Origin of the sequence: Nocardioides sp. 503 (assembly GCF_004522095.1) — a bacterium.
Classification (GTDB): Bacteria; Actinomycetota; Actinomycetes; order Propionibacteriales; family Nocardioidaceae; genus Nocardioides.
The window spans coordinates 1-54,418 of sequence record NZ_SPUI01000001.1 but is presented as its reverse complement, the minus strand read 5'-3'; the positions used below and the strand labels follow the sequence as shown (position 1 = coordinate 54,418).

At 72.1% G+C, this 54,418-nt stretch carries 60 protein-coding genes and 1 tRNA gene (1 of these 61 cut by a window edge); 20 read left to right on the top strand and 41 right to left on the bottom strand.

The features are described 5' to 3' along the window. Positions 1–1,642: the 5' portion of a DUF2207 domain-containing protein gene (locus E4622_RS00305; RefSeq protein ID WP_134738103.1), read on the bottom strand. Its footprint begins 122 nt before the window's first position; 1,642 of the gene's 1,764 nt are visible here — the first part of the coding sequence; its start codon is at positions 1,640–1,642; the stop codon falls past the left edge of the window. Positions 1,643–1,718: 76 nt separating this feature from the next. Between E4622_RS00305 and E4622_RS00300 the strand changes: the two genes are divergently transcribed. Further along, entirely contained in the window at positions 1,719–2,129 is a 411-nt protein-coding gene (locus E4622_RS00300; protein WP_134738102.1) for a hypothetical protein, read from the top strand. Between the two features lie 24 nt (positions 2,130–2,153). On the opposite strand, the gene E4622_RS00295 is transcribed toward E4622_RS00300, so the two are convergent. Continuing rightward, entirely contained in the window at positions 2,154–3,380 is a 1,227-nt protein-coding gene (locus tag E4622_RS00295; protein WP_134738101.1) for an HNH endonuclease signature motif containing protein, read from the bottom strand. A gap of 432 nt (positions 3,381–3,812) precedes the next feature. Between E4622_RS00295 and E4622_RS00290 the strand changes: the two genes are divergently transcribed. After that, a complete protein-coding gene (locus tag E4622_RS00290) occupies positions 3,813–4,439 on the top strand; it encodes a TetR/AcrR family transcriptional regulator (protein WP_134738100.1) in 627 nt (208 codons plus the stop codon). 19 nt (positions 4,440–4,458) lie between these two features. Here E4622_RS00290 and E4622_RS00285 read toward each other — a convergent pair whose 3' ends face one another. The 6 genes from E4622_RS00285 to E4622_RS00260 are packed head-to-tail and all read right to left on the bottom strand — an operon-like array spanning position 4,459 to position 9,742. Continuing rightward, positions 4,459–4,863, bottom strand: coding sequence for an SRPBCC family protein (locus E4622_RS00285; RefSeq protein WP_134738099.1), 405 nt, complete (start codon positions 4,861–4,863; stop codon positions 4,459–4,461). Beyond that, positions 4,860–5,579: a gamma-glutamyl-gamma-aminobutyrate hydrolase family protein gene (locus tag E4622_RS00280; RefSeq protein ID WP_134738098.1), complete on the bottom strand. Its 720-nt coding sequence runs from the start codon at positions 5,577–5,579 to the stop codon at positions 4,860–4,862. The genes E4622_RS00285 and E4622_RS00280 overlap by 4 nt, the downstream gene beginning before the upstream one ends. Next, on the bottom strand, positions 5,576–6,895 hold the full coding sequence (locus E4622_RS00275) for an AMP-binding protein (protein ID WP_245155819.1): 1,320 nt from the start codon (positions 6,893–6,895) through the stop codon (positions 5,576–5,578). Before E4622_RS00275 ends, E4622_RS00280 begins: the two co-directional genes overlap by 4 nt. After that, on the bottom strand, positions 6,892–7,983 hold the full coding sequence (locus E4622_RS00270) for an ABC transporter substrate-binding protein (protein ID WP_134738097.1): 1,092 nt from the start codon (positions 7,981–7,983) through the stop codon (positions 6,892–6,894). Before E4622_RS00270 ends, E4622_RS00275 begins: the two co-directional genes overlap by 4 nt. Next, on the bottom strand, positions 7,980–8,903 hold the full coding sequence (locus E4622_RS00265; RefSeq protein ID WP_167735931.1) for an ABC transporter permease: 924 nt from the start codon (positions 8,901–8,903) through the stop codon (positions 7,980–7,982). The genes E4622_RS00270 and E4622_RS00265 overlap by 4 nt, the downstream gene beginning before the upstream one ends. A 14-nt stretch (positions 8,904–8,917) precedes the next feature. Further along, the gene (locus E4622_RS00260) at positions 8,918–9,742 is read right to left on the bottom strand and encodes an ABC transporter ATP-binding protein (protein WP_134738095.1); all 825 of its coding nucleotides are present in this window, start codon (positions 9,740–9,742) and stop codon (positions 8,918–8,920) included. 191 nt (positions 9,743–9,933) lie between these two features. On the opposite strand from E4622_RS00260, the gene E4622_RS00255 reads away from it, so the two are divergent. Beyond that, on the top strand, positions 9,934–10,731 hold the full coding sequence (locus E4622_RS00255) for an enoyl-CoA hydratase-related protein (protein ID WP_167735930.1): 798 nt from the start codon (positions 9,934–9,936) through the stop codon (positions 10,729–10,731). Positions 10,732–10,770: 39 nt separating this feature from the next. On the opposite strand, the gene E4622_RS00250 is transcribed toward E4622_RS00255, so the two are convergent. The 6 genes from E4622_RS00250 to E4622_RS00225 form a co-directional block, all read right to left on the bottom strand. Continuing rightward, positions 10,771–11,217, bottom strand: a complete 447-nt coding sequence (locus E4622_RS00250; RefSeq protein WP_209021733.1) for a DUF6069 family protein — start codon at positions 11,215–11,217, stop codon at positions 10,771–10,773. Then, complete coding sequence (locus tag E4622_RS00245) at positions 11,214–12,236, bottom strand: RNA polymerase subunit sigma-70 (protein WP_134738093.1); 1,023 nt, start codon at positions 12,234–12,236, stop codon at positions 11,214–11,216. Before E4622_RS00245 ends, E4622_RS00250 begins: the two co-directional genes overlap by 4 nt. 86 nt (positions 12,237–12,322) lie before the next feature. Further along, the gene (locus E4622_RS00240; RefSeq protein ID WP_134738092.1) at positions 12,323–13,690 is read right to left on the bottom strand and encodes an amidase family protein; all 1,368 of its coding nucleotides are present in this window, start codon (positions 13,688–13,690) and stop codon (positions 12,323–12,325) included. Further along, positions 13,687–14,325 (bottom strand): NAD(P)-binding domain-containing protein, encoded by a 639-nt coding sequence (locus tag E4622_RS00235; RefSeq protein WP_134738091.1) that lies wholly within the window; start codon positions 14,323–14,325, stop codon positions 13,687–13,689. The genes E4622_RS00240 and E4622_RS00235 overlap by 4 nt, the downstream gene beginning before the upstream one ends. Beyond that, positions 14,322–15,233: an inositol monophosphatase family protein gene (locus tag E4622_RS00230; protein ID WP_209021732.1), complete on the bottom strand. Its 912-nt coding sequence runs from the start codon at positions 15,231–15,233 to the stop codon at positions 14,322–14,324. Before E4622_RS00230 ends, E4622_RS00235 begins: the two co-directional genes overlap by 4 nt. A gap of 1 nt (position 15,234) precedes the next feature. Then, the gene (locus tag E4622_RS00225) at positions 15,235–16,674 is read right to left on the bottom strand and encodes an amidase (protein ID WP_134738090.1); all 1,440 of its coding nucleotides are present in this window, start codon (positions 16,672–16,674) and stop codon (positions 15,235–15,237) included. Positions 16,675–16,766: 92 nt separating this feature from the next. Between E4622_RS00225 and E4622_RS00220 the strand changes: the two genes are divergently transcribed. After that, on the top strand, positions 16,767–17,672 hold the full coding sequence (locus E4622_RS00220) for a LysR family transcriptional regulator (RefSeq protein ID WP_134738089.1): 906 nt from the start codon (positions 16,767–16,769) through the stop codon (positions 17,670–17,672). Between the two features lie 19 nt (positions 17,673–17,691). On the opposite strand, the gene E4622_RS00215 is transcribed toward E4622_RS00220, so the two are convergent. The 9 genes from E4622_RS00215 to paaA form a co-directional block, all read right to left on the bottom strand. After that, the gene (locus tag E4622_RS00215; RefSeq protein WP_134738088.1) at positions 17,692–18,660 is read right to left on the bottom strand and encodes an aldo/keto reductase; all 969 of its coding nucleotides are present in this window, start codon (positions 18,658–18,660) and stop codon (positions 17,692–17,694) included. Positions 18,661–18,777: 117 nt separating this feature from the next. Then, positions 18,778–19,209 carry a hydroxyphenylacetyl-CoA thioesterase PaaI gene (paaI, locus tag E4622_RS00210; protein WP_245155818.1) on the bottom strand — a complete coding sequence of 144 codons (432 nt, stop codon included), beginning with the start codon at positions 19,207–19,209 and terminating at the stop codon, positions 18,778–18,780. Then, a complete protein-coding gene (locus tag E4622_RS00205) occupies positions 19,203–20,045 on the bottom strand; it encodes a 3-hydroxyacyl-CoA dehydrogenase family protein (protein ID WP_134738087.1) in 843 nt (280 codons plus the stop codon). Before E4622_RS00205 ends, paaI begins: the two co-directional genes overlap by 7 nt. After that, positions 20,042–20,782 carry an enoyl-CoA hydratase/isomerase family protein gene (locus E4622_RS00200; RefSeq protein WP_134738086.1) on the bottom strand — a complete coding sequence of 247 codons (741 nt, stop codon included), beginning with the start codon at positions 20,780–20,782 and terminating at the stop codon, positions 20,042–20,044. The genes E4622_RS00205 and E4622_RS00200 overlap by 4 nt, the downstream gene beginning before the upstream one ends. Next, positions 20,779–21,876, bottom strand: a complete 1,098-nt coding sequence (gene paaE, locus E4622_RS00195; protein WP_134738085.1) for a 1,2-phenylacetyl-CoA epoxidase subunit PaaE — start codon at positions 21,874–21,876, stop codon at positions 20,779–20,781. Before paaE ends, E4622_RS00200 begins: the two co-directional genes overlap by 4 nt. Then, positions 21,876–22,373 (bottom strand): 1,2-phenylacetyl-CoA epoxidase subunit PaaD, encoded by a 498-nt coding sequence (gene paaD, locus E4622_RS00190; RefSeq protein WP_134738231.1) that lies wholly within the window; start codon positions 22,371–22,373, stop codon positions 21,876–21,878. Before paaD ends, paaE begins: the two co-directional genes overlap by 1 nt. A 19-nt stretch (positions 22,374–22,392) precedes the next feature. Then, entirely contained in the window at positions 22,393–23,331 is a 939-nt protein-coding gene (paaC, locus tag E4622_RS00185) for a 1,2-phenylacetyl-CoA epoxidase subunit PaaC (protein ID WP_134738084.1), read from the bottom strand. A gap of 12 nt (positions 23,332–23,343) precedes the next feature. Then, entirely contained in the window at positions 23,344–23,640 is a 297-nt protein-coding gene (paaB, locus tag E4622_RS00180) for a 1,2-phenylacetyl-CoA epoxidase subunit PaaB (RefSeq protein ID WP_134738083.1), read from the bottom strand. Continuing rightward, positions 23,637–24,572 carry a 1,2-phenylacetyl-CoA epoxidase subunit PaaA gene (paaA, locus tag E4622_RS00175; protein ID WP_134738082.1) on the bottom strand — a complete coding sequence of 312 codons (936 nt, stop codon included), beginning with the start codon at positions 24,570–24,572 and terminating at the stop codon, positions 23,637–23,639. Before paaA ends, paaB begins: the two co-directional genes overlap by 4 nt. 86 nt (positions 24,573–24,658) lie before the next feature. Between paaA and paaZ the strand changes: the two genes are divergently transcribed. Both paaZ and E4622_RS00165 read left to right on the top strand, forming a co-directional pair. Beyond that, a complete protein-coding gene (gene paaZ, locus E4622_RS00170) occupies positions 24,659–26,695 on the top strand; it encodes a phenylacetic acid degradation bifunctional protein PaaZ (protein ID WP_134738081.1) in 2,037 nt (678 codons plus the stop codon). Continuing rightward, on the top strand, positions 26,695–27,003 hold the full coding sequence (locus E4622_RS00165; protein WP_134738080.1) for an EthD family reductase: 309 nt from the start codon (positions 26,695–26,697) through the stop codon (positions 27,001–27,003). Before paaZ ends, E4622_RS00165 begins: the two co-directional genes overlap by 1 nt. A gap of 39 nt (positions 27,004–27,042) precedes the next feature. On the opposite strand, the gene paaK is transcribed toward E4622_RS00165, so the two are convergent. The 4 genes from paaK to E4622_RS00145 form a co-directional block, all read right to left on the bottom strand. After that, complete coding sequence (paaK, locus tag E4622_RS00160; RefSeq protein ID WP_134738079.1) at positions 27,043–28,338, bottom strand: phenylacetate--CoA ligase PaaK; 1,296 nt, start codon at positions 28,336–28,338, stop codon at positions 27,043–27,045. Between the two features lie 133 nt (positions 28,339–28,471). Continuing rightward, entirely contained in the window at positions 28,472–29,773 is a 1,302-nt protein-coding gene (locus E4622_RS00155) for a dihydrolipoamide acetyltransferase family protein (protein WP_134738078.1), read from the bottom strand. Beyond that, positions 29,770–30,756, bottom strand: coding sequence for an alpha-ketoacid dehydrogenase subunit beta (locus E4622_RS00150; RefSeq protein ID WP_134738077.1), 987 nt, complete (start codon positions 30,754–30,756; stop codon positions 29,770–29,772). The genes E4622_RS00155 and E4622_RS00150 overlap by 4 nt, the downstream gene beginning before the upstream one ends. Next, positions 30,753–31,838 (bottom strand): thiamine pyrophosphate-dependent enzyme, encoded by a 1,086-nt coding sequence (locus E4622_RS00145; protein ID WP_134738076.1) that lies wholly within the window; start codon positions 31,836–31,838, stop codon positions 30,753–30,755. The genes E4622_RS00150 and E4622_RS00145 overlap by 4 nt, the downstream gene beginning before the upstream one ends. Positions 31,839–31,969: 131 nt before the next feature. On the opposite strand from E4622_RS00145, the gene E4622_RS00140 reads away from it, so the two are divergent. Further along, entirely contained in the window at positions 31,970–32,419 is a 450-nt protein-coding gene (locus E4622_RS00140) for an Lrp/AsnC family transcriptional regulator (protein WP_245155817.1), read from the top strand. A 50-nt stretch (positions 32,420–32,469) separates the two neighbouring features. Further along, on the top strand, positions 32,470–33,426 hold the full coding sequence (locus E4622_RS00135) for an alpha/beta fold hydrolase (RefSeq protein WP_134738074.1): 957 nt from the start codon (positions 32,470–32,472) through the stop codon (positions 33,424–33,426). A 90-nt stretch (positions 33,427–33,516) separates the two neighbouring features. Here E4622_RS00135 and E4622_RS00130 read toward each other — a convergent pair whose 3' ends face one another. Next, a complete protein-coding gene (locus tag E4622_RS00130; protein WP_134738073.1) occupies positions 33,517–35,721 on the bottom strand; it encodes a hypothetical protein in 2,205 nt (734 codons plus the stop codon). A 1,125-nt stretch (positions 35,722–36,846) separates the two neighbouring features. Here E4622_RS00130 and E4622_RS00125 point away from each other — a divergent pair. The 3 genes from E4622_RS00125 to E4622_RS00115 are packed head-to-tail and all read left to right on the top strand — an operon-like array spanning position 36,847 to position 38,000. Beyond that, the gene (locus tag E4622_RS00125; protein WP_134738072.1) at positions 36,847–37,278 is read left to right on the top strand and encodes a MarR family transcriptional regulator; all 432 of its coding nucleotides are present in this window, start codon (positions 36,847–36,849) and stop codon (positions 37,276–37,278) included. A gap of 9 nt (positions 37,279–37,287) precedes the next feature. Then, positions 37,288–37,740: a hypothetical protein gene (locus E4622_RS00120; protein WP_134738071.1), complete on the top strand. Its 453-nt coding sequence runs from the start codon at positions 37,288–37,290 to the stop codon at positions 37,738–37,740. Continuing rightward, entirely contained in the window at positions 37,737–38,000 is a 264-nt protein-coding gene (locus E4622_RS00115) for a hypothetical protein (RefSeq protein WP_134738070.1), read from the top strand. Before E4622_RS00120 ends, E4622_RS00115 begins: the two co-directional genes overlap by 4 nt. A 78-nt stretch (positions 38,001–38,078) precedes the next feature. Here E4622_RS00115 and arr read toward each other — a convergent pair whose 3' ends face one another. Genes arr through E4622_RS22575 form a run of 3 tightly spaced genes read right to left on the bottom strand, consistent with a single transcriptional unit; the run spans position 38,079 to position 40,042 of the window. Continuing rightward, complete coding sequence (arr, locus tag E4622_RS00105) at positions 38,079–38,540, bottom strand: NAD(+)--rifampin ADP-ribosyltransferase (protein WP_134738069.1); 462 nt, start codon at positions 38,538–38,540, stop codon at positions 38,079–38,081. Between the two features lie 26 nt (positions 38,541–38,566). After that, complete coding sequence (locus E4622_RS00100) at positions 38,567–39,037, bottom strand: hypothetical protein (protein WP_134738068.1); 471 nt, start codon at positions 39,035–39,037, stop codon at positions 38,567–38,569. Positions 39,038–39,058: 21 nt separating this feature from the next. Next, entirely contained in the window at positions 39,059–40,042 is a 984-nt protein-coding gene (locus tag E4622_RS22575) for a hypothetical protein (protein WP_167735928.1), read from the bottom strand. A gap of 173 nt (positions 40,043–40,215) precedes the next feature. On the opposite strand from E4622_RS22575, the gene E4622_RS00090 reads away from it, so the two are divergent. The 8 genes from E4622_RS00090 to E4622_RS00055 all read left to right on the top strand — a co-directional run bounded on the left by E4622_RS00090 (position 40,216) and on the right by E4622_RS00055 (position 46,347). Further along, the gene (locus E4622_RS00090; RefSeq protein ID WP_134738067.1) at positions 40,216–40,902 is read left to right on the top strand and encodes a hypothetical protein; all 687 of its coding nucleotides are present in this window, start codon (positions 40,216–40,218) and stop codon (positions 40,900–40,902) included. 126 nt (positions 40,903–41,028) lie between these two features. Beyond that, positions 41,029–41,481, top strand: coding sequence for a MerR family transcriptional regulator (locus tag E4622_RS00085; protein WP_134738066.1), 453 nt, complete (start codon positions 41,029–41,031; stop codon positions 41,479–41,481). A 24-nt stretch (positions 41,482–41,505) separates the two neighbouring features. After that, entirely contained in the window at positions 41,506–41,901 is a 396-nt protein-coding gene (locus tag E4622_RS00080; protein WP_134738065.1) for a cupin domain-containing protein, read from the top strand. Between the two features lie 67 nt (positions 41,902–41,968). Continuing rightward, the gene (locus E4622_RS00075) at positions 41,969–43,009 is read left to right on the top strand and encodes an NAD(P)-dependent alcohol dehydrogenase (protein WP_134738064.1); all 1,041 of its coding nucleotides are present in this window, start codon (positions 41,969–41,971) and stop codon (positions 43,007–43,009) included. A 78-nt stretch (positions 43,010–43,087) separates the two neighbouring features. Further along, on the top strand, positions 43,088–43,597 hold the full coding sequence (locus E4622_RS00070; protein ID WP_134738063.1) for a SigE family RNA polymerase sigma factor: 510 nt from the start codon (positions 43,088–43,090) through the stop codon (positions 43,595–43,597). After that, the gene (locus E4622_RS00065) at positions 43,594–44,298 is read left to right on the top strand and encodes a hypothetical protein (protein WP_134738062.1); all 705 of its coding nucleotides are present in this window, start codon (positions 43,594–43,596) and stop codon (positions 44,296–44,298) included. The genes E4622_RS00070 and E4622_RS00065 overlap by 4 nt, the downstream gene beginning before the upstream one ends. A gap of 113 nt (positions 44,299–44,411) precedes the next feature. Beyond that, positions 44,412–45,614, top strand: coding sequence for an amidase domain-containing protein (locus E4622_RS00060; protein WP_134738061.1), 1,203 nt, complete (start codon positions 44,412–44,414; stop codon positions 45,612–45,614). A gap of 88 nt (positions 45,615–45,702) precedes the next feature. Continuing rightward, the gene (locus E4622_RS00055) at positions 45,703–46,347 is read left to right on the top strand and encodes a dihydrofolate reductase family protein (protein ID WP_134738060.1); all 645 of its coding nucleotides are present in this window, start codon (positions 45,703–45,705) and stop codon (positions 46,345–46,347) included. Positions 46,348–46,356: 9 nt separating this feature from the next. Here E4622_RS00055 and E4622_RS00050 read toward each other — a convergent pair whose 3' ends face one another. From E4622_RS00050 to E4622_RS00025, 6 genes are all read right to left on the bottom strand, one after another. Continuing rightward, positions 46,357–47,796, bottom strand: a complete 1,440-nt coding sequence (locus E4622_RS00050) for an NAD(P)/FAD-dependent oxidoreductase (protein ID WP_134738059.1) — start codon at positions 47,794–47,796, stop codon at positions 46,357–46,359. A 59-nt stretch (positions 47,797–47,855) separates the two neighbouring features. After that, positions 47,856–49,223 (bottom strand): SLC13 family permease, encoded by a 1,368-nt coding sequence (locus E4622_RS00045; RefSeq protein WP_134738058.1) that lies wholly within the window; start codon positions 49,221–49,223, stop codon positions 47,856–47,858. Positions 49,224–49,339: 116 nt separating this feature from the next. Beyond that, positions 49,340–49,537, bottom strand: a complete 198-nt coding sequence (locus E4622_RS00040) for a DUF3140 domain-containing protein (RefSeq protein WP_245155816.1) — start codon at positions 49,535–49,537, stop codon at positions 49,340–49,342. Then, the gene (locus E4622_RS00035) at positions 49,534–49,749 is read right to left on the bottom strand and encodes a DUF2945 domain-containing protein (protein WP_134738057.1); all 216 of its coding nucleotides are present in this window, start codon (positions 49,747–49,749) and stop codon (positions 49,534–49,536) included. Before E4622_RS00035 ends, E4622_RS00040 begins: the two co-directional genes overlap by 4 nt. Positions 49,750–49,794: 45 nt before the next feature. Then, positions 49,795–50,376 carry a hypothetical protein gene (locus E4622_RS00030; RefSeq protein ID WP_134738056.1) on the bottom strand — a complete coding sequence of 194 codons (582 nt, stop codon included), beginning with the start codon at positions 50,374–50,376 and terminating at the stop codon, positions 49,795–49,797. 9 nt (positions 50,377–50,385) lie between these two features. Next, positions 50,386–51,534 carry a zinc-dependent alcohol dehydrogenase gene (locus E4622_RS00025; RefSeq protein ID WP_134738055.1) on the bottom strand — a complete coding sequence of 383 codons (1,149 nt, stop codon included), beginning with the start codon at positions 51,532–51,534 and terminating at the stop codon, positions 50,386–50,388. A 212-nt stretch (positions 51,535–51,746) separates the two neighbouring features. On the opposite strand from E4622_RS00025, the gene E4622_RS00020 reads away from it, so the two are divergent. Further along, positions 51,747–52,631 (top strand): hypothetical protein, encoded by an 885-nt coding sequence (locus tag E4622_RS00020; RefSeq protein WP_134738054.1) that lies wholly within the window; start codon positions 51,747–51,749, stop codon positions 52,629–52,631. A gap of 46 nt (positions 52,632–52,677) precedes the next feature. Here the strand turns inward: E4622_RS00020 and E4622_RS00015 are convergent. The 4 genes from E4622_RS00015 to E4622_RS22570 all read right to left on the bottom strand — a co-directional run. After that, positions 52,678–52,754 (bottom strand) — tRNA-Leu (locus tag E4622_RS00015). A 14-nt stretch (positions 52,755–52,768) separates the two neighbouring features. After that, on the bottom strand, positions 52,769–53,323 hold the full coding sequence (locus E4622_RS00010; RefSeq protein WP_134738053.1) for a peptide deformylase: 555 nt from the start codon (positions 53,321–53,323) through the stop codon (positions 52,769–52,771). After that, positions 53,320–53,838, bottom strand: a complete 519-nt coding sequence (locus tag E4622_RS00005; protein ID WP_134738052.1) for an ACT domain-containing protein — start codon at positions 53,836–53,838, stop codon at positions 53,320–53,322. The genes E4622_RS00010 and E4622_RS00005 overlap by 4 nt, the downstream gene beginning before the upstream one ends. A gap of 69 nt (positions 53,839–53,907) precedes the next feature. Next, the coding region (locus E4622_RS22570) for an HNH endonuclease signature motif containing protein (RefSeq protein WP_167735927.1) at positions 53,908–54,418 on the bottom strand (511 nt) is incomplete at its 5' end.

Genomic DNA, 54,418 nt, shown 5'->3' with positions numbered 1-54,418 from the left:
AGTCGAAGTCGTCGACCATGGAGCTGACGGTCGAGCCGGCGTACGCCCCGGCGTAGCTCGCGCCGAAGTAGCTGGGCGCGGGCGGCTCGACGCCCATCTCGGTGCGGTACTTCGCCGCCCACTGGTCCGCGACGCCGAGCGCCACGGCCCAGGGGATGTAGGCGGTGTAGAGCTCCTGGCGGCCAGAGAAGTCGAACCGGTCGACGCTGGAGTCGGTCGAGAGCACCCGGTGGAACCCACCCACCCGCGACCACAGGTCGCGCCCCGAGGCGGTGCGCTTGGTGCTCGACCCGGGTCGCAGCAGCGGGCTGGCGAAGATGGCGAAGGCGCCGGGCACGAGCGAGAGCGCGGTCATCGAGAACGGGTTGAAGATGACGTTCGCGATCGCCAGCAGGAAGGCCCCAAGCACCAGCAGCCCGCCGACGCCCCCGAACCCGGTCGACACGAGGTGCCCCTCGTCCGAGGCCCAGCGCTCGGTGGCCTTCTCGAACGACTCGATCTCGGTCTGCAGCCGCTTGCCGGCCTCGACGTCGTCGGGGCTGGCCGTGAACGACGACCCCGGCCCCCCGAGCAGGTGCGCCACCTTCGTCGTGACCGGGTCGAGCTCGGCCCACGCGGCCGCCCCGCCCTTGTCGGTGATGGTCCAGGCGTCGTCGGTCTTGTCCAGGTCGACGGCGCCCTTCTCCGCGGCGTACATGAGCGTGGCGACGTAGGCCTCGCGGTCGATGGTCTCGTGAAGGATGTAGGTCGCCTGCGCAGGGCCGATGCCCTCGGGCGGCGCGTACATCAGGGGGAACTGCGGCACGGCCTCGTAGGAGCGCCGGGCGGCCAGACCGCCGAGCAGCGCCGCGCCGACCGCCAGGAGCGCCACGACTCCGAGCGCCGTCGGGCTCCGGCCGAGGACGCGGTCCCAGCGTGAGGTCCACGGAAGGGTCAGCCCCGCCTCGGGCGGGTCCATGTCGAGCCCCGCGCGCAGCGTGACGGGCGTGTTGCTGGCCAGGTCGCTCGCCGTGATCGTGAGGGTGTCCGTCCCCGCTCCCTCCACGCTGTCGCAGTCCTGAGGCGCGTCGCCGAGGCCGACACCGCACTGGACCTCCCCAGCGGGAGCCGGAAGGTTGACGGTCAGGCGCGCCCGGTCGATGGTCTGCCGCCACCCCGACGGCACCAGGTCCCAGTAGAAGTCGGTCCTGCCCAGGTCGCCGTCCACGAGCACGCCGTCGACGTGGTAGCTGATCTCGTAGACGTGCTGCCCCGTGGCGACCGTGCTGTCCGGGTCCCCGATCTTGGCGACCAGGATCTGTCCGCCCTGCTCCGTGGACTCGTCGACGGGGACGTCGCCGCCGTCCATCGTGACCGAGATGTTCTCGACGTCCAGACGGGTGTGCGGATCGTTGGTGTCGGTCAGGTCCCAGAAGCGGAAGATCCCGTGCCGGTCCCCCACCGGGAAGTCCACCGTGATGGTCTCCACCGCGTTGAGGTCGCCGTCGTCGGCGACGTCGAATGTCGCGTCGTACTGCGTGATGCTGGTGGGCTCGCTCTCGGTCTCCTCGTCGCCGTCCGGCCCGCCGTTGAAGAGCGCCGGTAGGCACGCGATCCCTACAAGCACGAGCACGCTGATGAGGATGGTGACCAAGCGCCGCATGCTGCGGAGCCTAGGGCCCCGGCGCCGGGCGCGAGGTCACTGCTCTCAAACCCGCCGCTGGGTCATGCTGATGACCATGGAACAGGTTCGTTCGTGGCACGACCTCGTCACAGCCCTCGATGACTGGACGGCGGCCACCGCGGTCGCCGACGGCACGATCGAGGTGGCGCTGCCCGGCGACGGCGGCCCCGGCCGTCGGGTGCTGGTGATGCTGACCCCCGACGAGTGGGACGACATGACCGGCGTGATGTGGGGCAGCTTCGAGGATGCCGTGGACGACGTGAGGCAGACCTTGGGGCAGATGGGCCCTAGCGATGGCTACGCCGTCTACGGCACGTACCGGCTCGTGCCCTCCGCCTCACCGAGGCTGGGTGGCGATGGGGGGCGGGCGCGGCCGTCCGGCCCCGGTGAGTGGGTCGGCCGTGACTCCGAGGGACGAGTGACGAGCAGGTTCGCGGACTGGCCGGACGAGCCGGTCGGGAGCTGACGAGGAGTGTCGAGCACGCGCTCCTCACTCTCGCTTGTGGAAGGAGACCTTGCCGCCGGGGTGGTGGGTCATGACGTAGCCGGGGTGGTGGGCCAGGGGGTGGTGGCCGGTGCAGAGCAGCCCGCCGCGCTCGACGGAGGTGTCGCCGCCCTGGGCCCAGGGGTCGAGGTGGTGAGCGTGGCACCACGCCGAGGGCCGGTCGCAGCCCAGAGCGATGCAGCCGCCGTCCCTGACGGCCATCGCGATCCTCTGGGCCTTGGTGTGGAACCGCATCTTGCGGCCGACGTCGAGGACCTGGGACTTCCCACCCAGGACGACGGGGATGACCCCGGCCTCGCAGGCCATCCGCCTCGCGAGGCCGGGGCTGATCGGGGTGCCGGTGTCGAGGTGCGCCGCCTTGAGGCCGCCCATGAGGGTCTCCAGGGTCATGGTGACCACGACGGTGGCGTCCATGCCGCCGGCCTGGGGGAGCTTCTTGGTGGGGAAGCGGTTGAGGTACTCGATGAACGCCAACCCCATCCCGTGCGGGGTGGATCCTTCGCCGCCGGCTTTGGGTGCGGCCAGGGCGTTGAGTGGTTTGCGGAGCTTGTCTGCCTGATGGGTCGGGATCGAGAACCGGCCGTGGGTGGTGCCGTGGCCGTCGTCGTGCATCGTGAACCGCGTCTTCGCCTCGGCCTTGCGCTCCTGCGCCTCGAGCTGACGGGCTGTCTCTGCTTCGCCGACCTCGGGGGCCACGACCTCCAGGACGTGCACGCCCAGCACCCGTAGCCGCTTGGCGTCGAAGTGCGCCGCCTCGGCGAGGAGGTGGTCCCGGGCCTGGTCTTTCACCGTCGTGCCGACGTCGTCGTGCAGTGCGTCCGCTGCTTCCACGATCACCTTCGCCTGGTCGGCCAGGATGTCGCCGCGACCCAGCGCTTCCTCGACCGGCGCGTGGGCTTCGAGGGCCTTGCCGAGCTTGGTGAGCGCGGCGGCGTCGCGCTGCGTCATGTGCGTCTCGTGGGCCAACCAGGCCGCCGAGGACGTCGCGCCTTGGGCGGATCCGACCTCGGTCCGGTCGGCGTGGGCGGCGGTCTTGAGGGTGAGGGCTGCCAGGCGGGCGTTGAGGCGGGTCTCCTCGACCAGCGCGAGGGCTGCTTCCTGCGGGGTCATCGACCACATGGGCTGGTCGGCGACCGCGTCGAGCTCGGCCTGCGCGCGCAGCACGGCGGCGAGCACGGGGTGGCTCGGCGGGTGGGTGGCGGGGCTGCTCATGGGTCTACTCAAGCAGCGACCACCGACAGTGGTAGGCCGGAAAGGCCGGTTATCCACAGGGTGTGGAGGGTTAGTGGCTTCTTTCTCCGATTTTACTTTCGGCCCTGGGGTGGCGTCGGCGTCGTGGGTTGAGGAGGTTGCGCAGCAACCGTCTCGAAACCGCAGCGACCCGAGCGCCTGCCTCGACTCACCGAGTCTCGACGGACGCTCGTCGCTGGCGCTCCTCGCTGCTCGACCACCGACACGTGGTTTCGAGGCTCGCTGCGCTCGCACCTCAACCACCGGGGTCGGCCTCGTGGGTTGAGGAGGTTGCGCAGCAACCGTCTCGAAACCCCCGCACCCGAACGCCTGCCTCGACTCACCGGGTCTCGACGGACGCTCGTCGCTGGCGCTCCTCGCTGCTCGACCACGGACACGTGAGAAAGTGGCGGCATGTCCGAGCCTGCCGTCGAGCCACCAGCAGAGCCGGCGCGGCGCGGACGGCCGGGCTACGACCAGGAGACGGTGCTGCGGCGGGCGATCGAGCTGTTCAACCGGCAGGGCTACGACGGCACCAGCATGGGTGATCTCGCCAAGGAGCTGGGGTTCTCCAAGTCCGCGATCTACCACCACGTGCCGAGCAAGTCGCACCTGCTGGAGCAGGCTCTGCACGAGGCGCTGGACGAGCTGACGACGTTGGTCGAGACGGCCGTGGACGAGTCGACCGGCACGGCCTACGAGCGGCTGCGCGAGGTCGTGCGCGAGAGCGTGCGGGTGCTCGTCGCCCACCAGGACGCCGTCACGCTGCTGCTGCGCGTGCGAGGCAACGGCGAGGTCGAGCAGGCGGCGCTGGCCCGCCGGCGCTGGATCGACGCCCGCCTCGCCGAGCTGGTCGCCGCGGCGGTCGACGAGGGCGCACTGCGCGCCGACGTCGCCCCCGACCTGGTGAGCCGATTGCTCTTCGGCATGGTCAACTCGCTCGTCGAGTGGTACCGCCCGGGCGGCGTCGTCGACGCCGACGTCCTGGCGCGGGCGATCACGACGATCGCCTTCGACGGGTTGGTCGCGCACCGCCCCTGACAGCGATGCTCGACCCGCCTCAGGGGGCAAGCAGCTCCCCCAGCGCGGCCAGCTCCTGCTCGACCCCGCGCATCTCCTCCGCCACCGCCTCGGGGTCGGCTTCGGCGGGGAACACGATCGTGAAGGTCACGTGGCTGCCGGGACCGTCGCGCAGGACCCGCAGGAACGCCCCGCGGTCGGGCTGCCCCACCGAGACGAAGTCGACGACGCCCAGCGCGTCGGAGCGACGCACCCGGATGTCGCGGCCCGGTCCCGGGCCGGTCGCGACCGTCCACACGCCTCCCCCGCGCTCCTCGACCCGCGCGGCGAAGGCCGGTGCCCACTCCGGGAGCCGGCGTGGGTCGGCGACGAGGTCGATGACCGTGTGCGGTGGAGCCGCGATCGCCGCGGAGCGGGTGGCCGAGATGAGGGGCGTGCCGGTCATGACGATCCCTTCGTCCGCGCGCACCGGGCGGCGTGTCGCGTGAGCTGGCCGAGCGCGGCGTCTGCGAGCCTCGCCAGCCCGACCTGCGCGCGGTCGAAGTCCTCCAGGACCCGAGCACCGGCCGGTACGTCGTGGCGCATGTGCGGGTGCCCGAGCCAGCGACGGAGCATCGGCCGGTCGACCTCCACGTGGAACTGCAGACCCCACGCCGTACCCCGGCGGAACGCCTGGTTGTCGCACGCGTCGCTCGAGGCGAGTAGCTGCGCGCCCGGCGGTAGCGACACCTGGTCGCGGTGCCAGTGCACGACGTCGACCGACTCGCCCTCCGGGCCGAGCGCTGACCCGGTCGCCAGGCTCACCGGCCCGACCCCCACCTCCGGCGCGCGCCCGGTGAGCAGCCGGCCGCCGAGCGCCAGCCCGAGGAGCTGGTGCCCGAGGCAGATCCCGAGGACCGGCAGGTCCACCGCCACGGCCGCGCGCAGCAGGTCGACCTCCGCGGCCAACGACGGGTACCGCTCGACGTCGGTCGCCCGCATGGGCCCGCCCAGGACGACCAGGCCGGCGAGGCTCTCGGGTTCGGGAGCGGCCTCGCCGTCGACCATCCACAGGGTTCTGGTCGCGAGCCCGGCTGCCGTGAGCACGCCGGCGAGCAGCCCCGGACCCTCCCACTCGACGTGCTGGACGATCCCGACCGGTAGCGGTGCTGCGCCGCTCACCCGCGTCGCAGGTCGCGCAGCCGCGCCAGCTTGCCCTCGCTCCGGGGCAACGTGCCGGGCTCCTGGCGACGGACGCCGACGGTGGCCCCCACCTGGTCCTTGATCCGCCTCCCGAGCAGCTCCACCGCGTGCTCCGCAGCCCCGGGGTCCACCCCCGGGCGAGTCTCCACGCACACCGTCAGCGCGTCGAGGCGTCCGCGTCTCGACAGCTCCAGGACGAAGTGCGGCGTCAGCTCCCCGATCCCGAGGACGATCTCCTCGATCTGGGTCGGAAAGAGGTTCACTCCTCGCAGGATGATCATGTCGTCGTTGCGGCCGGTCACCTTCTCCATGCGACGCATGCCGGGGCGGGCGGTCCCGGGCAGGAGCCGCGTCAGGTCACGCGTGCGGTAGCGGATCACCGGGAACGCCTCCTTCGTCAAGCTCGTGAACACCAGCTCACCCACCTCACCGTCGGGCAGCACCTCGCCGGAGTCGGCGTCGACGACCTCGGGAAGGAAGTGGTCCTCCCACAGGTGCGGGCCGTCCTTGGTCTCCAGGCACTCCGACCCGACCCCGGGACCCATGACCTCGCTCAGCCCGTAGATGTCGATCGCCTCGAGATCCAGCCGGTCCTCGAGCTCGCGGCGCATCTCGTTGGTCCACGGCTCCGCCCCGAGGACGGCCAGGCGCAGGCTGGTCGATCGCGGGTCGACGCCCAGCTCCTCCAGCGCGTCGGCGATCGTCAGGAGGTAGGTCGGCGTGCAGAGCACGACGTCCGGCCGGAAGTCCCGGATCAGCTGGGCCTGCCGCGCTGTCTGGCCCCCGGAGATCGGCACCACGGTGGCGCCGAGGGCCTCGACGCCCGCGTGCGCGCCCAACCCACCCGTGAAGAGCCCGTAGCCGTAGGCGTTGTGCACGAGCATCCCGGGCCGCACCCCGGCAGCCCGCAGCGACCGCGCCATGAGCCCGGCCCACGTGCGCAGGTCGGCCGACGTGTAGCCCACGACCGTGGGCCGTCCCGTCGTGCCCGACGATGCGTGGATGCGTGCCACCTGCTCCCGAGGGACCGCGAACATCCCGAAGGGGTACGTCGAACGCAGGTCCTCCTTGGTGGTGAACGGCAGCAGCCGCACGTCCTCCAGGGTCCGGATGTCGCCGGGAGCGAGCCCCAGCGCGCTCAGCTTCGCGCGGTAGGGCTCGACGTGGGCGTAGACGTGCGCGACCGTCGCCTGCAGACGCTCGAGCTGCAGCGCCTCCACCTGGTCCCGGCTCATGCGCTCCGCGGGATCGAGGTCGGCCACCGGCGATGCCCGCTCGAGGGGGGTCAGGGTCACTGGTTGTCCGCCAACCAGGCGTCCGCCGTGGCCAGCGCCTCCTCGCGGTCCCAGTCGTTGATCTCCTCGATCAGGTCGCTGGTCAGGAACTGCTGGAGGTCCGCCTGGGCGCTCATCGCCCCGACCTGGACGAGAAGGTCCTGGGCGTTCTGCCAGCGCTCCTCCTTGATCTCCCCGAACGTCGTGCCGTCGAAGGGCGCGAGCGTGGAGGCCAGACCCTCGAGGAGGAACGTCGCCAGCTCGGGCTCGCGCCACTGCTCGGCCGCGACCTCCCGGGTCACGAGCTCGGCGACCTTCGGCCGCTCGAGGGCGACGTAGGTGCCCTTCGCCAGCGCCCGCAGGAACTTCACGACGTCCTGTCCCTCCAGCGCTTCGGCAGTGGTCACGTAGCCGCCGACCGGGAGCCCCTCCAGGCCCTCCGGGATGATGTTCTCGGTCTCCAGTCCGGCGTCCCCGAACGCCGCGAAGTCCTGCAGGGTGCCGGTGTAGGCGGCGATCCTCCCCGACTCCAGGGACTGCGCCACCGACGGGCCGCCTGGGCCGACGACGGTGGTCTTCACGTCGTCCAGGCTCATGCCCACCTGCTCGAGCGCCGACGCCAGCAGCGCCAGGTCCTGGTCGGGCGAGGCGAGCCCGATGTTCTCGCCCTCGAGCTCCTTGAGGTCCTCGATCCCGCTCTCCTCCGGGACGACGATGCCGTAGATGAAGTCGCTGCCGCCGGTGCGCTCGTCGTACGGCAGCCTCAGGTCGTCGGACTTGGCGGCCGCGGCGAGCGCGTCGCTGGAGGCGATGAGTGCGGCGTCCACCTTGCCGTTCTCGACCAGGGCGGCGGCGGGCACCGCGTCGGAGATGGCCACGAGCTCCACCTCGAGGTCCTCCTCGGCGTAGAAGCCCAGCTCGCGGGCGATGACCTCGTTGTAGGTGAAGAGCGAGTTGGGCGCGGGGCTCGCCACCGTGATGGTGCCGGAGTCACCGCCCCCGCTGGGGCCAGACCCGCTTTCGTCACCTCCGCAGGCGGCCAGCACGGTCATGCTCAGGGTGAGTCCGGCCGCGACGAGGATGCCTCGGTTCGCTCGTGATGTGCTCATGCGCCTACCTCCAGGTGGGGGTGCTTCTCGTGGGTGTCCCGAGACGTCGCGCCCGTGGGGGCGTCGACGGGTGCGTCGAGGTCGCCGAGACGTCGCTGGTAGCGACGACTGCGGACCCTGCTGCGGAAGTTCAGGCCACTGTCGCGCCGCCAGAAGACGACGAGGTGGTCCACGACCGCGACCGCCCCGTAGAGCAACAGGCCGATCGCGGTGAGGATGAGGATCACGGCGAACGCGTCGTCGAGGTTGAGCTGGTAGCTGAAGCGCTGGACCAGCAGACCCAGCCCCTGCTGGGCCGAGACGAACTCGGCGACGATGGCGCCGGCCAGGGCGAGCGTCAGCCCGATCCGGAGCCCGGCGAAGATCAGCGGCGCTGCGGTGGGCAGCAGGACGTAGGTGAAGGTCTTGGCCCGGCCGGCGCCGAGCGAGCGGAACAGCTCCTCGGTCTGGGGGTCGGGCATCAGGAGTCCGGTCAGCGTGTTCACGAAGATCGGGAAGAACGCGATCAGCGCCGCGACCACGATCTTGGAGGAGTAGCCGAAGCCGAACGTTGAGATGATGATCGGCGCCAGGGCCAGCATCGGCATGACCTGCAGGACCACGGCGTACGGCTGGATCATGCTGCGCAGGAGCGGTGACCAGCCCGCGGCGAGCGCGAGGCTGACCGCGATGAGGGAGGCGAGCCCGAACCCGGCCAGTGTCTCGTAGAGCGTGGCCCACAGGTGATCCCAGATGAGGCCGGTGGAGAACAGCTCGTAGAGCGAGGTGGCCACGTCGCCGGGGCGGGGCAGCACGAGCGAGCTGACCCACTCGTTGCGGGTGGCCACCTCCCACAGGGTCACGACGACCACTAGGAACACGGCGGGCGGCAGGACGCGCGACCAACGCCGGGCGCGGGCCGCTCGTCGTACGGTGGGCATGGCCGCCTGGTCCGTCATGAGCCCACCACCGACCCGTCTGTGGCGGCCAGGCCCTCGCGCACCTGAGCCGCGATCTCCTGGAACTGGGGAAGCCGGATCATCTCCGGCGTACGCGGCCGCGGGAGCGGTACGGCGATGTCGGCGCGCGTCCGGCCGGGCCTCGGGGTCATCACGACCACGCGGTCGGAGAGCAGCACGGCCTCGGTGATGCTGTGCGTGACCAGCACCGTGGTCGACGCGTCGGCGTCGTGGATCCTGAGGAGCTCGAGGTTCAGGTGCTCCCGGGTGAGCTCGTCGACGGCGCCGAACGGCTCGTCGAGCAGGCGGACGGTCGCGCCGGTCATGAGCAGCCGGGCGAGTGCGACGCGCTGCTGCATCCCCCCGGACAGCTGCCGGGGGAACTTGAACTCCGACCCACCCAGCCCGAAGAGCCGCAGGAGGCGCATCGCCTCGGTGATGTCGGCCTCGGCCACACGTCGATGGATGCCCACGGGCAGGAGCACGTTCTCCAGCGCCGACTTCCAGTCCAGGAGGGCGGGCTTCTGGAACATGAGGCCCACGCCCGGGTGCGGCCCGGCGACCGGCGTGCCGCCGACCTCCACCATCCCGGCGTTCGGCGGGGTGAGCCCCGCGGCGATGCGCAGCAGCGTGGACTTGCCACACCCGCTGACGCCCACGATGGACACGAACTCACCCGGCGCGACCTGCAGGTCGGCGTGGGTGATGGCTTCGAAGCCGTTGTCGAAGGTCTTGCTGGCGCCGGTGATCGAGACCGACGCATCGCTCGTCGCGTCGGAGGCTGCGGGGGCACGGGATCTGCTGCGGGACAGGGTGGCCATGCCGCTCACGCTAGGAGCGGTGTGACCGATACACCAGTGCATTCTCGCTACGCAATGACTTACCTGGACGCATGCATGTCGAATGTGTCTGGGTAACTCGAGGGGTGCCGAGGTTGCAGTTGAGTCCGTCCAGGACCGCCCTTAGCGTGAGGCGACCGCCAGCCCGGCGGACCCCGCACCGAGGAGACCCCATGGCCCGCGCCCCGAAGTCCACGAGCACCGTGACCTACGAGGAGCGAGGCGCCGTCGCCCTCGTGCAGCTCGACCGGCCCGGGCGGGCCAACGCGATCGACCCGCCCACCTTCGCGGCCCTGGCGGCGGCGTACCACCGCGCGGAGCACGACGGCGACACCCGGGCGGTCGTGCTCGCCGGCACCGGCGCCGACTTCAGCGTCGGCCTGGACCCCCAGGCGTTCCTGCCCGAGCTGGTCGCGCGTCGCTACAGCACGGACGGGCCGGGTCTGGTCAACCCGTTCGGCACCACCACGCGCCTGTCCAAGCCGCTGGTGGTCGCGGTGCAGGGGCGGGTCGGCGCCATGGCCCACGAGCTCCTCCTGGCTGCCGACATCCGGGTCGCCGCCGAGGACAGCGTCTTCGGTCAGGGCGAGGTCAGCCGGGGTACGACGCCGGCCGGCTGCGCAACCGTCCGGATGCCGCTGGAGGTCGGGTGGGGCAACGCGATGCGGTGGCTCCTCACCGGCGAGGACTGGGACGCGGCCGAGGCGCTCCGCCTGGGCCTCGTCCAGGAGGTCGTGCCCGTGGGCAGCCAGCTCGACCGGGCGCTGGCGCTCGCCACGACCATCGCGGCCCACCCGCCCCTGGCCGTCCGCGAGACCCTGCGCCTGGGCCGGCGCGCCGTCGAGGGCCCTGCCCACGACGTCTTCGCCGCCCTGCTCCCGGCGCTCTACGACCTCATGGGAACGGCGGACTTCGCCGAGCGCCTCACCGCGATGCGCGAGGAGCGGGAGCCGGTCTACGTCGGACGCTAGGTGGTGCGCCTCGGAGTTGCGCCGCCACGATCGCCCAGGTCAACGTCGCCCGCTGAGCCGGCGCGCCAGAGCGGGGACCACCACGACCGCGGCCACGAGGTGCAGGCCGGCGAGCGTGGCGGCGGTGGCGGCGGCGGCGTCGACGAGGAACGGCGGGACGAGCGAGACCGCCGTCAGGGCCACCGTCGTCCGCACGAACCACGCCGCGGGACGGGCGCTCCAGCGACGGAGCGCGAGCGCGAGGACGAGGCCCACCGCCGAGAAGAAGCCGGTCATGAACGCGATCCCGGACAGCGGCACCTCCTCGCCCTCGTCGGGGATCTCGAGCTCGACGCCCGCGGCCCGGGCGGTCGCCGCGACGAGCGTGGTGAGCGCCATGGCCGCGAGCGCGGCCACGAGCCCGGGGCCGACCAGCGCCCGGCCGGTCTCACCGGTCGGGGACGACGCCGCGCCGGCGACGGCGCCGGTCCGGATGCCGCCGCTCATGCCGCACCACCGTCGACAGGCGCCGTGGCAGCCGCAGGCAGCCGTTCCGGGAGCCCGACCCGCGGGAACCGGTCGGGACCGAAGATCGTGATCTCGCCGACCCCGCCGTCGGTGATGTCGCCCAGCACGTCGAGCGCCAGCGGCAGGTAGGCGTCCTCGTGGTGCTGCCACTGGTAGACGGCGACCGCGGGCTGGCGGTTCACCGACGTCAGCAGCGCGCGCAGGCCCTCGAAGTCCGCGAAGCCTCCCGCAACCCAGTCGGCCAGCACCGCGTCGCGCCCGACGTGGAGGCCGGGCACGGGCGGCATCGTGCAGCGCACGTCGTCGCGCAGCATGGTGGCGATGGCGTCGAGGTCCGTGGCCACACTGGCGTCGGCGAACCGTCGCACCAGCTCGCGCGTCGCCGGGTCCTCTGCGGCGCCGCCCCACTCCCGTCGTTCGGCCGGCAGGTGCTCGCGCATGCCGGCCCGAGCCCGCTGCAGCGCGCTGTTGACCGAGTTGACCGAGTCACCCAGCAGATCGGCCACGTCCTTGGCCGGCCAGCCCACCACGTCCCGCAGGATCAGCACGGCCCGCGGGCGCGGCGCCAGGTGCTGGACCGCGACGAGGTACGCCAGCTCGATCGTCTCCCGAGACACCGCTGCCGCCTCCGGCTCGTCCTCGTCACCCGCGTGCAGCTCGTCGAGCAGGGCGTCGGGGTAGGGCTGCAGCCACCGCACCTCACCTCCCTGAGCGGGCTCGGGCCGACGTCGGGCGAGCAGGTCCAGGCAGGTGTTGGTGGCGATCCGGTAGAGCCAGGCCCGGAAGGTCGACCGCCCCTCGTACGTCTCGCGTCGCCGCCAGGCACGCAGGAACGTCTCCTGCACCGCGTCCTCGGCGTCCTCGAAGGACCCGAGCATCCGGTAGCAGTGCACGTGCAGCTCGCGTCGGTGCCGCTGCGCGAGGCCCGAGAACTCCGACTCGTCCACCTCGCCCCGACCGTTCACGCCGAGCTCCTCCAGTCGCGTGTCCGCGCTCATCTCATCATCCTTCCGTCGTGTCTCGTCGGAGGTAAGACGGCGGCGAGCGGCGGAACTCATCACCACCGGACCGGGTGTGCGCGTGGTCAGGGGGCGAGAGCGCTCTCCAACACCGCACCCAGAGCGAGCAGCGCGGCGTCCTCGCCGAAGGCGCCCTCGAGCGTGAGGCCGACCGGAAGCGCCCCGTGCGGCCTCCGGAGCGGGAGGGACAGCATCGGGACGCCGGCGACGGTGCCGGGCGCGGTGTGGCGGGTGACCGTCGCGAAGGTGGGCACCTCGCGGCCGTGGAGCTCGATGACCTCGTCGGCGCCGACGGGCGGGGCCAGGACCGGGACCGAGGGCGCCACGAGCGCGCGGGCCCTCGACCGCTCGAAGGCCTCCGCATACGTACGACGCAGCCTCAGCCGCGCGCGCCGGGCGTCCTCGTAGGCCTCGGCGGGGACGGGCTGGTCGGCCATGTGCTGGGCGAGGCCGCGGACGTCGGGCGAGGTCAGCTCGGGCACCAGGTCGCCGAAGGTCGCGAACCTGCTGCCCCCGGGCACGGTCGTCGCCCGCGCGAGCAGCAGCCGGGCCGCTTCGTAGAGCACCATCCCTAGCCCGGGACCGCCGCCGATGGCCTGGTCGTCCGCGATCTCGACGTCGACCAGCTCCACCCCTTGCGAGGCGAGTGCCTTGAGGGCGGCGGCGGTCGCCTCGGCGACGGCCGGCTCCACGTCCTCCAGCCGGGAGCGCAGCACCCCGAGGCGCACTCCCGCGAGCCGAGGCTCGGCGGCGGACGGCTGACGACTGATGACCCGGTCGACGAGGCGGACGTCCGCGACCGAGCCCGCGTGGAGGCCGACGGTGTCTCGCGTCCACGACAGGTTGACCAGGCCGTCCCCCGGGTAGCGGCCGGTGGTGGGTCGGAAGCCCACCACGCCGCAGAACGCGGCCGGGATGACGACGGAGCCGCCCGTGTCGGTGCCGAGGCTGAACGGCACGATGCCGAGGGCCACCGCCGCCGCGCTCCCCCCGCTCGAGCCGCCCGCCACGCGGGTCGGGTCGACCGGGTTGCGCACGGCACCGAAGGCGGCGTTGTTGGAGGTGATCCCGAAGGCGAGCTCGTGCATGTTGGTCTTGCCCACGACGACGGCGCCGGCCTCCCGCAGCGCCGCCACCACACTCGCGTCCACGTCGGGCACGCTGTCGCGCAGCAGGGCGCTCCCGGCCGTCGTGCGCGTGCCGGCCACGTCGATGTTGTCCTTGACCGCGAACGGGACGCCGGCGAGCTCGCCCGCGGACCCGCCGAGCGTCTCGAGGCGGTCCTGGTCGAGGACGTCGATGAACACGCCGTGGGAGCCCACGCTGGCGAGCGCCGCGTCGCGGGCCGCCACGAGCCGGGCCGTCGTCGCCGCGCCGCCCTGCGCCGACCAGCCCCCCAGGGTGGTCGGTGCCGCGGGCTCCCGGCCGGTCATGAGATGACGGTCAGGGCGAAGGGCTTCATGCCACGAGCCTGCATGATGTGCGGCACGAGCAGGATCATCGACTCCGGACCGCGTGCGGACACCACACCTCCCAGGTCGAGGATCTGGGACTCGGGCCACCCGAGGTCTCCGAGGAGGCCCTGCACCTCGGCCTTGGCCGCGGCGTCGTCGCCCGACACGAAGACGGTGGGGGCCGCGGACAGGCTGTCGGGCGCGGCCATGACCGTGAAGAGCATGGTGTTGAGGGTCTTGACCACCCGCACCCCGGGAAGTGCGGCCTGCAGCTCCTCGGCGAGGCTGCCCGCTGGGTAGAGCAGACCGCCGGGCTGGCCCTCCTCGCCCCGCACGGTGGCGTTCGCGACGTCGACCAGGACCTTGCCGTCGAGCTCGGCCGCGAGGGCGGAGAGTCGCTCGACGGAGGTGTCACCCGGCGTCGCGTTGACGACCACGGAGGCCGCGGCCACGGCGGTCGCCACGTCCACGACGCTGACGCCGGTGCCCTCGAAGGAGGCGGCGGAGGCCCCGGGATCCCGACTGCCGACGTGGACGTCGTGGCCGGCGGCTGCGAGCCCGCCTGCAAGCGAGTGCGAGACGCGGCCGGAGCCGAGGATGGCGATGCTGGTCATGGGGTTCTCCTCATATGGGTGAGTTCGCGCTGGTCTGGGCTGACCTGCGCGACGGTCGAGAGGACCTCGACCGCGGCCTGGTGCAGTCGTGGGGTGGTGGCCAGGAAGTCGGGGCTGTCGAGGCTCCAGGGGAGCCCGCGGGTGTCGCTGACGACGCCGCCTGACTCGGCCACGACGAGGGCGCCGGCCAGGAGGCCGGAGCGGACCTGGCTGAACTGCCAGAAGACGTCCATCCGGCCCGCCGCCACCTGGACCAGCTGCAGGGTCGCCGGCACCGAGACCCGCAGGACCATGGCGTGGTGGAGCATCAAGGTCGTCGACGTCCCGATGCGGTCGAACACCTCGGCCGACTCTCCCGGCGCCGCCTGACCGGTGCCGACCAGGGCCGAGACCAGCTCGCGCTTCGCCGACGGGACCAACGGGGCGCCGTTGACGTCAGCCCCGCCGCCCAGCACCGCCGAGTAGGTCTCATCGGTGAGGGGCAGGTGGATCGCGGTGACCACCGGCACGTTGTCGCGCACCAGGGTGGCGGTCACCCCCCAGTCGGGCAGGCCGTGCGCGTGGTTGATGTTGCCCTCCACCGGGTCGGCGACCCACCACTCGCCCGGCGGCAGCACCCCGCCCTCGAGCTCGTCGTCGACCCAGCCCGCGTGCGGGCGCAGGGCGGACAGCCGCGGACGGAGCACGGCCAGCGAGGCGTCGTCGTTGGCGTAGATCGCAGCGACCACGTCGTCGCGGGTCTCGAAGTCGGGACGTCCGAGCTGGAGCGGGACCATGGTCCGTCCGGCCTCCTGGACCGCGGCCACGAGCGCCGGCAGGAGCGCGCGGTCCTGCTCCAGGTGGGGGTTGGGCTGGTGCAGCCCCCCGCTGGACCAGGACGGGGCGGGGGTCGAGGATTCGTGCGACACGCTAGGCACCTCCGGTGCGGGGGTTGAGCGGGGTGAGCACCCCGAGGCGGGACTCGATGACCTCGCCAGCGGAGAGGACGGCGTCCTCCTCGAACGGGCGGCCGATGACCTGGACGCCGAGCGGAGCACCCGCGCCCGAGACCGCCGGCAGCCCCAGCGCGGGTACGCCGAGCAGCGCGACCGACATCGAGGGCCACTGGTGGCCCATGAGCTCGGCGGAGCGCGAGACGCTCTCCGCGTCCGCGCCCATGACGAACGGCGGTTCCCCCGACACCGGTGTGAGGATCAGCGGGTAGCGGTCCATGAAGACCGAGAGCTCGCGCTGGAGCATCCCGCGGCGCGACCAGCCGGCGATGAACTGCGGCAGGTCGACCGAGCCGAACTCCTGGTCGTAGACGTCGTACATGAGGTCGAAGAAGACGCGGTAGCCCGGCTCGGCGACGCGGGCCACCTCGGCCTTGAGGGCGACGGCGAACTCGGTGAGCGCCAGCTGCCACCACAGTCGCGACGCCTCACCGAGGAGGGGCAGGGACACCTCCTCGACGTCGTACCCGGCGTCGGAGAGCCAGCCCGCGGCGACCTGGGTCGCGGCCGCCGCGTCCTCGCCGGTGGCGCCGGTGAGGACGCTCCCGGGGCCGGGGTCGGTGACCACGGCGACGCGCGGGCGTCCCGTGGAACGCGGGATGCGGCTGACGCCGGCCACGGCGCGCGGGTCGCGGGGGTCGTAGCGCTCCATCGCGGCCAGTCCGAGGCGGAGGTCCGCGATGCTGCGCGCGATCGGGCCCTGGGCGACGAAGGCCTGGACCGACATCGGGGGGTCGAAGGACGGGGAGCCGGCCCAGGACGGGATGCGCCCGGCGCCGGGGCGCAGCCCGACGACGCCGCAGCAGGCGGCGGGATAGCGGATGGACCCGCCGATGTCGTTGCCCTGGGCCAGGAAGCCCATCCCGGTGGCGACCGCGGCGGCGGCACCGCCGCTGGACCCGCCCGGGGTCACCGCGGGGTCGAACGGGTTGAGCGTGGCGCCGTAGAAGTCGCTCTCGGTGGTCCACCGGGTGGCGAAGGGAGGACAGTTGGTGCGCCCGACCAGCACCGCCCCCGCCGCCAGCAGGCTCGCCGCCTGTGGGTCGGTCTCCGACGCGACGTGGTCGGCGTAGGCCGCCACGCCGTCCGTGGTCGGGAGTCCCTCGACGTTGGTGTTCATCTTGGTCGTCACCGGGACGCCGTGGAGAGCTCCGAGGGGCTCACCTCGCCGGCGCCGGTCGTCCGCCAGCCGGGCCTGGTCCAGCGCCGTCTCGGTGTGGACCTCGACCAGGGCGTTGACCGTCGGGTTGACGTCCTCGACGCGGTCGAGCACGGCCCGGGTGACCTCCTCGGACGACAGGGCGCCGGTCCGCAGGGCGAGCGCGACCTCGGTCGCGCCCAGCTGCCAGATCTCCATGGGACTCCTCGTCTCGGTCGGGTGGTGACACGAACGTAGGTGGCCCGACGATGACTTGCCAGTGCATCCTTGGTACGCCTAGGTTTACCGCCGTGCACTTGGATCTGAACCTGCTCACCGCCCTGGACGCCCTGCTCGAGGAGGGCAGCGTCGCCGGCGCGGCGGACCGCCTGCACCTCTCGGCGCCCGCCATGAGCCGCACCCTCGGACGGATCCGTCGCGCCACCGGCGACCAGATCCTGGTCCGGACCGGGCGCACGATGACCCCCACTCCGCACGCACTCGCGGTGCAGAGTGAGGTGCACGACCTGGTGCAGCGCGCCCGCGCCGCGCTGGCGCCCGAGCGCGAGCTCGACCTCGCGACCCTTGACCGCGTCTTCACCCTGCGCGGACACGACGCCGTCACCGTCGCCATCGGCCCGCGCCTGCTCGACGCCGTGCAGCACCAGGCGCCGGACGTGTCCGTGCGGCTGCTCGCCGAGCCGAGCGGCGACACCAACGACCTGCGTCACGGCCAGGTGGACCTCGAGATCGGCTCGACGGAGCCGGAGCTGCCGGAGATCCGCACCGAGCTCCTGGGCCACGACGAGCTCGTCGTCGCGATGCGGCCCGAGAACCCGCTCCTGCGGGGCCGGATGACGGTGGCCCGCTTCGCCGGCGCCGACCACGTCATCGTCTCGCGGCGAGGACGGCTGAGCGACCCCGTCGACGTCACGCTCGACGGGCTCGAGTCCCCGCGCCGGGTGGTGGCCTCGGCGCCCACCAGCACCGCAGCGCTGTACTTCGTCCGGCACAGCGACCTGGTCGTCGCCGTGCCCCAGCACATGTGCCACGACACGATCGAGTCCTTGGGCCTGCGCACGAAGTCGATCCCGCTCGACATCCCGCCCGTGCCGCTGTACCTGGCCTGGCACCAGCGCTACGACAACGACAAGGCCCACGCCTGGATGCGCGGGGTCGTCCGGGAGGCGTTCGCGGGGCTCTACCGCCGCCCCTGACCCGGGGCCGACCGGCCTTTCAGGCGAAGATCTGCGAGATGCGCGCGTGGGCGTCCTCGTCGAGCCGGACCCTGCCCGCCTCGTGCACGGCGTCCCACTGCGACGCCCGGCTGGGCGCGACGATCGGTGCCGTCACGCCGGGGTGGTCGCGCAGCCAGGCGAGCGCGAGGCCCGAGACGCTCGTCTCGAGCTCCCGGGCGACGTCGCGCAGCCGCCCGACGCGCTCGAGATTCTCGGGCGTGTAGAAGCCGGTGTAGTACATCTCGCCCGCCACTGCGATCCGACTGCCCTCCTCGGGCGGCGCGCCGTCGAGGTAGCGGTCCGACAGGACGCCTCCGGCCAGCGGCGAGAACGGCGTGTAGCCGATCCCCTCGGCGGCCACGAGGGGCAGGACCTCCGCCTCGTCGGTGCGGTCGAGCAGGTTCAACCGGTTCTCCACGATCACCGGTCGGGGCAGGCCCAGCCGGTCGGCCACCTCCAGGACGGCGGCGATGCGGTCGGCCTTGACGTTGCTGAGGCCATAGCCCTGGATCCGCCCGGCCTCCTGGGCCTCGGCGAACGCGGTCACCGTCTCCTCCAGCGGCGTCACCGGGTCCGGCGCGTGGGAGAGGAACAGGTCGACGCGTCCCAGCCGTTGAAGGCTCTGGTCGAGCTGGCGCGCGATGTGCCCGGCGCAGTTGTCGAACCCGCGGGTGCCGTCGGGGCGGCTGACCAGGCCGACCTTCGTCGACACCAGCATCTCGTCACGGGGCCGGCTCTGCAGCCACTCGCCGACCGTCGTCTCGCTCTGCCCACCGGCGTAGGCGTCGGCGGTGTCGATGAGCCGGACGCCGGCGTCCCAGGCCTCGTCGAGGCGCGCCATGCCCTCCTCCGGGGAGATCCCGCGGCCGCGTGTCGCCGCTGACGTACCGACACCTCCGATCGAGCCGGCCCCGAAGACGAACTCGCTGACGGTGATCGACGACTGGCCGAGAGGTACGCGCTGCATGGGGTCTCCTGTGGTCGGGGCGGACGTGCACCTCGACGGTAGGGGCGTTCGGATACCCGCACAAATGCAACCTTCGCATCCTTGGCATGCGCTGAACGCACTCGTGGATCGGGTCGCTCAGTCCTCGATCGTCCGCCGCGTCGAGCGGCTGCGACCGCGCAGCTCCGCCACGACCGTGCCGTCGGCTCGGCGCACCGACACGTCGTAGAGCCCCGAGCGTCCGCGCAGGGCGCGCTCCTCGGCCGTCGCGACGAGCTCGTCGCCGAGCCTCGCCGACTCCAGGAAGGTGATGTCGAAGCCGGCGGCGACGGTGACGGTCCCGCGGGAGTTGCAGGCCGCCGCGAACGCCGAGTCGGCCAGCGAGGCGATCAGCCCACCGTGGGCGAGGCCCCAGCCGTTGACCATGTCCTCGCGCACGGTCATCGTCACGACCGCCCTGCCGGGCGCCACCTCGAGCAGCCGCATGCCGAGCGCCCCGCTCGCCGCGTCGCCGGACCACATGCGGGCGACGCTGCGCTCCGCGAGCTCCTGGTCGGCCGGGGTCACCACGCGTAGAAGCCCTGTCCCGTCTTGCGACCCAGGTGTCCGGCGGCCACGAGGTCGCGCAGCACCTGCGGCGGCTCGAAGCGGGGGCCCAGCTCTCGGCTGAGGTGCTCCGCGATGGCCAGGCGCACGTCGAGCCCGACGATGTCGGTCGTCCGCAGTGGCCCGACCGGGTGCCGGTAGCCCAGGGTCATGGCGGTGTCGATGTCGGCCGCGCTGGCGACGCCGTCCTCGAGCATCCGCATCGCCTCCAGCGCGATCGCGACGCCGAGGCGGCTGCTGGCGAAGCCGGGCGAGTCGGTGACGGTGACTGCGGTCTTGCCGAGGCCCTCGACCCAGCCCTGCGCCTCGGTGACGAGGTCGGGTGCGGTGCGGCTGCCGACGACGATCTCGACGAGGTCGCTGGCCGGCACCGGGTTGAAGAAGTGCAGGCCGAGGAAGCGCTCGGGCCGGGCCAGGCCCTCGGCGAGGCCGTCGATCGACAGCGAGCTGGTGTTGCTCGCGACGACCGCGTCGGGGGCAGCGGCCTCGATCGCCTGCAGGACACGGGTCTTGAGCGCCACGTCCTCGGGCACGGCCTCCACCACGAGCGCGCACCCGGCGAACGCGGACGCGTCCGTCGCGACGCTCAGCCGGGAGGCGACGGCGTCGACGGGCTCCGACAGGCCGCCCCGCTCCTGCGCCCGTGCCAGGCTCGTGGCCACCCGCTCGCGCGCCGCCGAGGCGGTGGTCTCGTCGGTCTCGACGACGGTGACCTCGGCGCCGGCGACCAGGAACGCGTGCGCGATCCCGGCCCCCATCCGGCCGCCGCCGTGCACGCCGACCCGCTGCGGGACTGTCATCGCTTCTTCTCCTTGCGCTCGAGGAACGCGGTCATCCGGTCCTGCTTGTCCTGGGTCTCGAAGAGCACCGCCTGCGCGAGGTCGTCGATGACCGGGTGCGCCTCGCGGGGTGCGTGGAACACCGTCTTCGTCAGCCGTACGGCGAGCGGCGCCTGGCGCGCGATCCGGTCGGCCCACCGGTGGCCGGCGGCCAGCAGGTCGTCGGGCTCCACCACCTCGTTGAGCAGCCGTACGGCGTGAGCCTCGGCGGCGTCCAGCACGCGGCCGGCGAGCAGCACCTCCTTGGCGAGGGGCTCCCCCACCAGCTCGGCCAGGCGCCAGCTGGCTCCGGCCGCGGCGAGGATCCCCAGGCCGGGCTCGGGGTTGCCGATCTTGGTGGTGGGCGTGCCCAGGCGGAAGTCGCAGGCGTAGGCCAGCTCCGCGCCACCACCGAGCGCGTAGCCCTCGACCAGCGCGATCACCGGCATCGGCAGCCGTCGCACCCGGTCGAAGATGCCGGAGTTGATGCCGCGCAGGGCGTCGTCGCGGCGGCGTTCGCGCAGCTGGCCGATGTCGGCGCCGGCCGCGAACGTGCCGCCCTCGCCGCCCAGCAGCGCCACCCGAGGGTGCCGCTCGAGCAGCGCGCACGCGTCGTGCAGGGCATCGACCATCTCCTGGTCGATGGCGTTGCGTGCCTCGGGGCGGTTGAGCCGCAGGACGACCCGGTCGTCGGACTCCTCGACGAGCAGGACGCTCATGCGTCGAAGTCGACGGTGAGCACGTCGCTCACCGGGTAGGACTGGCAGGTGAGCACGAAGCCCGCCTCGACCTCCGCCTTCTCCAGCGCGTAGTTGCGACGCATGTCGACCTCTCCCTCCCGCACGAGCGCGCGGCAAGTGCCGCACACGCCACCCTTGCAGGCGAACGGCAGGTCCGAGCGGGTGGCCTGGGCGCCGTCGAGGATCGCCTGGCCGCGCGGCATCGGCGCCGTGGCCGACAGCCCGTCGAGCACCACGGTCACGTCGCTGGTCTCGCCGTCGGCGACGGCGATCTCGCGGACCAGCTCGGGCGGCGGCTCGTCGACGTAGAAGAGCTCGAAGTGCACCCGCTCCTCCGGGACGCCCAGCTCGGCCAGCACCTCACGCGCGTCGTTGATCATCGCGAACGGCCCGCACAGCCAGACGTGGTCCATCGCGCGCACGGGCACGAGCACCGACAGCAGCCGGCGCAGCCGGTCGGCGTCGAGGCGACCGGAGAACAGCTCGGCGTCGCGCGGCTCGCGGCTGAGCACGTGGGAGAGCCGGAAGCGCTGCCCGTGTCGGTTCTTCAGGTCGCCGAGCTCCTCGGCGAACATCACGGAGCCGCTGGTGCGGTTGCCGTAGAGCAGGGTCACCTCGGCTTCGGGGTGGCCGGCCAGGACCGTGCTCGCGATCGAGAGCATCGGCGTGATGCCGGAGCCGGCGGCGATGCAGAGGTGGCGCCCACCCTCGGCCGGGTCGGCGCGGAAGCTGCCGGTCGGCGTCTGCACCTCGACCTCGTCGCCCGGGCGCACCCCGCGCACCAGCCACGAGGAGAAGAGGCCGTCGGGGATCTCGCGCACCCCGACCCGCGGGAGGTCGCCCACGGGGGCGCAGATCGAGTAGGTGCGGCGGTGCTCCTGGCCCTCGATCGTGCGCCGCAGCGTCAGCGACTGACCGGCCGCGAAGGCGAAGGCCTCGCGCAGATCCTCAGGCACGTCGAAGGTGACGGCGGCGGAGTCGTCGGTCAGCCGCTCGACCGCGGCGACGGTGAGCGTGTGGAAGACCGGCTGCACCCGGCCCACGCGGGCGGGGGCCTTGGCGGCGAGGGACATCAGATCTCCTTGACGTGCTCGAACGGCTCGAGGCAGGCCGTGCAGCGGTAGAGCGCCTTGCAGGCCGTCGCCCCGAACTCCGACGTCAGCTCGACCTCGGCCGCGCCGCAGCGCGGGCAGTGCAGGGCGCGGCGGGTGGGCAACAGGTTGAGCACGACCGGGCCGGCGCGGTGGTCTGCGGGACCCGGGGGCGAGATGCCGTGCTCGGCGAGCGCCGCGCGCCCGCGCTCGGTGATCCAGTCGCTGGACCACGCGGGCTCCAGCTCCACGCGCACCCGCACGTCGTCGTAGCCGGCGTCGCGCAGCCGGTGCACGAGGTCGTCGCGCATCGTCGCCATGGCGGGGCAGCCGGAGTAGGTCGGGGTGATCGCCACGATCACCGCGCCGCCCTCCTCCGTGACCTCGCGCAGCACGCCCAGGTCCTCGAGCGTCAGCATGGGCATCTCCGGGTCGGTGACCGTCCGCGCGACGTCGTACGCCGTCAGCGCCTGCGTCATCGTGCTCACCACTGGCCCTTCACCACTGGCCCATCGGGTGGGCGCGGGCGGTGACCTGCATCTCGGCGAGCATCCGGCCGAGCGCCTCGGTGTGCAGGCCGTCGCGGCCGGTGCGGCCGCGCACGCCGGCCAGCGCCCGCCGGTCGGGGCGCTCCACGGCGCTCATCGCGAGCACCTGCTCGAGCACGACCTCGACCTCCGCGGCGACGTCGGCGGGGCGGACGCCCACCCCGGCCGTCGCGACCTCGTCCTCGACCGCGTGGGTGGCGAGCAGCTCGGGATAGAGCGGCCACAGGTCCTCGAGCGCCGCGACCAGGCGGCGGCGCGACTCGTCGGTGCCCTGCGCGAGCGTGAGGAACCAGCGTCCGGCGTAGTCGCGGTGGTAGGCCAGCTCCTTGACACCCTTGGCTGCGACCGCGGCTAGCACCCGGTCGCGGCTCTCGCGCAGCCGCTCCATCAGCGCCAGGCGCACCGTCGCGAAGAGCAGGATCCGGCACACCACGTGGGCGAAGTCGCCGTTGTCGACCTCGGCCAGCCGCACGTTGCGGAAGTCGCCGGCCTCGCGGAAGAACGCGAGCGCGTCCTCGGGCGGCACCGGCGAGCCCTCCGGCAGCGCGGGCACGACGGTCGGGTCGGCGGCCGCGGCGCGCGCCAGCAGCAGCCGCGCCTGGCCGAGGAGGTCGAGCGCGATGTTGGCCAGCGCGATGTCCTCCTCCAGGTCCGGGGCGTTGCTGCACCACTCCGACACCCGGTGCGACAGCACGAGCGCGTCGTCGGCGAGCATCACGCAGTACGTCGCCAGCGCGTCGGGCGCGACGCCCTCGGGCATGGTCGTGTCGACGCCGGCCAGCGGGTCCTCGAAGTCGGTGCCGAAGGCCCACTGCGAGTCGTCGGAGCCGAGCAGGCCGTCGAAGACCGAGCCGTGCGCGTCGTTGGGGTCCGGGGTGGAGTGCGACATGTCAGTCCGTTCCTACATGTGGGGGACGTCGTCGGGGATGGCGTAGAAGGTCGGGTGGCGGTAGACCTTGTCGCCGCTGGGCGCGAAGAACGGGTCCTTCTCGTCGGGGCTGGAGGCGGTGATCGCCTCGGCGCGCACCACCCAGATGCTCACGCCCTCGTTGCGCCGCGTGTAGACGTCACGGGCGTGGCGCACGGCCATCTCGTCGTCGGCTGCGTGCAGCGAGCCGACGTGCACGTGGTTGAGGCCGCGCTTGCCGCGCACGAACACCTCGTAGAGCGGCCACTCGGCCTGGGGCTCCTCGCTCATGCGGACAGCTCCTTCGCGGCGAAGGCCGTGGCGGCCTCCCGCACCCACGCGCCGTCCTCGTGGGCCCGCTTGCGGTGCGCGATGCGCTGGCGGTTGCAGGGCCCGTCGCCCTTGACCACCTGCATGAACTCGTCCCAGTCGGGCGTGCCGAAGTCGTAGTGTCCGCGCTCCTCGTTCCACCGCAGGTCGGGGTCGGGGAACGTGACGCCGAGCGCCTCGGCCTGCGGCATGCTCATGTCGACGAAGCGCTGGCGCAGCTCGTCGTTGGTGTTGCGCTTGATGCCCCAGGCCATCGACTGCGCGGAGTTGGGCGACTCGGCGTCGGGCGGGCCGAACATCATCAGCGCCGGCCACCAGAAGCGGTCGACCGACTCCTGGACCATCGCGCGCTGCTCGTCGGTGCCGCGCATCATCGTCATCAGCAGCTCGTAGCCCTGCCGCTGGTGGAAGGACTCCTCCTTGCAGATGCGGATCATCGCGCGGCCGTAGGGCCCGAATGACGTGCGGCACAGCGGCACCTGGTTGCAGATCGCGGCGCCGTCGACGAGCCAGCCGATCGTGCCGACGTCGGCGTAGCTCAGCGTCGGGTAGTTGAAGATCGACGAGTACTTCTGGCGACCCTGGATGAGCATGTCGGTCAGCTCGCCCCGGGAGACGCCGAGCGTCTCGCACGCGGAGTAGAGGTAGAGCCCGTGGCCGGCCTCGTCCTGCACCTTGGCCAGCAGGATCGCCTTGCGGCGCAGCGACGGCGCGCGCGTGATCCACGCCCCCTCGGGCTGCATCCCGATGATCTCGGAGTGGGCGTGCTGGGCGACCTGCCGCACGAGGGTCTTGCGGTAGCCCTCGGGCATCCAGTCGCGCGGCTCGATGCGGTCGTTGTGGGCGATGGTCGTCTCGAAGGCCTGCTCGAGCTCGTGGTCCGTGAGCGTCATGGACGCCTCCTCACCTATTTACTGACCGATCGGTCTGTAATACTCTGACACACGATCCGACCCCGCGCAACGAGATGGAGACCCCCGTGTCGAGACTTCTGGAGAGCTACGCCGCCGGCCGCTGGCACCGCGCGAGCGACGAGGGCAACGCCCTGCTCGACGCCGCCACCGGCGATGAGGTCGCGCGGATCTCCGCGACCGGGCTCGACCTGGGCGAGATGACCGCCCACGCCCGCACCGTCGGCGGACCCGCCCTGCGCGCGCTGACCTTCCACGAGCGGGCCGCCCTGCTCAAGCAGCTGGCCAAGCACCTGATGGCCGGCAAGGACGAGCTCTACAACCTCTCCTTCCGCACCGGCGCCACCCGCCGCGACTCGGCGGTCGACATCGACGGCGGCATCGGCACGCTCTTCAGCTTCGCCAGCAAGGGCACGCGCGAGCTCCCCCACGACATCGTCGCGCTCGACGGCGGCCTCGAGCGTCTCGGCAAGGCCGGCACCTTCGTCGGCCAGCACCTCTACACCTCGCGGCCCGGGGTCGCGGTGCAGATCAACGCCTTCAACTTCCCCGTCTGGGGCATGCTCGAGAAGCTCGCGCCCGCATTCCTCGCGGGCCTGCCGACGATCGTCAAGCCCGGCAGCCAGACCGCCTACCTCACCGAGCTCGCCGTACGCCGGATCGTCGAGTCGGGCATCCTGCCGGAGGGCACGCTCCAGCTGCTCTGCGGCAGCGCCTCGGGCCTGCTCGACGAGCTGACCGTGCAGGACTCGGTCGCGTTCACCGGCTCGGCCCACACCGCCGGCATGCTGCGCAACCACACCAACGTGCTCCACGGCGGCGTCCAGCTCGGCGTCGAGGCCGACTCGCTCAACTGCTCGATCCTGGGCCCGGACGTCTCGGTCGACGACCCGGAGTTCGAGCTGTTCGTGAAGGGCGTCGTCGCGGAGATGACGGTCAAGGCCGGGCAGAAGTGCACCGCGATCCGGCGCGCGATCGTGCCCGAGGCGATCGCGGACGCGGTCGTCGACGCGATCTCTGCGCGGCTGGCCAAGGTCACCGTCGGCAACCCCGCCCACGACGACGTCCGCATGGGCGCGCTGGCCTCGCTCGGCCAGCGCGACGACGTACGCAAGGCCGTGCAGCAGCTGCGCTCCTCCGCCGAGGTCGTCTTCGGCGACCCCGACCACGTCGAGGTCGTCGACGCCGACGCCGAGCGCGGCGCGTTCATGTCGCCGGTCCTGCTGCGCGCCCAGAAGGGCGCGGTCGAGGCCCACGACGTCGAGCCGTTCGGCCCGGTCAGCACCGTGCTCACCTACGACTCCGTCGAGGAGGCCGTCGAGCTCGCCGCGCGCGGCAAGGGCTCCCTGGTCGGCTCGCTCGTCACCCACGACCCCGCCGTCGCCCGCACCGTCGTGCTCGGCGTCGCGCCGTGGCACGGCCGGGTCCTGGTCCTCGACCGCGACGACGCCGGCGAGTCCACGGGCCACGGCTCGCCGCTGCCCGTGCTCGTGCACGGCGGCCCCGGTCGCGCCGGCGGTGGCGAGGAGCTCGGTGGCGTCCGCGCCGTCCTGCACCACATGCAGCGCACCGCCGTGCAGGCCTCCCCCGACATGATGACCGCGATCACCGGCCGCTGGACGACGGGCTCGGCGCGCACCGCGAGCGACGTGCACCCGTTCCGCAAGAGCCTGGCCACGTTGGCGATCGGCGACACCATCGCCTCGGAGGCACGCACGGTGACGCTCGAGGACATCGAGCACTTCGCCGACTTCACCGGCGACACGTTCTACGCCCACACCGACGAGGCCGCCGCCAAGGACAACCCGCTCTTCGGCGGCATCGTCGCCCACGGCTACCTCGTGGTCTCGCTCGCCGCGGGCCTGTTCGTCGACCCCGACCCGGGCCCGGTCCTGGCCAACTTCGGCGTCGACCACCTGCGGTTCCTGACTCCCGTCAAGGCCGGCGACTCGATCGCGGTCACGCTGACGGTCAAGCAGATCACCCCGCGGTCCGGTGCCGACTACGGCGAGGTGCGCTGGGATGCTGTGGTCACCAACGCCGACGGCGACCCTGTCGCCACCTACGACGTGCTCACGCTCGTCGCGAAGGAGTGGGACCGCTGATGCACCGACTGACCGTGCAGTACTTCGACCCGGCCGACGGCGACGCGTTCCTGGCCGCCTACCGCGAGCGGCACGTCCCGCTCGTGCAGGCCATCCCCGGCCTCGAGCGCTTCACCCTGACCACCCCGCGCGGTGACGGTGCGCCGTACCTCGTCGCGGAGCTGTGGTTCGCCGACAGGGACGCGATGAAGGCGGGCCTGTCCTCCCCGCAGAACGACGCGGCGGCCGCCGACGCGGAGACCTACGACGTCGCGCGCAAGGTGATGTTCACCGGCGAGGTCGAGGAGATCCAGCAAGCCGGGGGTTGAGGAAGGACGAAGTCCTGTCTCGAAACCACCCTCCCGGAGCTAGCGCTTCGGGCGCTGGTCGACGATCCGGCGCATCTTGCCCACGGACCGTTCGATCCCGCCGGGCTCGCGCACCTCGACGGCGATGCTGACGCCGATCGTGCTCTTCACCAGCTGCCGCAGGCGACGCCCGGCCTCCTCCGCGGCGGGGGTCGCGACGCCCTCGCGGTGCTCGACGAGCACCGTCATCTCGTCGAGCGTCCCGCTGCGAGAGAGCACGCACTGGAAGTGTGGTGAGAGCTCCGGCGTACCGAGCAGCAGCTCCTCCACCTGCGTCGGGAACAGGTTCACGCCGCGCAGGATGATCATGTCGTCGGTGCGTCCGGTGATCTTCTCCATCCGCCGCATCGTGCGCGCGGTGCCGGGCAGCAGCCGGGTGAGGTCGCGGGTGCGGTAGCGGATCACCGGCATCGCCTGCTTGGTGAGCGAGGTGAAGACCAGCTCGCCCCTCTCCCCGTCGGGCAGGACCGCGCCGGTCACCGGGTCGATGACCTCGGGGTAGAAGTGGTCCTCCCAGACGTGCAGGCCGTCCTTCGTCTCGACGACCTCGGACGCGACCCCGGGACCGATCACCTCCGAGAGCCCGTAGATGTCGACCGCGTCGATGCCGAGGATGCTCTCCACCTCGAGCCGCATCTCGTTGGTCCAGGGCTCGGCACCGAAGATCCCGACCTCCAGCGAGGTCGAGCGCGGGTCGACGCCCTGGCGGCGCATCTCGTCGACGATCGCCAGCATGTACGACGGCGTCACCATGATCACGCGCGGCTCGAAGTCGAGGATCAGCTGGACCTGGCGCTCGGTCATGCCGCCGGAGACGGGCACGACGGTGCAGCCGAGCTTCTCGGCGCCGTAGTGCGCGCCGAGTCCGCCGGTGAACAGCCCGTAGCCATAAGCGTTGTGCAGGACGTCGCCCGGGCGCCCGCCGCCGGCGCGGATGCTGCGCGCCATGACCGCGGCCCACATGTCGACGTCCTCGGCGGTGTAGCCGACGACGGTCGGCTTGCCTGTCGTGCCGGACGAGGCGTGCACGCGCACGACCTCCGTGCGCGGCACCGCGAACATGCCGAAGGGGTAGTTGTCGCGCAGGTCGGCCTTGGTCGTGAACGGCAGCCGCGCCAGGTCGGCCAGCTCCCGGACGTCGTCGGGGTGCACCCCGGCCGCCTCCCAGGCCCGCCGGTAGTGCGGCACGTGCTCGTACGCACGGCGCAGCGTGTCCTGCAGTCGCGCGAGCTGCAGCGCCCGCAGCTCGTCCACCGATGCGGTCTCGATCGGCTCCAGCTCGTGCATCCCGGCCATGCCTCTCAGTTCAACACATCTGGGTGGTGTCCGGTGGTTGAGGAGGTCGCGCAGCGACCATCTCGAAACCACGACCCCCAGGACAGGGGTTTCGAGACAAGCGCTGCGCGCCTTCCTCAACCACCGAAGACGCTCACAGCCTCGCGATCGCGCTGGCGGGATCCTCGATCGCGTCGGCGACGCTGCGCATGAAGCCGGCCGCCGTACCGCCGTCGCACACGCGGTGGTCGAAGACGAAGGACATCTGGGTGATCTTGCGGACCACGATCTCGCCGTCGACCACCCACGGACGGTCGATGATCCGCCCGAGGCCGAGGATCGCGACCTGGGGGTGGTTGATGATTGCGGCGCTGCCGTCGACGTTGAATCCGCCGTAGTTGTTGAGCGTGAACGTCCCGCCGGCCATCTCCTCGGCCGTGGCCCGACCCTCGCGAGCCCGCGCCGTGAGGTCGCGGATCGCGGCGTCGAGACCGGAGGTGGTCATCGACTCCGCGCCGAGCACGGCCGGCACCACCAGTCCCCGCTCCGACTGCACCGCGATGCCGAGGCCGACGGTGTCGCTGAGCACGATCTCCTCGCGCTCCACGTCGAGACGGGAGTTGAGGACGGGGTACTCCTTCAGCGCGGCCACCACGAATCGCGCCAGGTAGGCCAGGATCCCCGGCCCCGGGTCGGTAGCCGTGCGGCTGCCTTCCCGCAGCTCCCACAGGGGTGTCGCGTCGACGTCGACCCAGACGGTGGCCTCGGGGATCTCCGAGCGGCTGCGCGACAGCGCCGCCGACACGGCCTTGCGGAAGCCGTTGAGCGGGATCCGCTCGCCGCCCCCGCTGACCCGCCCGAGAGTTTCGGGCGCGTCGGCGGGGAGGGGCGCGGCGATCGCGCGCTCGACGTCGGCGCGCACGATGATCCCGCCGTAGCCGGTCGGCGTCAGCGCGTGCAGGTCGACCCCCGCCTCTGCGGCGATCCGGCGCACGAGCGGGGAGACCACGCGCGGCGGGCGACGGCGGCCGCTGGGCGGCGGCGAGGCCACCGGCGCGGCGGCAGCAGGAGCCGTCACCGCGCGCGGACGGCGGCGCCGGCGCGAGCCGCCGGCCTCCGGCGTGCCGTAGCCGATGAGCACGTTGCCCGAGCCGGCCTTCTCCTCCTCGCGGTAGAGCTCCGCCTCGTCCGTGGGCCCGGTCGCGACCTCCACGGTGATGAGCGGCGTGCCGACGTCGAGGGTCTCGCCCTCGGCGCCGTGCAGGACCGCCACGCGTCCGGCGTACGGCGAGGGCACCTCGACCAGCGACTTCGCGGTCTCCACCTCGGCGATCGGCTGATCGACGGTCACGTCGTCGCCGACGGCCACGAGCCAGCGCACGACCTCCGCCTCGGTGAGGCCCTCGCCGAGGTCGGGCAGGAGGAAGACCTGGCCGGTCTCGGTCGCGGTGGTCACGAGTCCTCCCACTGGAGGTCGTCGACGGCGTCGAGGATCCGGTCGACGCCGGGCAGCTGGAAGTGCTCCAGCTTGGGCGGGGGGAAGGGGATGTCGAAGCCGGTGACGCGCCTGATCGGTGCGGCGAGCGAGTGGAAGCAGCGCTCGGTGACGCGGGCGACGATCTCCGAGGAGACGCTGGCGAACCCGACGGCCTCGGCCACGACGACCGCGCGGCCGGTGGAGCGCACGGCGTCGCACACGGTGGCGTCGTCGAACGGCACGATCGAGCGGACGTCGACGACCTGGAGGCTGCGGCCGTCCTGGGCCGCCACCTCCGCGGCCTCGAGCGCGGTCGGCACCGAGGGCCCGTAGGCGATCAGCGTGGCGTCGGTGCCCTCGCGGACGACGGCGGCCCTGCCGATGCCCGGCACGGGCGCGGCGAGGTCGACCTCCTCCTTGGACCAGTAGAGCTTCTTGGGCTCGAGGAAGACGACGGGGTCGGGCGAGGCGATCGCCTCGCGCAGCAGGCCGTAGGCGTCGGCGGCGTTGGCCGGCGCCAGCACGTGCAGGCCCGGCGTGTGCGCGTAGTAGGACTCCGAGGAGTCGCAGTGGTGCTCGACGCCGCCGATCCCGCCGGCGTACGGCACCCGGATCACCATCGGCACCGTGACGGCGCCGCGGGTGCGGTTGCGCAGCTTGGCCACGTGGCTGACGACCTGCTCGAACGCCGGGTAGGCGAACGCGTCGAACTGCATCTCGACCACCGGGCGCATGCCGTTCATCGCCATGCCGACGGCGAGCCCGACGATGCCGGACTCCGCGAGCGGGGTGTCGAAGCAGCGCTCCTCGCCGAACTCCGCGGTCAGCCCGTCGGTGATCCGGAAGACGCCGCCCAGCGGGCCGACGTCCTCGCCGAACATCAGGACGGTGGGGTCCTCGGCCATCGCGTCGCGCAGCGCCCGGTTGAGCGCCTGCGCCATCGTCAGCTTCTCGTGGGTCATGACGCGTCCTCTCGGGACAGCTCGTCGGCGACCAGCGCGGCCTGCTCCTCGAGCTGCGGGGTACGGCGGGCGTAGACGAAGTCGAACAGGTCGTCGGGGTTGGGCTCGACGTCGCGGTTGAGCCCCTCGCGCACGTGCGCGGCCACGCGGTCGGCCTCGGCGGCGTACGCCGTCACCTGGTCGTCGCCCAGCACCCCGCGCCCGCGGAGGTAGGCCTCCGCGCGCATGAGCGGGTCGCGCTCGACCCAGGCCGCGACCTCGTCGTCCTGGCGGTAGCGGGTCGCGTCATCGGCGTTGGTGTGCGCCTGCATCCGGTAGGTGTGGGCCTCGACCAGCTGCGGGCCCTCGCCTGCGCGGGCCTTGGCGACCGCGCCGCCGAGCACGGCGAGCAGGGCGGCGACGTCGTTGCCGTCGACGCGCTCCCCCGGCACGCCGTAGCCGACGCCCTTGTGGGCCAGCGAGGGTGCGACGGACTGGCGCGCGAGCGGCACCGAGATCGCGTACTCGTTGTTCTGCACGAAGAACACCACCGGCACGCCGAAGACCGCCGCGAAGTTGAGCGCCTCGTGGAAGTCGCCCTCGCTGGTCGCGCCGTCCCCGCAGAGCGCCATCACGACGGTGGGCTCGCCGCGCAGCTTGGCGGCGTAGCCGACGCCCACCGCGTGCAGCAGCTGGGTGGCGAGCGGGGTGGCCTGAGGGCCGACCTTGGTGCGGTAGGGGTCGTAGCCGGAGTGCCAGTCGCCCTTGAGCAGCACTAGCACCTCGACCGGGTCGACGCCCCTGGTGACGGCCGCGACGGTGTCGCGGTAGGTCGGGAAGAGCCAGTCGTCGGCGCCGAGCACCTGAGCCGCGGCGACCTGGCAGGCCTCCTGGCCGTGCGAGGACGGGTAGACCGCGAGGCGGCCCTGGCGCACCAGCGCGTAGGCCTGGTCGTTGAGGCGACGGGCCGCGACCAGCGCGCCGTACGCCGCCAGCATGGTGTCGTCGTCGGGGACCTCGGCCAGGCCCGTCGGGACGCCCGAGGGGTCGATCAGCATCACCGGCTCGGCGGACGGGAGCAGTGCTTCCGGATCGCGTGTCATGACGCGATCCTGCTGTCACGGCCGATCAGACGCCACTGTCGTGCGAGATGCAAGACTATGTCTCACCGAACGGCACTTTCGGGTGCCATACGTCCAACTCAGCCGCGAGTCGGGCAGACAGGACGAGACACGTGGCCAGCCCCCTCGACGACACCGACCGACGGATCCTCGACGCCCTCACCCGCGACGGCCGGATGTCGATGCGCACGCTCGCGGAGACCCTGCACATCTCGCGGGCCAACGCCTACGCGCGGGTCGAGCGCCTCCAGTCCTCCGGGGTGATCCGCGGCTACCGCGCCGACGTCGACCCGGTGCTCAGCGGCCTGGGCACCTCGGCCTACGTCACCCTCAACGTCCGCCAGGCCGACTGGCGCAGCATCCGCGAGCATCTCCAGACCCTGCCCGGCGTCGAGCACATCGCGCTGGTGGGCGGGGAGTTCGACGTCGTCCTGCTCGTCCGCGCCGCCGACAACGCCGACCTGCGCCGCGTGGTCCTCGACCAGATCCAGGGCATGGCCGGCGTCATCTCCACCCGCACCCTCCTGGTCTTCGAGGAGCCCGAGCCCCGCCCCAGCCAGTGACACCTCTAGGGGTGGTACGCGATCAGCCCACCGGTTGGCATACTCGGAGTATGCGATCAGCCAGGAGAGTCGGTCGGGCCTGGCCCGGCGTCGTCGACGAGACGCTCGAGGTGGGCGGCCGCGCCGTCCGCATCCTGCGGGCACCGGCCCAGAAGGGCGCCGCCCACGGGACGCCCCAGCTGCTCGTCCACGGCCTCGGCGGCTCCTCGGTCACCTGGGTCGAGGTCATGCCCGGACTGAGCGCCACCGGCCCCGTCGTCGCGGTCGACCTGCCCGGCTTCGGCCAGACGCAGGCCCAGGAGGACGACGCGCTGACCGTCGACTCCTACGTCGCCTTCGTGATCCAGGTCGCCGACGCCCTCGGCTGGACCCGCTTCGACCTCCACGGCAACTCCATGGGCGGCCTGATCGCCACCCTCCTCGCCGCTCAGCAGCCGGAGCGCGTCGAGCGCCTGGTGCTGGTCTCCCCCGCCCTGCCGCCGTCCCACCCGCTCCGCCTGCTGGTCCCGGCGCGCGCCACCTTCGACGGCATGGCGCCGATCGTGCTCTCGTCGATCAGCGCCACCGCCCTCGGGTTGGTCGGCGCGGGAGCCGGCTCGGACGAGCGCCGCAACCGGCACCTGCTGCGGCTGATCTTCACCGACCCGGACGGCGTACGCCCCGAGCTGATCGACCTGATGGCGCAGGAGTTCGCGGACCCCGACGACGACCTCGCCGCCGGCCGCCGCAAGGCGCTGCGCACCGCCCTGCTGTCGATCGCTGCCCTGTGGACCAACCCGCGCCGCGTCCTGCGCGCCATCGCCGCCGTCGAGGCGCCCACCCTCATCCTGGGCGGCACCGCCGACGCACTGGTGCCTGCCAAGGTCCTGCGCCAGGTGCTCAAGTCCCGGCCCGACTGGCAGGGTCACGTGCTCGACGACCGCCGGCACGCGCTGATGATGGAGAGCCCGGAGGAGTACCTCGACCTCGTCGAGGGCTGGGGCGCCCACCTGCGCGCCGCGGTGTAGCCAGCCCTGCGCGGAGTCGATCGCCGTGGCATCGCGACCGGTTCCCCGCGGGTCTCTGAGCCCCAGTGCCGCAACAGGTTCCGACGTGCCTCAGGCCGGCGGGGGGACCTCCGCGAAGTACCAGTCGTAGTCGTCGTCGTAGGCCGTGCTGCTGTCGACGTCCTCGGCGACCAAGGTGTCCTCGGTGTTGAACGCCATCGTTGACCCGTCGCCGCTCAGGACGAGCTGTGACGCAGTGTGCGCGAACCCCAGCTCCTCCACCGTCTGGAGCACCTGGCTGTCCGACCAGTACAACGATGATCGCCAGAGCTCGTCACCGGCCGGCTCCCGGTAGGTGACGCCGGCGACACTCCCGTCGGCGGACAGCGACACCGCGAGGTACCCGTTGTTGTCCCCGATCGGCACCTGCTCCGCACCGGTCCCGGCGCGCCACAGGTGCAGCTCGTTCATGGCACCGGCAGCCCCCGGTGTCCGGCTGAACGCCACGGTCCGCGCGTCCCTACTCGTCGAGAGGACCCTCACGTCGTCGGTGGCGGCACCGCCCCCGGCGATGCGCATCGACCCGACGCCGCGCTCCCACACGTACACCGCGGCCTCGGTCGCGCCGTCGACGACGTCTCCGTCCCGCGTCACCAGCTGCGTCCGACCGTCGTAGACCACCCGAGAACCGTCATCGCTGACACCTCGAGGAGCACACCACTCGCACGGTGGAGCGATCTCGGTGGTCGAGCCTGTCTCCAGATCTCGCAGCAGGAGCCGTCCGCCGCTCTCGTCGACGAGCACGGCGAGCCAGCGGCCGTTGTCGCTCACCTTGAACGCCTGGTAGTGACAGGCGCCCCCCAGGTCGATCCAGGCCGTCGCCTTGGTCGCTCGGTCCCAGCGGTACATGTACCCCTGCGGGTCGGGGCAGTCGACCTGGGACTGGGGGACGACGTTCTTCCTCGAGTACTGCGGGTACATGACCGCCTTGGCGTCCGACGTCATGTCGTTGGTGAAGCAGATGGCGTCGTCGCCCACGGAGGTCGTCACGTTCGTCGCTCGCACCGTCGTTCGGCCGTAGCAGTTGTAGTCGTGGAGGAGTACCTGGCCGGTCTCGTCGAGCTCGGCGTCCAGCGACTGCCCTCGGCCACTGGGCCCGAGCTGCACACTTCCGTCCAAGCCCGGACAGTCCCCCACCTTGGTGTGTGCGAAGTCGCCGGACGCCAGTGGCTGCGTCCAGTTCCGGAACAGCACGTCCACCTTCAGAGCGAGCGAGGCATGGATGGACAGGTCGCCGCAGAACGGGCTCGTCAGCGGTGCCGTCAGGTGTGGACCGATCTTCCCCTCGATCCCGGCCACGCCGGCCACCATCAGGCTCGCGTTGAGGTACAGGCCGGCGTCGAGGGTGGCCTCGGCCGCCCCGGACAGCACCGGCGCCGGCACCGTGAGGTGGTTCTTCGCCTGCGTCGTCGACAGGGTGAGCGTGGGCCTGAAGGTCAACGTGGCGTCGACGGATGCGTCGATCGTGACGGTCGCCTCCGGCTTCAGCTCCAACACCAAGGGGGTCGACCCGAGCGGGAGGAACAAGCCCTTCCCCAGCGACGGGGTGCACGTGAGGTTCCCCGACACCTTCGCCTCGAGTGTGAACGTCGGCTTGGCTGTCACCGACACCTCCACCGAAGGCGTCCCCGACCCGGTCCACTTGATGTCTGCGCGACCCGAGATGTCCGAGAAGTCCGCCGTCGCCGAGAAGGTCGCACCGCTGCTCGCGGTGCACCCGAACGGCAGCTTCGCCTTGTCGGCGTACCCGACGTCTCCGGAGTACCGGGGACCCACGGCACTGCCTTCGACGACCCACGCCCGGTCGAAGGTCTTGTAGGCCTCGTCGATCGTCGCCCGAGGACCCGTCACCTTGCAGTAGGACCCCGAGATGTCGGTCTGCACGACCGTGTTGCGCTGCATCAACCCGTACGGCGCGCCCGCGAAAGGACGCACCAACGTCGAGCCAGGCTGTCCGCCCGACAGCTGGAAACCGAAGTAGTCGCACTGGTTCTGCCCGGCGACCGGCGTACCCGAGACCTGGGCTGAGCCGATGCGCCACCGCGCACCGGCCTTCGCACCACGAGCCGTCGGCGCTGTGCCTACCGTCAACGTCACGGTCCCGTCGCCGTTGTCGACCACCGATCTCACCAGGTCGGGCGACGGCTCGACCGTGTCCGAGTTCGGAGCCACCCCGGTGGCCGTTCCCTCCGCGTCCGGGAGAGCGACGCTGACGTTCACCGGCGCGCCACGGTTTCCGGCCGCATCGAAGGTCACGAACGAGTAGGAGTACGCCTGGCCGCTCGTCAGGCCGGCGTCGGTGTAGTCGGCGGCCGACGGCGCAGCCGTGAACACGAGCACGCCTCCACCCACCCCGGGCGCGACATCGCCGTCCGAGCGCCTGATCTCGACGCCGGCCAGGTCCGCGTCATCGGGAGGGGTCCAGACGAAGGCGATCGTGGACGACGTCGGGTCGACGTCCAGCCCGGTGACAGCGCCCGGGCCGGTCGTGTCCGGTGCGCCCAGCGTGGTCGCCGATGCCGATGCCGGCGCAGAGAGCCGCCCGGCGCTGTCGCGGACGAAGACGCTGTAGCTGTACGTCGTCGAGGACGAGACGGTGGCGTCCACGTGCCCGGCCGCCGTGCCGGGCAGGTTCGCCACCAAGGCGCCCGGGTTCGCTGCGGTGGGTGCCACGCGCCCGACGGCCCTCCGGACGGTGATGCCCACCGGCCGGGGGGTGGGGACGTGCCACGACAGGCTCACCGACGAAGCCGAGACGACGGTCACGAGGCCGGTCACGGGTGCGGGAGCGGGGGCAGACGCACACGAGACGGTCATCTGTCGGCGGGCACGGTCCAGGCGCGCCCGAGCCGCCACCGCGACCCGCTGGGCCTTGCGCAGCCGCACCTTCGCCGGACGGGTGGGCCGGCCGGAGCGCACCGCACGCTTCAGAGCCGCCCGCGCTCGCTTCACCTGCTTCTTCGCAGAACGCAGCGACACTGCGGCCGCCTGCACCGCGGCCTCCGCGTCCGCGCAGGTGAGCCTCGCACCCGCGCGACCTGGCATCTCGCCGGATCGTGGAGCGGCGTCCGCCACAGCTCCCAGCGACGTGACGAGGAGCAGGGCAACCAGCGCGCTCGCAACTGCAACTTTCCGACCCATGAAGCTGGCGTCCGTTCCTCAGCACTGTCGACGTGGTGCGCCCGACGATAGGCGAGTCCCGGGCCCCACCTCAGGCAAACGAGCCAAGACGCCCTCGTCTCCTGGGCAACCGCCCTCAGGCCTCTGTCGATGTCTCGGCCAGAGCCCGAGGGCATCGCTGCGACGACGTCCCCGTGGTCTGGAGTGAGGACTTCGTCCTCCTCGACCGTCGGGCGGCGCCTGGCTGACTAGGCTCCCCCCATGCCGGCGCCGCCTCCGTTCAGTCCGACGATCGCACTGCTGGCGGTGGCTCGGACGTGGGAGGCGGCGTTCGCGGAGGCGCTGAAGCCACTGGGGCTGACGATCCGCAAGTACGGGCTGCTGGGGCACGTCCGGAGGACGCCGGGGATCTCGTTCAGCGAGCTGGCGCGCCGGTCCCACATCACCGTCCAGAGCGCCCACACGGCGGTCGCGGCGCTCACCGCCGCCGGTCTGGTCGGCGACGGCACCGCGCACGCCGGGGCCGCCTCGACGCTGCAGGTGACGGCCGCGGGCGAGGCGCTGCTCGGCGAGGTGACCGCCGTGCTGGGTCGGCTCGATGCCCAGCTGGCGGCGGCCCACCCGGAGCTCATCGGCGCCCTTCGCGCGTCGTTGCCGCCGACCGTTGGTGGAGGCGGAGCCACCTTCAGTTAACCTGAAGGCATGGAAGCCTTCCTCCTCTCGGTCCACGTCGTGGCCGCGATCCTGCTGGTGGGGCCCGTCGCAGTGACGACCAGCCTGTTCCCGCGCTACGCCCCGCGGACCGTCCCACCCTCGCCCGACGTGGGCGTCCGGAGCCTCGACGTCGCGCGGATGCTGCACCGCGTCACTCGCGTGTACGGCGGTCTGGCCCTGGTGGTGCCGGTCGTCGGCCTCGTCCTGGCCACCGTCCAGGGGCGCACGACCGAGATCTGGATCCTGGTCGCGATGGGCCTGACCGCGGTCGCCGGGGCGCTGCTCGTCCTTCGGATCACCCCGCTCCAGCAGGAGGCTCTCGACCATCCCGACGACGGTGGCCGGCTGCGCCGGCTGTCGATGCTCGCGGGGATCTTCAACCTGCTCTGGGCGGTCGTCGTCGTGCTCATGATCGTGCGACCCGGGTCGGACTACTCGTGAGGCCGCTTCTCCGCACGCTGAGCATCCTGTCGCTGCTGGAGCTCGTCAGCGTCGTGGCGCTGCTGGTCAACCTGGCCACCGTGCACGACGACCGCGTCGCGAGCGCGCTCGGCCCGACGCACGGCGCCCTCTACCTCGCGGTCGCCGTCACGGCCCTGTTCGGCCGCGGACTGGCCACGCGGACGCGCGTCTACGCCGTGCTGCCGCTCCTGAGCGGCCCGCTGACGCTGCTCCAGGTGAGGAAGGAGGCGGGGCGATGAGCCTGCGGCACTACCTCCGCCGACCGTCGACGGTCTCCGCCGAGGAGGCGATCCGGCTCGTCGCCGAGGGCGCGACCCCTAGTCGAAGATGACGTCGCGCCCCTCGGCGCGGAGCACCGCCAGGCCGTCGAGCATGCCCTGGAGCACCTCCGGCGGGTGCCCCTCCCAGTCTTCGACCTCGCCGACGACCCGTAGCGGCTCGTGGGTCCGGTAGGAGCGGGTCGGGTTGCCGGGGAACTTCTTGTCGGTCACGTTGGGGTCGTCCTTGAACGGCCCGGCCGGCTCGACGACGTAGACGTGTCCCCGCTCGTCGCTGCCGGCCAGCGCGGTCGCCAGCTCGGCGCCCCACACCGCGGTCTCGAGGACCGAGGTGAAGTAGACGTGGCGGAGCACCCGCCCCTCCTGGAAGTTCGAGCCGTAGCCCGGCACCAGCTCGTCGCCCACCTGGAGCGCGACCTTGGTCCCGTGGAAGAACGGTCCGGTGACGTGCTCGTAGCGCTCGAAGCTGACCGGCCCCTCGGGGCCCGTGGTGTCGTCCATGGTGCTCATCCTGAGGGATGCGCGCGTCAGTCGCCGGAGTATCCCCAGAAGGCCAGCTGCTCCGGCTCGCCCGACGACGAGTACAGGACCGCAGCGCGTCCCACCCACCGAGCGCAGGGCACGACCTCGTCGAGCACGTCGAGCTGGTCGCGGCCCGGGTGGTCCGTGCCGACGGCGGCCAGCAGCTCGGCTCCGGTCACGGGCACGATCGTCCCCTGGTACGTCGCCGAGCTCCACGCCGCATCATCGGCGGGGAGAGCCTCCACCACCCGGGGGCAGTCGATGATCGAGTGCGTCCCCTCCTGCGCGACCTCCTCGTCGGTCACCAGCTCCTCGATGCTGGTCGGTCGGGGGCGCTGCTCCGACGGGTCGAGCCAGTCGCCCTCCCAGGGCCAGAGGTAGTCCCCTCGGGAGAACGTCTCGGCACGCAGGCGGTCCAGTGCCGCCTGCAGGTCGGAGTCGTAGGGAACGGTGTACTGCCAGCCCGAGGCGCCCATGCGCGGAAGCCTACGACTCTCTCACCGCAGCCGCCGCACCTCCATGCCTGGCGATACCCGCACCCAGCTCCCATCCGGCAGCTGCACCACTCCGGGCCTCCTCGGCTGGAAGTAGCGGTTGTCCGCCCCGTAGTCCACCGGCCCGTCCACCCCGTTGTCCCACGCGATCCGCAACCCCGTCGTCGAGCTCGGGAAGCCCTCCGGCTCCACCGCACGCCCCTCCGGCAGCACCGCCGCAACCGCATCCCGCACCCGACGCACCACCGGCCCCGCGAAGTCCTGCAACCGCTCCGTCGCCCTCACCAACGCACCGCCCCCGACGGGCTCCACCGACACGAACACGCCCGAGGCCTCCACCGACTCGACACCCCCCAACACCTCCAGCACCTGCGGAGTCAAGAACGTCACCCACGAGTATCCCGGCAGCAGCCGCGGCGTCGGGCGACGCGAGTTCTGTCCCAAGGCACTGTCGAGCGCAGTGTCGCCGGCCGCCGACGGGTTGTCGTCAGTGACGTTGGCGAACCACACAACGTGCTGACTGGCCAGCCCGCGCACCAACGCGACACTCGCCTCCTCGCACAGTTCTATCTGGCCGTCGTCGGCATACGGTCCGACGACGAACTCTGCGTCCAGCACGCACACGCTCTCCCAAGCGACGGTGGTGGAGCCGAGATTGAACTCTCGAGGCATCGTCGGGTGATCCGTCACGTTCATCCCGTGCACGCCCATCCCCATGCTGCCTCGCCCCCGCCCGACCGCGCCGTGGAAGCGGCGCAGGTCGTTCGCGGTGACTTTCCGGACACCGGTGCTCTGAGCTGGTCGTGACCCCTCAGAGAACACCGCCCACTCCACCCACACACGTGGGTCAGCCACGGGGTCCACGCCCGTGACCCGCTGCCACGCGGCGAAGCAGCGCCCGACCCACCACTCGACCAGACGCGCATACGCCGCATCGTCGACCACCGGCACGTACGCCAGCACCTGCACCCTCACCGGCACCCGCACGCCCAGCTCCCCTTCGACGATGGGACAGCACTGTAGATCGCCGCCCCGTCCGACGTGAGCATCGCGCCGAGGCAGTTCTCAACCCGTGGCGCACGGATCTCAGCGTGGTCTGGGTCACGACCTGAGTACCCGGACGCATTCGCCGGCGCTGACGCTCGCGCACAGTGGTGCCCATGACCACCACCTCCCGCCCCCGCCGTCCCCGCACACCGCTCGCGTTCGCCGCCCTGGCCGGCTCCGCCGTCCTCGCCGTCGCCGCACTGACTCCCGCCGTCATCGCCTCCGCCGCGCCCGGCGCGGCACCGGCCGCGTCGAGCCCCGCTCAGGCCGCCCAGGGCGAGCACCGCGTCGTGCACCGCGACGCGCGTCGCGACGCGATCCGCTTCGACACCGAGTCGGAGAAGAAGCAGCCGGCCCCGCGCAACCGCACCTCCGACATCACCCGGACCGTCGTGGACCACCAGGCCGAGCAGCTCGTCGTGAAGACGCGCGTCCGAGAGCTGGGCCGCTCGGGCTACCGCCTGATGATCGGCGAGATCCAGACGCCCGACGGCCGACGCTTCGACCTGATGGTCGACTACTCCAAGCGCCCCATCGGCGAGGCGTTCAGCCTCACCCCGTCCGGTTCCGGCGACGAGGCGGAATGCGTCGGCGCGACCTGGTCGGCGAAGCGCTCCACTAAGCAGGTCACCGCGACGATCCCCCGGTCCTGTCTCGGCGACCCCGCCTGGGTGAAGGTCGGCCTCGGCATGGTCGCGGCGCCCCGCAACCTGCGCACGTCCATGGGCGACGACTCCCGCCTGTCAGGTCGCATCGGCGACAAGCACCTCAAGTTGGGGCCGCGCCAGCCCCACGCCTGACCGTCCCTCCGCCGCGCCGGCCCCCAGTCGAGACATCGACCGGGGTCCGGCGTCGTGCTGCGCTGCCGTCGGTGTGACGCAGCCGGCCTTTGACTTCAAGTACTTGAAGTTCCTAACGTCGATGACATGAGCGCCCGGACCACGCAGCACGAGTACACGATCAAGGAGGCGGCCGCCCTGACGGGGCTGCCGGCCAGCACGCTGCGCTACTACGAGTCCATCGGCGTCATCGCCCCGATCAGCCGCGGAGCCAGCAGCGGGCACCGCCTCTACGGCGAGGACGACCTCGACCAGGTCATGTGGGTCGCCTGCCTCGCCGCGACCGGGATGTCCGTCAGTGACATGAAGAGGTACGTCGCCAACGGCCAGGTCGGTCCGTCGGCGGCGCGTGAGCAGATCGAGCTGCTCGAGGAGCGACGCCGCCGGCTCACCGACGAGGCGCAGCAGCTCGTGCTGCGCCAGCGCTACGTCGCGCTCAAGATCGACTACTGGCACGCCGTCGACGCCGGCGACGAGGCCCGCGCCGAGCTGCTGTCGGGCGAGGCCCGCGTCCTCGCCGACGAGCTCCGGCGCGCCTGACCCACTACCGAGGAACGAGGCACCATGAGACTCACCACGAGCGGCGGCCGGACCGCGCCCGGACCGGCGGACTGGTTCACCGGCACCGTCCAGATCGACGGCATCCGCAACCCCGACGAGCAGTCCGCCGTGGGCTGCGCGCACGTCCGGTTCAGCCCGGGCGCGCGTACGGCCTGGCACCACCACCCGAAGGGGCAGACCCTCTACGTCACCGACGGCATCGGCCTCGTCGCCACCCGCGAGGGCGGCGTGCGCGAGATCCGCCCCGGCGACGTCGTCTACATCGAGCCCGGCGAGGAGCACTGGCACGGCGCCACCCCCGAGCGGTTCATGGCGCACGTCGCCATCCAGGAGGCCGACGAGCACGGCGAGGTCGTCACCTGGCTCGACCACGTCACCGACGAGGAGTACCCCACCTAGTCCCTCCCGCTCCCCCTTCCCCACGCACCAGACCGGCTCCACCCCCAGACCCGAAGGAAGTACCCCCATGCGCGTCACCGCCTACGCCGCCCCCGCGGCCGGCCAGCCCCTGGCCAAGACCACCATCGAGCGCCGCGACGTCGGCGCCAACGACGTCCTGATCGACATCCAGTACGCCGGCATCTGCCACTCCGACATCCACACCGTCAACGGCGACTGGGGTCCGCAGCCGTTCCCCGTCGTCCCCGGCCACGAGATCGTCGGCGTCGTCGCCGAGGTCGGCTCCGACGTGACCCGCCACCAGGTCGGCGACCGCGTCGGCGTCGGCTGCATGGTCAACTCCTGCGGGGAGTGCGTCAACTGCCGCAACGGCGACGAGCAGTACTGCCTCGACGGCATGGTCGGCACCTACGCCGTCACCGACCGCGACGGCACCACCACCCAGGGCGGCTACTCCACCCACGTCGTCGTGGACGCCGACTACGTCCTGTCGGTCCCGGACGGCCTCGACCCGGCCGCCGCGGCGCCCCTGCTCTGCGCGGGCATCACGACGTACGCCCCGCTGCGGCACTGGAACGCCGGACCCGGCAAGTTGGTCGCCGTCGTCGGCCTCGGCGGATTGGGTCACATGGCGGTCAAGATCGCCCACGCGCTCGGCGCCGAGGTCACCGTCCTGTCGCAGTCGCTGAAGAAGCAGGAGGACGGACTGCGCCTGGGCGCGGACGAGTACTTCGCCACGTCCGACCCGGAGACCTTCGAGCAGCTCGCCGGCCGCTTCGACCTGATCGTCAACACCGTCAGCGCCGCGATCGACGTCAACGCCTACCTGCGCCTGCTCGCCGTCGACGGCACGCTGGTCAACGTCGGCGCCCCGGCCGACCCGCTGCCGGTCCACGCCATGTCGCTCATCGGCGGGCGCCGCTCCTTCGCCGGCTCGATGATCGGCGGCATCGCCCTGACCCAGGAGATGCTCGACTTCTGCGCCGAGCACGGCCTGGGTGCCGAGGTCGAGGTCATCGCGGCCGACCAGGTCAACGAGGCCTACGAGCGGGTCCTCGCCTCCGACGTCCGCTACCGCTTCGTGATCGACACCAGCACGATCGACTGAGCCGTCCCCGACCAGGTCGCGGCGAACTCGTCGGTCGAGGGAGGCATCGGATCGGCGACGGCGTGCGTCGGAGTAGGTATGGACACAGGAGATGTCGTGGAGGACGAGCTCGCGGACTTCGTGCGCAGCCGCTACCCCGCGCTGCTGCGACGGGCGTTCCTCCTGACCGGTGACCACGGCTACGCCGAGGACCTCGTGCAGGACTCGCTGGCCAAGCTGTGGCTCGCGTCGGCACGACGCGAGGTGACGAACCCCGACGCCTACCTGCGACGCGTGATGGTCCACGGGTCGATCAGCCGGTGGCGTGGACGGCGGCCGTGGGACGTCGTGGCCGCGATGGAGGGGAAGGAGCACCACGTCCCCGAGCCCACCGCCGAGGTCGACGAGCACGACTACCTCTGGCGCGGGATCATGACGCTGCCGACACGCCAGCGCGCCATCCTCGTCCTGCGCTACTACGAGGACCTGACCGAGGCCGAGATCTGCGATGCCCTGTCCATCTCGGCGGGCACGGTCCGGAGCCAGACCTCCAAGGCCCGCCAGAAGCTGCGGCTGCTCATCGCTCAGACAGAAGAGGTGTCCTCATGACGACCGACGACCTGGACCGCCGCATCTACGAAGTGCAGCGGGCCCGTGCCGAGCAGATCACCCCCGCCGGCGACCCGGTCCCGGGCGTCATCCGACGGGCGGCCCGGATCCGCCGCCGCCGCACCGCCCTGGTGGTGCCCGCCGTGGCCGCCGCGGTGGCGGTCATCGCCGTCGGAGCGGTCGCGGCCGCGGGACTCGGCGACGAGACGGTCACCGACCCGCCGCCGGCGACAGCCGGCACGGGCACCGGGCAGCCGAGCCCCACGAGTCCCGCAGGGACGCCGTCGGCCCCTCCTGCGTCCCGGGACGCCGCCCTGATCTCCCAGCTGGCGGCAGACCCGGCGATCACGTCCGGGCTGGGGGCGGACCAGCCTGGCAGCGTGGTGCTGTGCGGGATGAACGTCCTCGCCGCAGACGCGGCCGCCCACCACCTCTATGCCTGGGTCCTCTGCGGGCGCTACACGACGGGCAGCGACGCCGTGCTCCGATCCGGGCTGTCGCAGCCGGCCGTGCTCACGGTCGCCGGCTCCGGCACCGACATCGAGCTCACCGAGGTCGAGCTGCCCCGGCAGGAGAGGCTCGAGGAGGACATCGCGCGCCTGTTCCCCGCAGAGCTCCGGCAGCAGGTCACCGAGGGCGGCGTCCCGGTCTCACCGACCCAGGCCGAGCTGCTCGAGCTGGCGCGTCGCCAGTCCTCGTAGGCCTGCGGCACCGGGTCGATATGGCCCGTTCGGGTCATTGACCGCCCGCTGCGCCCGCGTCAGGGTGACCTGACACGGGAGGCCGCGGGTGCCTCGGGAAGCGGAGGCCAGACATGAGCGACCACCCCACGCCGGACATGAGGCCGACGCGACGCGGCATGCTCCGCCTCGCGGGCTCGAGCGCGGCGGCCATCGCCGTCGGGGGCCTCGGCGCCGGCGCCGCGCGGGGCGCGGCCCCCGCCGAAAGGTCCGTCGCGGAGGCCGTCGAGCAGTACCTCGCGGCCCGAGCCGCAGCCGCCGACAGCACCCGGGCGGCGACTCTCCGGGGACCGGCGTCGGCGTCGGTGCTGCGGTTCGAGCGGGAGCGTGCGGGCTATCTGCGGAGCCTCGGACGCACGGACGACTGGAACGGGACGATGCTGGGCCTGGGCTCGCAGGGAAGCGGCCTGGAGGTGACCCAGGAGTCCAGCAGCAGCGCCGTCGTCCACCTGCGCGACACCACGCGGATCACCTGGGCGCCGCATCCGCGCCCCGTGACGGGCGAGGCGCTCCAGGGGCTGAAGTCCGAGCCGGCCCGCTACGGCGCCGGTCGCAAGCCGGGCACGGCCGTGACGAGCGGCATCTCCGTTCCTCACGAGCTGCGGCTCGAGAGGTCGACCAGCGGCTGGTTCGTCGTCTCCGACGCGTACGCCGAGCCCAGCCTGTTCGGCGACTCCCCCGACCTCGTCGACTCCCGCACCGTCCAGGCCTACGCGGCCACCGCCGACCGGCAGCAGCCCGTGTCGCCGGAGAAGTCGCTCGCGTCGACCTCGGCGCTGGCCGCCGTGTCCGGCACCTACGACTGGCAGGCGGCGGTCAACTACGCCGCGAGCTACTGGTCCAGCTACAACGCGAACTACGCCGTCTACAACAGCTGCGGCGGTGACTGCGCGAACTTCGTGTCGCAGTGCCTCTTCCGTGGCGACCAGAAGCCGGACGGCTCCGGCTACTGGAGGCGCTACAACGGGTCCGCGTGCGGCTACAGCAACCGGTGGTGCGGCACCGACCGCTGGGTCAACAACTGGCTCCTGCGGAACTGGACGATCAACCAGGGCCGCGGGCTCGTCTCGCCCGGCATCGGTGGTCTGGGCTACGGCGACATCGTCAACTACGACTGGGACCAGAACGGCACCTACCAGCACGTCTCGATCGTCACGGACCCGGTCAACAACCTCGTCACCGCCCACAACAACGACCACTACAACGTCCCGTGGAAGCTGGGCGACACCACGGCGAACCACACGTTCACCCACATGTGGCTGAACTACCCCCAGTAGCCAGGGCAGCCGCTCCGCTCGGCACCGATGAGTCTGCCTGCGCCGCCCGGTCCAGGATGGTGACGATCACCAACCTGAGGGAGACGCAGTGACGCAGCTGGTCAGGGTCCACAACTTCGGCGTGTCGAGCGACGGGTACGCCGCCGGCGAGGGCCAGAGCCTCGAGCGGCCCTTCGGTCACGCCGACCCGATGGCGTTCATGGGCTGGGCAGGGGCGACGGCGAGCTGGCCCAACCGCACCGACCCCGGCGGGAGCCGCGGCCTGGAGGACTACCTGACCCGCGACTTCCACCGCAACATCGGCGCCGAGATCATGGGCCGCAACAAGTTCGGCCCGCAGCGCGGCCCGTGGGCCGACGAGGAGTGGCAGGGCTGGTGGGGCGACGAGCCGCCCTTCCACACCCCGGTCTTCGTCCTGACCCACCACGAACGACCGTCGTTCACCCTGTCGGACACGACGTTCCACTTCGTGGGCGGCGAGCCCGCCGACGTCCTGGCGCTGGCGCTCGAGGCCGCCGACGGCAAGGACGTGCGCCTCGGCGGCGGCGCCGACACCGTGCGCCAGTTCCTCGACGCGGGGCTGGTCGACACCCTCCACGTAGCCGTCGCACCGGTCGAGCTCGGCTCCGGCTCGCGGCTGTGGGACTCCCCCGACGACCTGCTGGACTGCTACCACCGCGACGTCGTCCCCCGTCCGGACGGCGTGGTGCACCACCTGTTCTGGCGCGACTGAGCCTCGGGGCTAGTGGTCGCGGCCGTCGGTCTCGAGCAGGCGGAGCCAGATCTCGCTGACCGTCGGGTAGGCGGGGACCGCGTGCCACAGGCGGTCCAGCGGGACCTCGCCGGCGACGGCGATCGAGGCGGCGTGCAGCAGGTCGGCGACGTCGGGCCCGACCACGGTGAAGCCCACCAGCACGTTGCGCTCGTCGTCGACGACCATCCGCGCCTGGCCGCGGTAGCCGTCGGCGTGGATCGACGCGCCGGCGACCGAGGCGAGGTCGTAGTCGACGACGCGGGTGCGGAGCCCGGCGGCCTCGGCGGCCTCCGCGGTCAGGCCGACGGCGGCGACCTCGGGGTCGGTGAAGATGACCTGGGTCGTGGCGCGTACGTCGGCGGTCGCGGCGTGGCGCCCCCACACACCGAGGTCGGGGCGCTCGCCGCGGGCCCGCGCGGCGATCGCGTCGCCGAGCGCCCGGGCCTGGTACTTGCCGTGGTGGGTCAGCAGCACCCGGTGGTTGACGTCGCCGGCGGCGTACAGGCCGTCGATGGGCGTTCCGGTCGCGTCGAGCACGGCCAGGCCGTCGTCGACGGGGAGCCAGTCGCCGGGCTTCAGACCGACCTGCTCCAGGCCGAGGTCGGCGGTGCTGGGGCGCCGGCCGGTGGCCACGAGCACCTCGTCGGCCTCGATGACCCGGCCGTCGGACAGGGTGACGTGCACGGTGCCGGAGGAGTCGCGGCGGGCGGCCGTGGCGTCGATCCCCACCTCGAGGGTCACCCCCGACTCCCGCAAGGCGTCCATGACGTGCTCGCTGGCGAACGACTCGACGCCGGGGAGCAGGCGGGTCCGCGAGATCACCGTGACCTGCGAGCCGAGGGCGCCGAAGGCGGTCGCCATCTCCGAGCCCACGACGCCTCCCCCGATGACCACCAGCCGCCCGGGCACGGTCGTGGCCTCGGTCGCCTCCCGGTTGGTCCACGGGTGCACGTCGGCGAGCCCGTCGATGGGCGGCACCAGCGCGTTGCTCCCGGTGGCGACGACCACCGCGTGCCGCGCCTCCAGGTCGACCGTGGCGCCGTCGGGCCCGGTCACGGTGACCGTGCGCGCGCCGGTCAGCCGGGCATGGCCACGGACCAGGTCGATCTTGGCGCCCTCGAGCCACTCGACCTGCCCGGCGTCGTTCCAGTCGGAGGTGAAGCTGTTCCGCCGGGCGAACACCAGGGCCGGGTCCAGGTGCCCGGTGACCATCTTGCCGGCCGCGGGCAGCGCCCGGGCGGCGCGGACCGCCGAGGCGTCGCGCAGCAGCGCCTTCGTGGGCATGCAGGCCCAGTAGGAGCACTCGCCCCCGACGAGCTCACGCTCCACGATCACCGCGCTGAGCCCGCCCTGCACTGCCCGGTCGGCGACGTTCTCCCCGACGGGACCGGCTCCGATGACCACGACGTCGTACGTCTCGCTGTTCATGCCTCCACCTTGGCAGCACCCCGGTTGGACCGCAGCAACGAGGCCGGGCGTCGCGTGCGTCAGGTCGCGCCTGCCACCAGGCTCGCCACGAGCACCAACGGCAGCGAGACGACGGCGCCGAGCGAGGTGGCGAGCGTCAGGGTCTTCAGGCTGCCCTTGGTCGACAGGTCGAGCAGGGTGCTGAACATCCAGAAGAAGTTGCTGTTGACGTGGAGCGCGAACATCGCGCCGGACGCGATCGCGAGCGCGATGACGACGGGGTCGACGTCGAGCGAGCCCACCACGGGCGAGATGATCCCTGCCGCCGTGATGGCGCCGACCGACACCGAGCCGATGGCGAAGTGCAGCACCGCCGCGATGAACCACGCCAGCAGGATGCTGAGGATGACCGGAGCGCCCGCGTCGGCGGAGAACAGGTCCTTGAGGGTCGCGTCCATCCCGCTCTCCGCGATCACCGCGCCGAGCGAGCCGCCGACGCCGGTGACGAGCAGGATCTCCCCGGTCGTGTGGAAGCCCGAGGTGAGGACCTGGCCCACGCCGTCGGCGTCCATCGCCAGCCGCACCATCGCGAACGCGATCAGCAGCCCGATGAAGAGCGCGATGTTGGCGTCGCCGAGGAAGGCGATGACGGAGTTGGAGGAGCCGGCCACGTCCAGGATCGCCGCGGCGCCGATGAGCACCAGCGGCACCAGGATGGGCAGCAGCCGCACCAGCAGCGGCAGCCGCGAGGCGCCCTCCGCCTGCGGCACCTCCTCCGCCTCGGCGCGGGGGCGGCCGTCCTCGAGCACCACGTCCTGGTCGAAGTCCGTCTTGTCGTCCCAGAAGCCGCGGCCCAGGATCAGGCGGAAGAGGAACGTCGTGATGAGCGCGGTCGCCAGGCCGATGGGCAGGCCATACATCAGGTAGGTGCCCAGCGGGACGTCCATCAGCCCCGCGATGGCCACCGCGGCGAGGCCGGGAACGACGAAGACGTAGCCGGAGAAGATGCCGACGGCCATCGCGCCGGCCAGCCACGGCAGGCCGTGGCGCCGGTCGACGGCGGGCGCCGACTCCTTGGCCATCGGGGCCGCCAGGACGACCTGCACGTCGACGTAGATCGAGGGGAAGATCGCGGCGAGCGTGCCGGCCATGGCGTACGGCAACTTGCGACCGACCCGACGCGCCAGGATCTCCACCAGGTCGCGGAACGTGCCCATCGCGTGCAGGAGCGCCCCGATCAGCACGCCGAAGCCGATGAGCAGCCCCACCTCGGCCATGATCTCGCCGAAGCCGCCGGTGATGGCCCCGACGGTGCCCTCTCCGCCCTGGCCGGTCGCGAGCCCGAGGTAGACGCACGCCAGGAGCAGCGAGATCACGGGGTCGATCTTGAGGGCGATGATGAGCACGATGGCCGCCAGGATGGCGATGGCCGAGTGCACGATCTCCATGGACGCGTCTCCTCCGGTTTGTGGTGGACGACACGGTAGGCGACGTCGGCGGCTCGCGGCTGCAGCCGGGCGCGTCGACGGCGCGCGTGCGCCGTACGGACGCGGGGGTCAGGCCTTCAGCGGGTCGTGACCCAGTTCATCAGCGAGTAGCGCCACGCCGTGTCCTCGACGTCGCCCGACGGGCGCTGGGCGAGGTCCTTCTGACCCACCGAACGGGACTCGTCGGTCTCCAGCCAGTCCTCGAGCTCGCCGGCCGTCATGTTGACCGCGTCCTGCCAGTCCTCCCAGACGTCGGCCAGGTCGTCGGCGCTCACGACTTCTTCTTGAGCGCGCCGGGCTTGTGGACCGCCTCGCCGCCGCTCTTGTCGCTCTTCACGAGGTACTGCGGGTCGTCCTCGGACGCCTTCACGTCGCGCTTGGCGGCGTGGGTGTCCTCGGTGATCTTCTTCTCGACCTTGCCCTCGGCCGTGCCGCCGTGGCTCTTCCACTCGACCCGGTCGCCCTTGCTCAGCTCGTCGTCGCTCATGCTCCTCGGTACCCGGTGGTCACGACACGCATGCCGCGCAGGGGATCAGCCCCTCCCCCGCAGGCCGCGGGCAACGCGCCACGCGGCCCACGCCCCCAGCACCCACGGCCCGGCGACGATCACCGGGTCGAGCGGGTGGTGGACGACGTCGGCGCGCTTCTGACCGAGCCTCGACCTCAGCCCGTGGTGGGTGACCTCGGCCTTGATCCCGGTCTCGCTGAAGAGGTTGTCGGGGCGTGTGCTGACGAACGAGCGGACCGTGCTGCCGAGCACCTCCACCCGGTCACCCGCGATGAGCAGCAGCCAGTGCGCGGCGCGCGCCTCGCTGTAGCGCTCGTAGGCGAGCTTGCGGATCGCCCCCGAGACCCCGTGCAGCGGCTGGGCCGTGCCGAAGACCGGTGTCAGGTCGGCGTGCTCGATGGAGCGCTCCCGGTAGCCCTCCCGGTGCTGCAGCTCGGGCAGGCCGTCGGCCGCCCCCTCGGGCTTCAGGTCGAGGGACTCGCGGGGGTACGACGGCCGGTCGGCCGGGTCGAGGTCGGCGCCCCAGCCCGGGATCCGCTCACGCAGCGACTCGATCGACTCGGGCAGGGCCGGCTTCTTGCCGGCGTACGGGTCGGTGAGAGACATCGGGGCTCCTCAGGACGCGTCGGTGACGATCAACGGCTTGATGCAGCCGTCGAGCTTGGCGGACATGATGTGGTAGGCCTCGGCGATGTGCTCAAGCGGGATCCGGTGCGTGACGATGTCGCTGGGCTTGAGGTAACCGTTGCGGATGTGCTCGAACAGTCGCGGCCACTGGCGCTTCGCCGGCGCCTGGTTCATGCGCAGGGTGAGCCCCTTGTTGAGGGCGTCGCCGAACTTCACGGCGCTGAACAGCGGACCGTAGGCACCCATCACCGAGACGGTGCCGCCCTTGCGCACGCTGTCGATCGCCCAGTTGAGCGCGATCGGCGAGCCGCCCTGGAGCTTGAGCTTGGCCGACGTGACGTGCTGGAGCAGGTTGCCGTCGGCCTCGGCGCCGACCGCGTCGATGGCCACGTCGGCCCCGAGGTGGTCGGTCATCTTCTTCATCAGCACGACGATGTCGTCGTGCTCGGTGAAGTTGACGGTCTCCGCGTGCGCGAAGTCGCGGGCCTTGGCCAGGCGGTGCTCGAGGTGGTCGATCACGATGACGCGGCCGGCGCCCATCAGCCAGGCCGACTTGGCGGCGAACAGGCCTACCGGTCCGGCGCCGAACACCACGACGACGTCACCCTCGTGGATGCCGCCGAGCTGGGCGCCGAAGTAGCCCGTCGACAGCGCGTCGGTGAGCAGGACGGCGTCCTCGTCGTCCAGCCAGTCGGGGATCCTGCTGGGGCCGACGTCGGCGAACGGGACACGGACGTACTCCGCCTGGCCGCCGTCGTAGCCGCCGGTGGTGTGGGAGTAGCCGTAGATCCCGCCGACCGCCGTGGCGTTGGGGTTGACGTTGTGACAGTTGGAGTAGAGGCCGCGCGCGCAGAAGAAGCACGAGCCGCAGTAGACGTTGAACGGCACCATCACCCGGTCGCCGACCTGCAGGTGCTGCACGGACGGCCCGACCTCGTCGACGACCCCGATGAACTCGTGGCCGAACGTGTGGCCGACCCGGGTGTCCGGCATCATCCCGTGGTACAGGTGCAGGTCCGAGCCGCAGATGGCCGCCAGCTGCACCTTCACGATGGCGTCGTTGGGGTGCTCGATCTTGGGACGCGGCTTCTCCTCGACGCGGACGCGGTAGGGACCGCGGTAGACCATCGCCTTCATCAGGGGACCTCCTGGATGTCCTCGGAACGCGTCCAGTACCCCGCGCGCCGCGATGCACCGCGCACGCGTCGCGAAGTTTCGGATCTGCTCGGCGCGGTGCGAGGTGGAGGCCCCATCGCTAGCCTGCCCGGGTGAGTCTCTTCCGACGGTCCCGCAAGGTGAGGCTCCGCCACCACTCACGGATCGAGCCTCCCGGCCCCGGCCTACGCCTGTTGTCCGTCTCACCCACGTTCGACGGTACGGCGGTCTGCGCGTGGAGCGCGGCCGAGACAGGGCGGCTGCGCGGAGCGCACGACGGCCCCACCGACCTTCCCTACGGCGCAGGCCCCGGAGTCACCGAGGCGATCATCACCACGCAGGGTCCACGTCTCGACACCAGCATGGTCGTCTCGGCGGTCCTCCCGTCGTACCCCATGGTCCAGCCACTTCCCGACGGCCGCGTCGCGTGGATCGGAGCCAGGGCCGCGTGGACACCGGAGGCCGCCGAGCCCAACGCGCTCGTCTTCGACGACACGGGAGATCTCCTGCAGGAAGCCTGCGTCGGTGACGGCATCGAGCACGCCCAGACGACCCCGTCGGGTCGCCTCTGGCTCGGCTTCTCCGACGAGGGGGTCTTCGGCAACATGGGCTGGGGGAGCCATCCGGGGCCGCCGCCGCTCGGGCGCTCCGGCATCGTCCGCTGCGGAGCGGACCTCTCCCCGCAGTGGGCGTTCCCGACGTCCGGCCCGCCACCCGTGGACGCCTGCTACGCGCTGAACGTCGACGGCGAGATCGGCTGGGCGTACTACTACTCCGGCTTCCCCATCGTTCGCATCGACGGCGACGACGTGACGGTGTGGCCCACCACGGTCGGCGGCGCGAAGGCCCTGGTCACCGACGGGACCCGCGCCGCTCTCGTCGGGGGCTACCGCTCAGAGCGCCAGCGCGTCGTCACCGGACTCCTGGAGACGACCTTCGTCGAGTCGGGCCGCGCCACGATCGCCCTTCCGGACGGCAGTCCAGTCCCGGACGCGGCCCAGCTCGACGGACGCGGCGACCAGCTGCACGTGTTCGTCGGCCACGACTGGTACCGCGCCGACCTCTCCGCCATGTGCTGAGCCCAGGCACGGGCGCAGCTGTCGGCGTGGTGTCATCGACCACCTCTGGTGCCCCCGCTGGGACTCGAACCCAGACTGTGCCGCTTTTAAGGCGGCTTCCTCTGCCGATTGGGATACGGGGGCGGGTCTCTAGGACGTCATAAGTACGTCGTGCGCGCGTAGACCGCGTGGGCGCCGGCGACGCGATCGAGGAACAGCAGCCCCGAGCAGTGGTCGATCTCGTGCTGCAGGGCGCGGGCCTCGAAGGCGTCGGTCGTCACCGTGACGGTCTCGCCGGTGCCGGGCAGCTGGCCGCGGACGACGAGCCGGCTGGCGCGCTTCACGTCGCCGGTGAGGTCGGGCACGCTCATGCAGCCCTCCCTCGCCTTCTCGTTGCGGCTGGACTCCACGACCTCAGCGTTGCACAGGACGAAGGTGCCGTGGTGCGTCCGTGCCTTGGGGTGCTGCGAGACGTCGACGCAGAACACCCGGGCGCCGACGCCCACCTGCGGCGCCGCCAGGCCCACGCAGCCCGGGCTCACACGCATGGTCGCGACCAGGTCGGCGGCGAGCTGCACCGTCTCGGGCGAGGTGGGGTCGACGTCGGCGCCAGCGGTGGCGAGCACGGGGTCGGGGGCGCGTACGACGGCCAGGACCCGGCCCGCGACCGCGAGCTCGTCCTCCGACCAGGCGGTGACCCGGTCGTCGGTCACAGGTCGTCGGCCTCGGCCGGACGCAGCGTCGCGACGACCCCGAGGTCCGCGGCCACCTGGCTGATCGAGGCCTGCAGCGCCTCGACGTCGGTCCCGCCGGGCAGGTCGAGCTCGGCGAGGAGCAGGTAGAGGTCTCCTGCCAGCCGGGTGGTCAGGTCGGTGATGTTGCCGCCGGCGCCGGCGACCTGCCCGACGACGCTCGACACGATGCCGGTGCGGTCACCGCCGTGGACGGTCAGCACCCACGGCGAGCCGTCGCTGGTGGCCGGCTGCTCGGTCGGCACCTCGCGCACGGAGACCGTGAGAGTGCCGTCCTCACCGAGGGGCGCGAGCGCCGTGGCGATGGCCGCGTCGTCGGCCGTGCCGGAGCAGACCAGCGTCATGGCGAAGTGTCCGCGCAGCAGCGTCATCGAGGAGTCTTCGAGGTTCAGCCCGAGGCCGGCGAGCCGCGCGGTCGCGTCGGCGATGATGCCGGGCCGGTCGTGGCCGAGGACGGTGATGGCGTGGAGGGTCACCTCGGGAGTATCCCAGGGCCTACGCGTGCCGATGCCCCCGCAGGTGGTGTCCGGCGGGGTGTGGGGCGTTCAGGGTCGTCGTCGGTGGTCGAGGGGTTGGGTGCCGGTGTGGTCGCGGCGGTAGAGGTGGCCGAGGGGTGAGTGCCACAGGTAGGTGCCGCGGTCGAGGACGTCGTAGGTCCAGCGGCCGTGGGTCTTGAGGCGGTGGTGGCTGCGGCACAGGGGTGCGCTGTTGCAGGAGCAGGTGGGTCCGCCGTCGTGGTAGGCCACGACGTGGTCCTTGTCGCAGCGTTGGGCGGGTCGGGTGCAGAAGGGGAAGGTGCAGGTGAGGTCGACGAGCTCGTCCTGCTCGATGAGGCGGTGGGGGTGTTCGTAGGCGGCGACGTGGACGTGGTCGGCGAGGTCGCGGACCGGTCGGACGCGGATGATGGTGTCGGGGTTGTTGCACCACTCGCGGACGGTCTCGGCGTTGATGGGGGATCTGGTGGTCTCGCAGCGGGCGACGTTGGCGGCGGGGTTGCCGAAGACGGTCTCGGCGTGGAGGTGGACGACGAGCTCGACGGTCCGCTTGACCCTCGGC

What these genes read in the sequence shown, in the direction of transcription:
- E4622_RS00300 (WP_134738102.1), top strand. Translation starts at nt 1,719, where the DNA reads ATGGAACAGGTTCGTTCGTGGCACGACCTCGTCACAGCCCTCGATGAC.
- E4622_RS00295 (WP_134738101.1), bottom strand. Translation starts at nt 3,380, where the DNA reads ATGAGCAGCCCCGCCACCCACCCGCCGAGCCACCCCGTGCTCGCCGCC.
- E4622_RS00290 (WP_134738100.1), top strand. Translation starts at nt 3,813, where the DNA reads ATGTCCGAGCCTGCCGTCGAGCCACCAGCAGAGCCGGCGCGGCGCGGA.
- E4622_RS00285 (WP_134738099.1), bottom strand. Translation starts at nt 4,863, where the DNA reads ATGACCGGCACGCCCCTCATCTCGGCCACCCGCTCCGCGGCGATCGCG.
- E4622_RS00270 (WP_134738097.1), bottom strand. Translation starts at nt 7,983, where the DNA reads ATGAGCACATCACGAGCGAACCGAGGCATCCTCGTCGCGGCCGGACTC.
- E4622_RS00265 (WP_167735931.1), bottom strand. Translation starts at nt 8,903, where the DNA reads ATGCCCACCGTACGACGAGCGGCCCGCGCCCGGCGTTGGTCGCGCGTC.
- E4622_RS00260 (WP_134738095.1), bottom strand. Translation starts at nt 9,742, where the DNA reads ATGGCCACCCTGTCCCGCAGCAGATCCCGTGCCCCCGCAGCCTCCGAC.
- E4622_RS00255 (WP_167735930.1), top strand. Translation starts at nt 9,934, where the DNA reads ATGGCCCGCGCCCCGAAGTCCACGAGCACCGTGACCTACGAGGAGCGA.
- E4622_RS00250 (WP_209021733.1), bottom strand. Translation starts at nt 11,217, where the DNA reads ATGAGCGGCGGCATCCGGACCGGCGCCGTCGCCGGCGCGGCGTCGTCC.
- E4622_RS00245 (WP_134738093.1), bottom strand. Translation starts at nt 12,236, where the DNA reads ATGAGCGCGGACACGCGACTGGAGGAGCTCGGCGTGAACGGTCGGGGC.
- E4622_RS00240 (WP_134738092.1), bottom strand. Translation starts at nt 13,690, where the DNA reads ATGACCGGCCGGGAGCCCGCGGCACCGACCACCCTGGGGGGCTGGTCG.
- E4622_RS00235 (WP_134738091.1), bottom strand. Translation starts at nt 14,325, where the DNA reads ATGACCAGCATCGCCATCCTCGGCTCCGGCCGCGTCTCGCACTCGCTT.
- E4622_RS00225 (WP_134738090.1), bottom strand. Translation starts at nt 16,674, where the DNA reads ATGGAGATCTGGCAGCTGGGCGCGACCGAGGTCGCGCTCGCCCTGCGG.
- E4622_RS00215 (WP_134738088.1), bottom strand. Translation starts at nt 18,660, where the DNA reads ATGCAGCGCGTACCTCTCGGCCAGTCGTCGATCACCGTCAGCGAGTTC.
- E4622_RS00205 (WP_134738087.1), bottom strand. Translation starts at nt 20,045, where the DNA reads ATGACAGTCCCGCAGCGGGTCGGCGTGCACGGCGGCGGCCGGATGGGG.
- E4622_RS00200 (WP_134738086.1), bottom strand. Translation starts at nt 20,782, where the DNA reads ATGAGCGTCCTGCTCGTCGAGGAGTCCGACGACCGGGTCGTCCTGCGG.
- paaE (WP_134738085.1), bottom strand. Translation starts at nt 21,876, where the DNA reads ATGTCCCTCGCCGCCAAGGCCCCCGCCCGCGTGGGCCGGGTGCAGCCG.
- paaD (WP_134738231.1), bottom strand. Translation starts at nt 22,373, where the DNA reads ATGACGCAGGCGCTGACGGCGTACGACGTCGCGCGGACGGTCACCGAC.
- paaC (WP_134738084.1), bottom strand. Translation starts at nt 23,331, where the DNA reads ATGTCGCACTCCACCCCGGACCCCAACGACGCGCACGGCTCGGTCTTC.
- paaB (WP_134738083.1), bottom strand. Translation starts at nt 23,640, where the DNA reads ATGAGCGAGGAGCCCCAGGCCGAGTGGCCGCTCTACGAGGTGTTCGTG.
- paaA (WP_134738082.1), bottom strand. Translation starts at nt 24,572, where the DNA reads ATGACGCTCACGGACCACGAGCTCGAGCAGGCCTTCGAGACGACCATC.
- E4622_RS00165 (WP_134738080.1), top strand. Translation starts at nt 26,695, where the DNA reads ATGCACCGACTGACCGTGCAGTACTTCGACCCGGCCGACGGCGACGCG.
- paaK (WP_134738079.1), bottom strand. Translation starts at nt 28,338, where the DNA reads ATGGCCGGGATGCACGAGCTGGAGCCGATCGAGACCGCATCGGTGGAC.
- E4622_RS00150 (WP_134738077.1), bottom strand. Translation starts at nt 30,756, where the DNA reads ATGACCCACGAGAAGCTGACGATGGCGCAGGCGCTCAACCGGGCGCTG.
- E4622_RS00145 (WP_134738076.1), bottom strand. Translation starts at nt 31,838, where the DNA reads ATGACACGCGATCCGGAAGCACTGCTCCCGTCCGCCGAGCCGGTGATG.
- E4622_RS00135 (WP_134738074.1), top strand. Translation starts at nt 32,470, where the DNA reads ATGCGATCAGCCAGGAGAGTCGGTCGGGCCTGGCCCGGCGTCGTCGAC.
- E4622_RS00125 (WP_134738072.1), top strand. Translation starts at nt 36,847, where the DNA reads ATGCCGGCGCCGCCTCCGTTCAGTCCGACGATCGCACTGCTGGCGGTG.
- E4622_RS00120 (WP_134738071.1), top strand. Translation starts at nt 37,288, where the DNA reads ATGGAAGCCTTCCTCCTCTCGGTCCACGTCGTGGCCGCGATCCTGCTG.
- arr (WP_134738069.1), bottom strand. Translation starts at nt 38,540, where the DNA reads ATGGACGACACCACGGGCCCCGAGGGGCCGGTCAGCTTCGAGCGCTAC.
- E4622_RS00100 (WP_134738068.1), bottom strand. Translation starts at nt 39,037, where the DNA reads ATGGGCGCCTCGGGCTGGCAGTACACCGTTCCCTACGACTCCGACCTG.
- E4622_RS00090 (WP_134738067.1), top strand. Translation starts at nt 40,216, where the DNA reads ATGACCACCACCTCCCGCCCCCGCCGTCCCCGCACACCGCTCGCGTTC.
- E4622_RS00085 (WP_134738066.1), top strand. Translation starts at nt 41,029, where the DNA reads ATGAGCGCCCGGACCACGCAGCACGAGTACACGATCAAGGAGGCGGCC.
- E4622_RS00080 (WP_134738065.1), top strand. Translation starts at nt 41,506, where the DNA reads ATGAGACTCACCACGAGCGGCGGCCGGACCGCGCCCGGACCGGCGGAC.
- E4622_RS00075 (WP_134738064.1), top strand. Translation starts at nt 41,969, where the DNA reads ATGCGCGTCACCGCCTACGCCGCCCCCGCGGCCGGCCAGCCCCTGGCC.
- E4622_RS00070 (WP_134738063.1), top strand. Translation starts at nt 43,088, where the DNA reads ATGGACACAGGAGATGTCGTGGAGGACGAGCTCGCGGACTTCGTGCGC.
- E4622_RS00065 (WP_134738062.1), top strand. Translation starts at nt 43,594, where the DNA reads ATGACGACCGACGACCTGGACCGCCGCATCTACGAAGTGCAGCGGGCC.
- E4622_RS00060 (WP_134738061.1), top strand. Translation starts at nt 44,412, where the DNA reads ATGAGCGACCACCCCACGCCGGACATGAGGCCGACGCGACGCGGCATG.
- E4622_RS00050 (WP_134738059.1), bottom strand. Translation starts at nt 47,796, where the DNA reads ATGAACAGCGAGACGTACGACGTCGTGGTCATCGGAGCCGGTCCCGTC.
- E4622_RS00045 (WP_134738058.1), bottom strand. Translation starts at nt 49,223, where the DNA reads ATGGAGATCGTGCACTCGGCCATCGCCATCCTGGCGGCCATCGTGCTC.
- E4622_RS00035 (WP_134738057.1), bottom strand. Translation starts at nt 49,749, where the DNA reads ATGAGCGACGACGAGCTGAGCAAGGGCGACCGGGTCGAGTGGAAGAGC.
- E4622_RS00030 (WP_134738056.1), bottom strand. Translation starts at nt 50,376, where the DNA reads ATGTCTCTCACCGACCCGTACGCCGGCAAGAAGCCGGCCCTGCCCGAG.
- E4622_RS00025 (WP_134738055.1), bottom strand. Translation starts at nt 51,534, where the DNA reads ATGAAGGCGATGGTCTACCGCGGTCCCTACCGCGTCCGCGTCGAGGAG.